This is a genomic window from Streptomyces sp. NPDC002054 (assembly GCF_040296685.1).
Lineage (GTDB): Bacteria > Actinomycetota > Actinomycetes > Streptomycetales > Streptomycetaceae > Streptomyces.
Genome location: NZ_JBEOXT010000054.1, coordinates 1 through 42,951 on the forward strand (window position 1 = coordinate 1; position 42,951 = coordinate 42,951).

Consider the following 42,951-nt stretch of genomic DNA (forward strand, 5'->3'; position numbering starts at 1 on the left):
AGACGACCATGAGTCAGGCGCAGGACAACGAGCAGGCCGGTCCTTCCGTCCCGCAGACCCGTACCGCCCGCCACCGCCGGATCGTGGACCCGAGTCCTGGCCAGGACTCGGGGCGACCGGCGGTTCGAGCTCAGACCGGGGAGGTCCGTCCGGTCAGGCCCGGCCGCGGACCGGCCGGCGACGGCGCATCAGGTGGATGCCCGCGCCGAGGGCAGCGGTACCGACAAGCCCCGCGCCGATGACGGTCTCGGTGGTGGACGGGCCGAAGGACCCGCCGATGCCGCCCTGGGCACCGTTGCCGAAGAGGACCTGGAAACGGTGGGTCGCGATGAGATTGCTGTCGTTGCACCTGACGTGCAGCGTGTGAGTGCCGGGCGACGCGTGGTTGAAGATCCGCACGGTGGCGAATCCGACGGTGCCGGCCGAGAGGTTCGCCGGCGAAAAGTTGCCGGGCGAGCTGACCGTGCCTCCGTGGCCGCAGCCGGAGGCACTCACCTGCATGGTGGAGCCCTGGTGGACGGAGAACGGGTTGACCGAGACGTTGCTCGGCCCATTTCCCCCGATGCCTGTGCCCGGCGGATCCGCGGAGGCAAGTGGGGTGCAAAGCCCGACGGCAGCGAAGGCCGCCGCGGTCACGGTGAAGGCGCGAAAGGCACGCATGGTGGAACCTCCAGCGGGAAGCGCCCCAGAGCGGTGGCCCGGGATGATCGACGAGAACGCCTCCCACGACGAACCCTCAGGGCGCCGCGCAACCACCGCATGTCCGGCTTTGGGCCGCCCGGTTGATCGACACGCCGAGCAGCGCGCAGCCGGGCCGACGGATCCGCAGGTCACGGCCCGTCAGACATTTATGTGACGATTACCTGGATGGGCGCACCCCTTCCGGCCCCCGCCGCCCGCCCGCCGGCGCCCCGCCACCCGTTCGCCCTTCCCCCCTCGCCGTCCCGCCGCAGCACGCTTAGCGTGCGTGAACAAGAGCGCTGCCGGAAACCAGCACAGCAGCGCCGGGGCGGGGACAGGAACGCGGGCCGGGACCCCCGCGTCGGGAAGGGAACCATGTTCATCGAGGACGAGCCGCCACCGAGGAGGCGCTCCCCCTGGGGCGTCATCGCCCTGGTCTTGCTCTCCGGCCTCGCCATGATGCGGAACGGGTCGAATATCGACGAAGGCCCGCCGCAGCCGACCGCGGCGGCGGCCGTGAAGGTGACCGCCGATCAACTGCCTGCGGAACCACCCCGGGCACAGCCTGGACTGGAGGTGATGGAGCATTCCTCCGTGCAGCGGATCCGGATTCCGGCCATCAGCGTGGATGCACCGGTGATGACGGTGGGTCTCGACGCCGAGGGATGGATCGACGCGCCGCCGGCCCAGGACCCGAACCTGGCCGGCTGGTACCTGAACGGGATCTCGCCCGGTCAGCAGGGCTCTGCCGTGGTGGTCGGCCATGTCGACAACGCGCAGGGCCCGGCGGTGTTCTACGGGCTGGGTTCGGTGCGCAAGGGCCACCGCATCGAGGTGGAGCGGTACGACGGGCGCACCGCGGTGTTCGAGGTGTACGGCGTGGAGGTGTTCTCCAAGGAATCGTTCCCCGGTGCCCGGGTGTACGGGGACACCGGGCACGCCGAGCTCCGCGTGATCACCTGCGGCGGCGGCTACTCCAAGGCCAAGGGCTACGACGGCAACGTGGTGGTGTTCGCCCGGATGGTGGAGGCCCGCTGAGCGCCGGCTGGGGGCGGGCACCCGTCAAGGCGCCCGCCCCCAGCCGTGATCACACGGATCGGACCGGTCAGCGCGGGGGCAGCGCCGGCAGGGACATCTCGTAGCCCCGGTCGATGAGTTGGGGAAGGTAGGCGCGCAGGGCGGCGACGCTCTGCGCACGGTCGCCGCCCGCGTCGTGGGACAGCACGATCACGCCGGGGCCGGCCCCTTTGAGCACCCGGGAGATGATGGTGCCGGTGCCCGGCTCCTTCCAGTCCAGGGTGTCCACGGTCCAGGCCAGCGGCTCCATGCCGAGTTCGGCGCCGATCTCGAACGCCGCCCGGTTCCAGGCTCCGTACGGTGCGCGGAACCACACGGGCGGCCGGCCGACCGTCTGCTGCACCACATCGCTGGTGCGGCTGATCTCGGCGGCCAGGGCGGGACGGGAGAGCCGGGGGATGAGCGGGTGGGTCCAGGTGTGGTTGCCGATCACATGGCCTTCGGCGTCCATCCGGCGCACCAGGTCGCGGTGCACGGTGGCCATCTCCCCGCAGACGAAGAACATGGCACGGGCTCGGTACTGGGCGAGGGTGTCCAGGATGCCCGGGGTGTAGCGGGGGTCGGGACCGTCGTCGAAGGTGAGCACCATGCTGCGGCCGGTGTGGGCGGCGGGCGGCATTTCGAGGAGGGGCCGGGTGCGTACGGGCGGCAGGCTCGGCCGGTAGCGCGGCGGGGCCTCGCTGAGGCTGGGGTTCAGCCGGTACGCCGTCGCGGGCGGGCCCTGCGCCCGCATCCCCGGCGCCCCGGCGGCCCCCGCACCCCCGGCGCCGACCCGCGGCGACCCCGATCCCGGTCCTGACCCCGGCCCCGGCCCGGGCGGTGCTGCGCCCTGCCCCCCGGGAGTTCCCGCCTGCTCACTGCCGATCAGCCCGGCAGCGGCTGCGACCCCGAGAAAGACAGCGGTCCGCAGCACGAACCGCCGCCCCGCTGACAGCTCATCATTTTTCATTACTACTACGTATCAACGAGATCGCCGCAGATGTCGAGATGCGCGGACGCGCCGCAGCCCCCTCACCCGTTCAGGGGAGCCCGCTCAGCGGCGCCTGCTCAGCCGCGGCGGACCAGCGGGAACGGCAGGGTTTCGCGGATGGTCAGGCCGGTGAGGAACATGACCAGGCGGTCCACGCCGATGCCCAGGCCGCCGGTCGGCGGCATCGCGTACTCCAGGGCGTCCAGGAAGTCGTTGTCGAGTTCCATCGCCTCGGGGTCGCCGCCGGCCGCGAGCAGGGACTGGGCGGTGAGCCGGCGGCGCTGTTCCACCGGGTCGGTCAGTTCCGAGTAGGCGGTGCCCAGCTCGGTACCGAAGGCCACCAGGTCCCAGCGTTCGGCCAGCCGCGGGTCCTTGCGGTGCTGGCGGGTGAGCGGGGAGACGTCCGTCGGGAAGTCCTTGTAGAAGGTGGGCAGCTTGGTCTTCTCCTCGACGAGGCGCTCGTACATCTCCACGACCACATCACCGCGGGTGTCCTCGGGGGTGTGCGGCACCCCCACCCGGTCGCAGAGCCGGCGCAGCACATGCTCCTCGGTGTCCGCGTCGACCTCTTCGCCGAGCGCCTCGCTGACCGCCCCGTAGAGGGTCTTCACCGGCCAGGTCCCGGAGATGTCGTGGACGACGAGCCGGCCGTCCGGGCCCGCCTTGTGCGCGACGGGTGAGCCGAAGGCGGCCGTGGCGGCGCCCTGGATCAGCTCGCGGGTCAGGTCGAGCATCACGTCGTAGTCCGCGAAGGCCTGGTAGGCCTCCAGCATCGTGAACTCGGGGTTGTGCTTGTAGGACACCCCTTCGTTGCGAAAGGTACGGCCCATCTCGAACACCTTCTCCATACCGCCGACGCACAGCCGCTTCAGGTACAGCTCGGGTGCGATGCGCAGGTACAGGTCCAGGTCGTAGGCGTTGATGTGGGTGCGGAACGGGCGGGCGTTGGCGCCGCCGTGGATCTGCTGGAGCATCGGGGTCTCGACCTCCAGGTAGCCGCGGTCCAGCAGCCCCTGGCGCAGCGCCTGGACGGCCGCGGACCGGGCCCGGACCACGTTCCGGGCCTCCGGCCGCGCGACCAGGTCGAGGTAGCGGCGGCGGACCCGGGCCTCCGGGTCGGCCAGGCCCTTGCGCTTGTCGGGGAGCGGGCGCAGGCATTTGCCGGTGAGCTGCCAGGAGGAGACGAGGAGCGACAGCTCGCCGGTCCTGCTCGCGCCGATCTCGCCGCTCGCCACCACGTGGTCGCCGAAGTCGACCTGGGAGGTGAAGGAGTCGAGCACCTCGGCGCCGGACTCCTCGCGGGTGAACATCAGCTGGAAGTCCCCCGACCAGTCGCGCAGGACGGCGAAGACCACGCCGCCGAGGTCACGGACCACCATCACCCGCCCGGCCAGGGTGGCCTGTTCGCCGGTGCGGGTGCCGGTGGGACGGGCGGACTGGGCAGCGTGGGCGGAGTGGGCGGCGCGCAGGCCTGCCACGGTGTGGGTGCGCTGTGGGATGCCGACCGGGTAGGGGTCGGTGCCGGCGGCGATCAGACGGTCGAGCTTGGCGTGCCGCACCCGGACCTGCTCCGGCAACTGCTCGGCGCCCGCCCCGCCCTCCTCCCCCGCCTCCTGGAGGCCGAGCGAGGCGATGGAGGGCAGGCCCTCGGTGCTGGTGACGGGGGCGGTCGCGCCCCGCACGTGCCCCTTGCCCCACAGTTTGCGCAGGCTCGGTACGGAGACGAAGCCCTCGGCGATGCCGGAGGCGAGGGAGACCCGGGCCAGCGAGCCGGCGTCCTGGTAGCAGAGGAACCGGGGGTACCACTCGGGTCCGTACTTGACGTTCGAGCGGTACAGCGCCTCCAGTTGCCACCAGCGGGAGAAGAACAGCAGCAGTCTGCGCCACAGTTTCAGCACCGGTCCGGCCCCGATCCGGCCGCCTTCCTCGAAGGCCGACCGGAACACGGCGAAGTTGAGGGAGATCCGGCGGACCCCGAGCCGTGGGGCGGTGGCGCACAGCTCGGCCACCATGAACTCCATCACCCCGTTGGGGGCGGTCCGGTCGCGGCGCATGAGGTCGAGGGAGATGCCGTCCCTGCCCCAGGGGACGAAGGAGAGCAGGGCGATCAGTTCGCCGTCGGCGTCGAGGGCCTCGACGAGCAGGCAGTCGCCGTCGCCCGGATCTCCGAGCCGGTCCAGGGCCATGGAGAAGCCGCGTTCGGTTTCGGTGTCCCGCCATCGGTCGGCCCGGTCGATGATCCGCTCCATCTCCTCCTCGGTGAGTGCGGAGTGCCGGCGGATCCGGGTGGTGGCGCCGGTGCGCCGGACCCGGTTGACTGCCTGCCGGGTGACCCGCATGTCGCGCCCGTCCAGGTCGAAGTGGGCGACCTGGAGGATCGCCTCGTCACCCAGCTGGAGGGCGCTCAGGCCCGACCGGGCGTAGGCGGTGGCACCTTCCTCGGAGGCTCCCATGACGGCCGGCTGCCAGCCGTGGCGGCGGGCCACGGCCAGCCAGGAGTCAATGGCGGGGGTCCAGGCACCGGGGTCGCCGACGGGGTCCCCGCTGGCCAGGCAGACCCCCACCTCCACCCGGTAGGTGACCGCGGCCTTGCCGGTGGGGGCGAACACCACCGCCTTGTCGCGGCGGGTGGCGAAGTAGCCGAGGGAGTCGTTGCGGCCGTAGGCCCCCAGCAGGGCCCTGATCCGGGGTTCCTCGTCACCGTGCAGGGCGGCCGTCATGCGCTGCGAGCGGAAGAGGGTGGCTGCGGCGTTCAGCAGGGCCAGCGCTCCGAACAGGCCGAGCAGGAAGTACAGCGGGCGGGGCGGGCGGCCGTCGAACTGGCGGGCGGAGAACAGCCCGCCGAAGACCTGCTTGGCCGCCCAGTCCAGCCACTGGCTGCGCGGCAGGGTGCCGGGGAAGAGGGCGACCAGGCCCCAGCCGAGGAGCACGGCGGCGAGCAGCCCGACCCCGAGGACGAGCAGGGCCCGCCACACGGCGCCCGGGCGGGAGGCCGCGTAGAACTCCTTGCGGGCCAGGACGAGCAGGGTGACGGCGGCGATGCCGAGGATGCCGGAGGGGATGGACACCCATGGCGGGTAGCCGCCGTCGAGGAGGATCAGCAGGTCCGTGAGGATCAGCAGGGCCAAATAGGCGACGACGATCCACCAGGCGATCTTCTTGCGGGTCCCCAGGGCCGCGGCCAGCAGGAAGAGGAAGACGGCGTACGCGAGGTTGGCGCTGACCGGTACGACGAAGAGGTCGAGGAAGCGGACCACCGGACGGAGCAGCCGCCGCAGGGTCGGGGACAGCGCCAGCAGGGCACAGAGCAGGCCGAGCGCACCGAAGAACGCGCCGAACCCGTCGGGCACCCGGCTCAGGAACCGGTTCCGGGTCCCGTGGGTCTCCTGGTACGGCGGTGCGCTGACGCTCATGGTTCGCACTGTAGGGAGCCCCGCCGGGGCGCGCGCGCCGAGCAGCGCCGCGGCGGGACCGGGACCGCATCAGCAGTGGGGGACCGTGCTCTGGTTGGAGACCTTGTTGGCGGAGATCCATCCGGACATCCGGGTGGACTTGCCCTGGGGGCTGATTCCGGGTGCGCTGACGAAGAACCAGCGGTTGGTGCCGTTGGCCCAGGCGCCGTCCGCCCAGCACTGCATGGTGACCTTGGTGTCCGCCCAGATGGTGCCCATGTTGTTCTTCGGAGCGGAGCCGAAGATGGAGGCGTAGGCGGACGCGACGCTGTTGGTCTTGGGCGGCGCGGGCATCTGGTTGCCACCGCCGTCGGCGGCGGTGGCCGGGCTGACGGCGGCCAGGGCCAGGGCGACGCCGAATGCCGCGGTCGTGGCCATCCGGCTCAGACGCCCGAACTGTGCGCGGTCGCGCTTCATGTATCGCCTCTCATGATGTGGTGCGGAGAAGGTCGGTCTCTTCCACCACCGGTTTCATCCGGCTCACAGTCCACCACGCACCTGCCCGGTCGGCGCTGTGCCGACCGGTTACGGAAGCCTTACGGGCGCTAGTGGCCAAGGGTCAGGCCGTCCTTGGAGGCGGCGCGGCTCAGGACCGCCTCCGTGATCGCGTCCTGGGCGGACTCGTAGTCCTCCCGGCCCGGGTCCTCCGCCAGTGCCGCCGGCAGGTTGACCACCCGGCCGGCGCCGAGGTCCATCAGCTGTGGGATGAACTCCGCCCTGGTGACCCGCCACCGCTGTCCCGGCGCGGCCGGCGGCTCGAACCGGAACCGGCCGATCGAGCCCTGGTTGCCGCGCGGGTCGAAGTCGCCGGAGTGGTTGAACATCTGCCCGGCGACCTGGTCGCCCATCCCGTACACCACCCACGTCCCGTTGACCTTCTCGTACGCCTGCGGGATGTGCGCATGCGTGCCCAGGATCATGTCGATGTCGGGCCGGCCGCCGGTCTGCGCGGCCGTGAGCGCCTTGCCCAGGCTCAGCTGCTGCTCGTTCGGCTCGGTCTGCCACTCCGTGCCCCAGTGGAGGCTGACCAGCACCACATCGGCGCCCGCCCGCCGGGCGGCCCGGGCGTCCGCGATGACCTGGTCCTGTTTCATCAGCTTCACCGCCCACGGCCGGTCCTCGGGCAGCGGATAGCCGTTGGTGCCGTAGGTGTAGGCGAGGTGCGCGACCTTGGCGGTGCCCGCCGTGTACATCGCCGGGGTGGCCGCCTCCGCCGCCGTACGGGCCGAGCCGGTGTGCTTGAGCCCCGCCCTGTCGAAGCGGTCCAGGGTCCGCTGCAGCCCCTCCGCACCGTCGTCCAGGGTGTGGTTGGAGGCGGTGGAGCAGCCGTCGTACCCGGCGTCCTTGAGGCCGTCGGCGACCTCGGGCGGGGAGATGAACGCCGGGTACCCGCTGAAGGGGCCGCCGTCCTCCCCGTAGACGGTCTCCATGTGGCAGAGGGCGAGATCGGCGGCCGAGACCACCGGTTTGACCGCGCCGAACAGCGGCCGGAAGTCGTAGCCGTCGCCGTCCGCGTCGGCGGCGGCGCGGTTGATGACCGAGGTGTGCGGGAGTACGTCCCCGGTGGCCACCAGCGTGAATCCGCGGGCGGCGGGCCGGGCTTGCGGGTCGGCCGGGTCGTGGGCGCCGGCCACCCTGGAGGGCTGCGGACTGCGCGGGTCCGCGAGACGGGCCGGGGTGGAGTCCCGCTCCGCCGAGCAGCCGGCTGCGGCTGCTGCGGCGGCGGCCGAGAGCAGTACGGCCGCCAGGGCAATGCGTGCGGTGTGCCGGGGTCGCTTGGTCATCTGTCCCAGCTCTCACTTATCGGACTATCTGATGATCTGAATCCACAGAAGATGACGTGGGAAGTCAAGGAGCGGTGCCGGGCCGGCCCGGGTCCTCACCCGTTCGCCGCGCCGTTCGACCGTTTGTCGCGGAACCCTGCCGTCCATCGGATCTCCCGGGTGCTTGGGCGCACGGCCTCGGCGGGGCGGTTCCGGGCGGGCTCATCGCAGGTCAGGGTGGGCATGTCGAGCCGCCCGGACCCCGGAAGGAGCCACCCGGTGACCCTCTCCCCCACCCTCCAGCGCACAGCAGCCGACGCGTTGGCCGAACTCCAGCGCGAGCACGGCCGGGCCTTGTTCGGATTTCTGCTCGGTCTCACGCACGGCGACGCCCAGCGGGCCGAGGACCTGGTGCAGGAGACCCTGGTGCGGGCCTGGCAGCACCCGGAGGCCCTGGAGAGCGACCACGCGTCCATGCGGCCCTGGCTGTTCACCGTCGGCCGCCGCCTCGCCATCGACGCCCGCCGGGCCCGGCTGTCCCGCCCCCGGGAAGTGGACCCCCAGGGGCTGGAGCACGCCCCGGCTCCGGTGGACGGGGTGGCCGGCGCGGTCACGGCCATCGATGTCCGGCGGGCCCTGGGCAGCCTGGGGCCGGAGCACCGGGAGGTGCTCATGCAGGTGTACTTCCGCGACCGGTCGGTGGCCGAGGCCGCGCGCGAGCTCGGCATCCCGGCCGGGACGGTCAAGTCCCGTACGTACTACGCCCTGCGCGCCCTGCGGAAGGACCTCCAGGGGTACGGACTCGGCGCGTGAGCGGGTGGGCCGGGGCATGTCCGGCGATGTCGGGCCCATGGTGGTTCGACCGAAAGAAACAGCTCAAGGATTGACCGGTTAGTGTCCGTGAGGTGTCGAGAATGCATCGGGAACGGCATCAGACCGTTCAAGTTGAGTAAACATCCCCCGCCTTACGAGCTCCTGAGGGAAGGCTCATCGAGGACGGCGGAACGCTCGACACCCGGGAGAAGGTGGAACGGTGCAGCCCGAGGGCACGAACGGCACCAGCGGCGGCGGGCTCGCGGTGCCCATGGCATGGCTCTACGCCGAGTACATCGCGGACGAACTGCTGCGCACGGGCCGGCTGATCCCGGTCAGCACCCTGGAGTTCCGGGCCGGCCGGGACACCCTGGCACTCACCATCTACCTCTCCGACGCGGCCGGGGAACTCTCCGGCATCCGGGTGGTCTCACAGCTCGACGAGTGGCTCTCGCTCACCGCGTACGGGCACCCCTGGCGGGACTGGGTGCACACCCGGTTCCTGCAGCTGGGCGAGGAGGCCCGGGAGCGCGGCGCGGCCGAGGACCCCGACCTGGAACTGGCCCGGGCGGCCTGGACCTGGCTGGACCGGACCGAGCTCTTCGCCACCAACCTCGAGCCTGGACTCCCGGCGGAGGCGGCCCACCCGGGCGGTCTGGACGAGAACGTGCGCGTCTGGACTCCGGCCTGGCAACTGGGGCTGCCGCTCGGCCACTTGGCCATGCACCTGTTCTAGCGGGGGTTCAGGGCGTGTCCTTCGGGTCCGCGACCAGGCCGGTGAAATCCGCCTCGTTGCGTTCGGCGCAGTGCACGTACCAGCGGGCGATCAGCCACATCAGCGGGTACACGGCCACCCCCAGCACCGCCCAGACCAGCGCGCCGGACGCGTCCTCGGGCAGGGCGAACAGCAGGGGCAGGGCGCCGACCAGCAGCGCCAGGGCGATCAGCGCGCCGAGCCCGGCGCGCAACTGGCTGCGCATCAGCGCGCGGACGTAGGTGGTCCCGAGGGTGGTCTGCTCGGAGATCTCCGACCGGGCGGGCGCGTGCGCAGGTGGCCGCCGCCGGGCCCCGCGGGGCACTCCGGTGACCACCTCGCGGCGGGGGGCGGAGGGCGGCTGCGATTCTTCGGCCATGGCCATGGCCAGGGAGTCTACGGCTGCTTGAGGCCGCTTGAGGCTACTTGAGGAGGCGTGAGAGGCGGCGGTCGGCCAGCGGCTTGCCGCCGGTCTGGCAGGTGGGGCAGTACTGGAGGGCGGAATCCGCGAACGAGACCTCGCGGATGGTGTCCCCGCACACCGGACAGGGCTCGCCGGCCCGGCCGTGCACCCGCAGCCCGCTCTTCTTCTCGGCCTTCAGCCGGCCGGCGGCCATGCCGCGGGAGCGCTCGACGGCCTCGCGCAGGGTGGTCCGGACCGCGGTGTGGAGGGCGGTGATCTGCTCCTCGTCGAGGGAGGCGGCCAGTTTGAACGGCGACAGGCGGGCGTAGTGGAGCGCTTCGTCGCTGTAGGCGTTGCCGATGCCGGCGATCACGCTCTGATCGCGGAGCACGCCCTTGATCTGGCGCCGCTCTCCGGCGAGGAGCGCGGCGAAGGCGTCCCGGTCGAAGGAGTCGGCGAGTGGGTCGGGGCCGAGGCGGGCGATGCCGGGCACGTCCTGGGGGTCGTGCACGACGTACACCGCGAGCCGCTTCTGGGTGCCGGCTTCGGTGAGGTCGAAGCCGTCGGCGCCGCCGTCGCTGCCGTCGCCTTCGAGTACGACGCGCAGCGCGAGCGGGCTCTTGCCGCCGGGGCGGGGCGGCTGTGCGGGCAGGGACTCGCGCCAGTGGAGCCAGCCGGCTCGGGCCAGGTGGGTGACGAGGTACAGCTCGCCGATGCGGATGGCAAGGAACTTGCCGTGGCGGGTGGTGGGGCCGACCTGTTGCCCTTCGAGGGCGGCGAGGGGTGGGGCGTAGGTCTTGAGGACGCTGATGGCGAGCGGCAGGACGCGGTTGACCGTCCGGCCGGTGAGGTGCTCGTCGAGGAACTCCTTGAGGGCCTCGACTTCGGGCAACTCAGGCATACCACCAGCGTACGCAGCCCCGGCCCCCTACGGCTGCACAAACCCACCCGCGCTCCGCCCGCCCCTCGCTTCGCTGGGGGGGCACCCCCACCCCTTCCCGAAACCGGGTCCTACGGCCCCGGACCCCGCCACGCGCCCGGGCTCCGCCCGGGGGCGGCTCCCCACTTCCGCGGCTCCGCCCCGGACCCTCGCGGGCACCGGGCGGGCCCGGGGGCGGGGGCGGGGGCCGTACCGCTGCGCGGAGCCTTCCCCCACCCCGCCCCTTCCCGAAACCGGGGCCTGCGACCCCGGACCCCGCTCGTGGGGCTCCGCCCCACACCCCGCCAGGGTGCCCGGGCTCCGCCCGGCACCGGCCCGGGGGCGAAGCCCCCGAAACGGGTGCGGGCGGAGCCCGTACACCCCGGCAAGGTCCGGGGCGAAGCCCCCGGGAAGGGGGCCGGGCGGAGCTTCGGGTTTGGGGAGGGGCGGGCTAGGGGATGGTGAATTCGCACCAGACACATTTGCCGCTGCCGCGCGGCTCCACGCCCCATACGTCGGCCAGCCGGTCGACCAGCATCAGACCTCGGCCCGACACCCCCGACGCCCCCGCCTCCCGCCGCCGCGGCAGCGCGCTGGAGCGGTCCTGGACCTCGACGCGGAGGCGGCGTTGCGGGCCCGCCAGGACGCGGAGGGTCACGATGGCCGGGCCGTCCGTGTGCATCAAGGCGTTGACGATCAGCTCGTCCGCCACCAGTTCGATCTCGTCGGCCCGGTTCCGCGCACCCCACGACCGTACCGCCGCCCCGATCATGTGCCGGGCGGAGACCAGCGCCTCCGGATCGCCGGGGGCGACGTGCTGCTGCAGTCGGCCGCCGCCCTGCGGGGCGTCCTCGACGTGGCGGCGCAGCAGCAGGAGTGCCATGTCGTCGTCGCCGCCGCGGTCGTCGATCACCTCGCACAGCCGGTCCGCGAGCTGCTGCAGATCGGCCGGGCCGCTCCGGACCATGGCGGTGAGCCGTTGGATGCCGTCGTCGAGGTCGGCCCCCGGCTGTTCGACCAGGCCGTCCGTACAGAGCAGGAGCGTCTCCCCGGGGTCCAGCTCCACCGTGGTGACGGGGTATTCGATGCGGCCGAAATCGGCCGACAGGCCGAGCGGCAGGCCGCCTTCCACCGGCAGCCGGCGGCAGTCGCCGGTCCGGGACCGGATCAGGGGGTCGATATGGCCGGCCCGGACCAGTTGGAGCACCCCGGTGGCCAGATCGGCCTCCGCATAGGTGCAGGTGGCGAAGCGGTCGGTGTCGAGCTCGTGGAGGAAGACGGAGGCGCGGGCCATCACCGTGCCCGGGGAGTGCCCCTCGGCCGCGTAGGCGCGGAGCACGATCCGCAGCTGGCCCATGACCGCGGCGGCGTGCGTGTCGTGTCCCTGGACGTCGCCGATGACGGCACCGACCCGGCCGCCGGGGAGCGGAATGACGTCGTACCAGTCGCCGCCGATGTCGCGGCCCATCCGGGCGGACCGGTAGCGGACGGCGACCTGCGCGCCCGGCACGGCCGGGATCCGGCGCGGCAGCATGGCCTGCTGGAGGCCTTCCGCGAGGTCGTGCTCCTGCTCCAGCAGCATGGCGCGCTGCAGGCTCTGCGCGATGCTGCTGCCGAGGGCGACGAGGAGGTTGCGTTCCTCCTGGGTGAAGCCGTCCTTGTCGCGGTAGAGCAGTCCGATCGCGCCGATCGGCCGGGCCTGGGCGATCAGCGGCAGGTAGGCGGCGGCCGAGATGTCCATGTGGGTGATCTTCGACCAGAGGTAGGGGTAGCCGTCGGCGAATTCCTGAGGGGAGTGGATGAACTTCGGCTGGAGCGAGCGGACCACCTCGCTCATCGGGTAGTCCTCGTCGATCCGGGTGAAGCGGGTGCCGGGGACGAAGCTGCCCTGCGGTCCTTCGGCCACCAGGTGGATCCGCCCGGCCTCGACCAGGCCCATCACCATGCCCATGGAGCCGAGCCGTTCCAGGCCGTGTGCGTCGCTCAGGGCGTCGATCACGTCCTGCACGGTGCGGGCGTGGGCGAGGGCGGCCGTGGTGGCCTCGACCACGGAGGTCTGGCGGCGGCGTTCCTCGTCCAGGCCGAGGCGTTCGGCGGAATGGCTGAGTTCCTCGGTGGCGTCGCGGACGATGCCGATGATCCGGTACGGGCGGCCCTCGCCGTTGCGCAGGACCCGGCCCTGGGTGTGGGTCCAGCGCAGCCGCCCGTCGCGGCAGCGGATCCGGAAGTAGGCGCCGTAGCTGTTGACCCCGCTTTTGAGCGCGCTGGAGACGAGTGCGTCGAGCCGGTGCGATTCGGCGGGCGGAACTCTTGGCGCGAGGGACTCGGGCCGGCCGTCGTATTCCTCGGCGGAGGTGTCGAAGACTTCCAGTCCCGGCGCGTCCAGGTGCATGAGGCCCGTCACCAGGTCCCAGTCGAAGCTGCCCATCCGGTTCAGCGCAAGCGATCGGTCCGGGTGTGCGGGCCAGTCGTCCGGCAGGGATACGGTGGTCGGCACCGGTCCACCATGACACACGCCGGGGTCAGGCGCTCTCCAGCTCTACCGCCTCCTCGGTGACTGCCTCGGAGACCCCCTCGGAGACCCCCTCGGGGACTGCCTCAGGGAGCGCCTCGGGGACTGCCTCCTCGGAGGTGAGGCCCTCGTCGGGTACCGCGTACGGGTCCGCCGGCGCGTACGGGTCGGTGAGGGTGCCGTCGCCGGCCGCGCCGTCCGGGTTCAGCGGGTCGACCGGGGCGTACGGGTCGACAGGTGTGTTGGGGTCCACGGTCAGCCCCTGGTTCTCGGAGGCGTCGGAGGGCAGCTCGCCCAGCTGGTCGGGCTGCGGCCTGGCCGGGCGCGGGTTCGGCGGCGGCAGCGGGGCCGGCTCGATGGGCCGGGTCTGCCGTGGTGCGCTGCCCGGCGGGCAGGCGGTGGCGGCGGGGCCGGGGACACCCGAGCTCTTCGGGGGTGTCGCGGTACGGGCCCCGGCGTTGTTGCCCGGGACGACACACGGGTCGGCGGGCCCGTTGCCCGTCTGGCCGGAGGCATGTGCGGGCAGGCCGTCCTCGGGGTTGTACGGGGGCATGACCTGGGGCGCCCGGTCCTGGGCGCCGTCGTCGCCGGTCCGCCGCTCGATCCAGGTGTTGTCCGCGAGGTTGGCGATCACCAGTTTGTCGATCGGCTGGCTGGTCGGCTCGATCACGATGACCTGGTTGGGGTGGTAGCCGGTCCACGGCTTGCCCTGGGTGACGGGCTCGCCCCTGGCGGCGAGCGGCGGCTGGAGCGGGTTGCCGCAGGCGCACCGCACCCGGGGCATGCCGTACCGGTCGACGAGGACGGCGGTGCCGGCCTGCAGGACGGACTGGAAGCCGTTGGCCCGGCCGTCGCGGAAGCCGTGGTTGGTGACCCGGACGTCGGCGCGCAGCACCACGGGGGTGAGGCCGCGCAGGTAGTCGGGGATCCCGTTCGGTTCGATGCCGGTGGCCTGGGCGAATGCCAGGGCCTTGCCCTTGGACTTCTCGGCGGTGAGCGAGCGGATCTGCTGTTCGACGTCGCAGCTGCCGAGCCGCTGCTGGCCCCCGTACAGGCCGGGGGTGGATCCGACGACGGTGCGGATGCCGCGGCCGGTCGTATTGGGGACCGGGGCCTGGATCGGCGCGGATTCGCCGGTGGCGGTCGACTGGGTGAACGGGTCGGGTTCGGCGGCGCCGACGGGCTGGAGGAAGAGTTCCTGGCTCTCGACCGGTCTGGCCGGCTGCTGCTGCTTCTCCTCGCTCCCGCAGCCTGCGGCGAGCAGGCCGAGCAGCGCGAAGAGGGCTGCGCCGGCCGGTGCGTGACGGCTCGGCGCCTGACGTGGTGTCGGTCGTCCCTGCACGTGGTTCGGCCTCACGTGGTTCTCCCTTTCGCCCCGGATGCTCCCTACTTGTCTGACGCATGCCCGGGGGTGTCGCAAGCCGAGGCCCGCTTCCTTGCTCCAGGAGGCCCTGCCGGATCCCCCGGGCGCGCTGATACTGGCGGATACTGGGGGTGATGGACTGGTTCACGGCGCCCGAGTACTGGCTGGGCCGGCTGGTCTTCCAGCGGGCCCTGGCCGGCGTCTACCTCTTCGCCTTCCTCGGGGCGGCCCTGCAGTTCCGCGCCCTGATCGGGGCGCGCGGGATGCTGCCGGTGCCGGATTACGTGCGGTACGTACCCTTCCGGCGGGCCCCGAGCCTCTTCCAATGGCGCTATTCCGACCGGCTCTTCGCCGGGTGCGCATGGGCCGGGGCGGTGCTGGCGGGCGCGCTCGTGGCCGGGGCCGGGGATGCGGTTCCGCTGGGCTGTGCGATGGCCATGTGGGCGGTGCTGTGGCTGCTGTACCTGTCGATCGTGAATGTGGGCCAGACCTGGTACGCCTTCGGCTGGGAGTCCCTGCTGCTGGAGACCGGGTTCCTGGCGGTCTTCCTGGGGAACGCGTCGGTCGGCCCGCCGGTGCTGGTCCTGGTGCTGCTGCGCTGGCTGCTGTTCCGGGTGGAATTCGGCGCCGGGCTGATCAAGATTCGCGGGGACGCCTGCTGGCGCAAGCTGACCTGCCTGTACTACCACCACGAGACGCAGCCGATGCCGGGGCCGCTGAGCTGGTTCTTCCACCATCTGCCGAGGCCGCTGCACCGGGTGGAGTGCGCCGCCAACCATGTCACCCAACTGGTGGTGCCGGTCCTGCTGTTCACCCCGCAGCCGGTGGCCTCGGTGGCCGCCGCGATCATCGTGGCCACCCAGTTGTGGCTGGTACTGTCCGGCAATTTCGCCTGGCTGAACTGGCTGACGATCACCCTGGCCCTGTCGGCGATCGACTTCACCCGGATCGCGGGCCCGCCGCCCGCCGCCGCGGCCCGCGGGGCGCCGGTCTGGTACGTGGTGCTGGTCTGCGCGGCGGCGGCGCTGATCCTCGTCCTCAGCCGGCATCCGGTGCGGAACATGATCTCGCGGCGGCAGGTGATGAACCGGTCCTTCGACGCCCTGCACCTGGTCAACACGTACGGGGCGTTCGGCACGGTGGGCCGGATCCGCGACGAGGTGGTGGTGGAGGGGACGGCGGATCCGGTGCCCCGGGAGGACGGGGACTGGCGGGAGTACGGCTTCAAGGGGAAGCCCGGTGACCTGCGGCGGCTGCCCCGCCAGTTCGCCCCGTACCACCTGCGGCTGGACTGGCTCATGTGGTTCGCGGCCCTCTCCCCCGGCTATGCGCGGGACTGGTTCGGGCCGTTCGTGGAGCGGCTGCTGTCCGGTGACCGGGACACGCTGCGGCTGCTCCGCCACGATCCGTTCCCGGACGGCCCGCCGCTGTTCGTGCGGGCCCGGCTGTACCGGTACCGGTTCACCAGCCGGCGGGAGCTGCGGGAGACGGGTGCGTGGTGGCACCGCACGCTGGTGCGGGAGTACCTGCCGCCCACCCGTCTCGCCGCCCGGGTCTCACGCGAGCAGTGACTTCTCCCGCTCCCGGTCCAGGCCGGGGCTGGGCCGGTCGGGCCGCTGCGGTGCCGCGCCGCCGATGTCCCCGAGCCAGGCCCAGGTGTCGGCCACGGTGTCCTCGACGGGCCGGCAGTCCAGGCCGGCCGCGACCGCCTTGGCCACGTCTGCGCCGTGCATGACCGCGTGGTACTCGCCCGGCGGGAACCAGACCGGGAGCTCGGTCCACGGCTGCACCCCGGCGTCCAGGATGCGCTGCGGGTCGGTCCAGCGGAGTTCGGCGGTGCCTCCGGTGACGGTGGCGCAGGCCTCCAGGAAGCTGCCCATGGTGGCGTGGCCGGCCGGGGAGACCAGGTCGTAGGCGCCGCCGAGCCCGGCCTCCGCCGCGTCCAGGGTCCACTGCGCGAGGTCGCGTACGTCGATGTACTGGATCGGGAGGTCGCGCGGGCCGGGGGCGAGGACCGGGCCGCCCTCGGCCATCCGGCCCAGCCACCAGGGCAGCCGGCCGATGTTCTCGTACCGGCCGAGGATCAGGCCGGCCCGGACCAGCAGGGCGCGGTCGCCGAAGGCGTCGAGGGCGGCGAGCTCGCCGCCGCGCTTGTCCTCGGCGTAGGCGATCGAGTCGGCGTCGGGCGAGCCCTCGACGAGCTGGCTTTCCTCGGCGAGGCCGGCCGGGGCCGGGTAGGCGTACACGGACCGGCTGGAGACGTACACGTACCGGCCGACCCGGTCGCGCAGCAGTCGGGCGGCGTCACGGACGACGGTGGGGGCGCCGCTCCAGGTGTCCACGACCAGGTCCCACTCCCCCTCGGCGAGGGCGGCCAAGCCGTCGGGGGCGGTCCGGTCGCCGTGCAGGGAGATCGTCCCGGGAGGGGCTGCATGGCGGCCCCGGTGGAAGACCGTGACCTCCCAGCCACGGGCGAGGGCGTCTTCGGTGACGGCCCGGCCGACGAATTCGGTACCACCCAGCATCAGCAGTTTCATGATCGCCATCCTGCGGCCGGCGGGTGGCCGGCGGAAGGGATGATCGCCCAGAGCGATGACGCTCAGGGCGTACTGCGCCGCCCCCGCGCCGGATCGGCGCGGGGGCGGCGGCGAGTCGGAACCCGCGGATCAGTCGATGCCCGGCAGGATGTGCGGCTCTGCCAGGTCGTCCTCGTACCCCGCGAGCCGGATCGGGGCGGATCGGGCCCACACCTCCAGGCTCCCGAGCTCGTCGGAGCGGGTTCGGCGCTCCGTGCGCTCCGTCAGGGCCTGCTCGTGCTTCGTCAGTTCTGGTGTCACCGCGCACTCCTCTTGTGTCGCGTAACCCGGGTGGCTCACCACACCGGGCAGGGAGAAAAGGGCATCCGGTCGCGGTGGCGCCGTTGTTCTCGATACGGAGAGTGGCCCGGGTGAGGCCGTCCGTGTGCCTCAGGGTACACATTTGAGCGGGGTTCCGCTCAATGGGAGAGTAAAATCCACTCCCGACTGCTTGTCTTCTCCAGGAGTTCAGCACCTTGTACGTCGGCGTGTCGACCGCAGCTGATCTCCTCGGGACGGAATTGCGTGGACCGACGGAGGGGATGGGCGTGGCGGAGATCGACGGAATCCGCGGGGTCGAGGAGCTGATGGAGCTGCTGCACGCCTGCAAGGGAGCCTGGGATACGCCTGATCGCAGCGGGGATCCGGTCGATCTGCACGACCACGCGCTGCAGACGGCGGCACTGCTCCGGCGCTCGCATCCGTACGACAAGGAGCTTCAGGTGGCGGGCCTGGTGCACGATCTCGGGCACCTGCTCCGTCCGGGTGACGACGCGGGGCACGCCGACCACGCGGCGGATGCGGTCCGCCCGCTGCTGGGCGACCGGGTGGCCCGCCTGGTACGGCTGCACGTCCCGGCGAAGCGGTACCTGGCGGCGGTGGAGCCGGAGCGGACGCTGTCCCCGCAGAGCGCGCTGACGCTGCGGGCGCAGGGCGGGGTGATGGGCGAGGCGGAGGCGCGGGCCTTCGCGGCGGACCCGGAGGCGGCTGCCGCGGTGATCCTCCGGCAGGCCGACGACGCGGGGAAGGTGGTCGGCCTGAACGCGGGCGAGCTCGAGGACTGGCGTCCGGTGATCGAGCTCCTGGCGGCCAGGGTCCGCAGCACGCGAGCCCCCGCCTGAACGCAGGCGGGGGCTCGGGGCGGGGCTTCGGCCCGGGGCTTCGGCAGGGCTTTTGGAGCGGCCTACCAGTTCGCCGGGGCGTAGTCCTTCAGGAAGACGCCGAACAGGTCCTCGCCCGCCTCGCCGCGCACGATCGGGTCGTAGACCCGGGCCGCGCCGTCGACCAGGTCGAGGGGGGCGTGGAAGCCCTCCTCGGCGAGGCGCAGCTTGTCGAAGTGCGGACGCTCGTCGGTGATCCAGCCGGTGTCGACCGAGGTCATCAGGATCCGGTCGGTCTGGAACATCTCCTGGCCGCTGGTCCGCGTCACCATGTTCATCGCGGCCTTGGCGGCATTGGTGTTCGGGTGTCCCGCGCCCTTGTAGCCGCGGCTGAAGACGCCCTCCATCGCCGAGACGTTCACGACGTACGCCCGGCCGCTGGTCGACTTCCGGGCGGCATCGGCCATGGCCGGCCGAAGTGCGCTGATCAGGATGAACGGCGACGTGTAGTTGCACAGCTGGGTCTCGAGCAGCTCCACCGGGGAGATCTGGTCGATGGTCTGGACCCAGGTGTTGCTGTCGACGACGTCGGGCAGCAGGCCGCCCGCGTCGATGGCGGTTCCGGCCAGGTGCCGCTCCAGGCTGGCGTTGCCCGCGACCAGGGCGAGGTCGGCGACCTTCTGCGCCTCGAGCCCGCTCACCCCGACGGGCAGCGCCGCCAGGCCGTCGACCGCGCCGGAGTTGAAGGCGCCGATGACGTGGTGGGCGGGGAGCTCACCGGCGGGCAGCGGGGCGGACTCCCCCTCGACCAGTGCCGCGTAGGCGGTGGGCAGGCGGCGCACGGTCTGCGTCGCATTGTTGATGAGGATGTCCAGCGGGCCTGCCTCGGCCACCTGGTCGGCGAGCGCCACGGCCTGGGCCGGGTCGCGCAGGTCGATGCCGACGACCTCCAGGCGGTGCATCCAGTCCGCCGAGTCCTCCATCGCCTTGAATCGGCGGATGGCGTCCTTGGGGAAGCGGGTGGTGATCGTGGTGTGGGCGCCGTCGCGCAGCAGCCGCAGCGCGATGTACATGCCGATCTTGGCCCGGCCGCCGGTGAGCAGCGCGCGCTTGCCGGAGAGGTCGGCGCGGGCCTCGCGCCTGGTGCGGTTCTCCACGGCGCACCCCGGGCAGAGCTGGTGGTAGAAGTAGTCGACCTCGACGTACCGCGTCTTGCAGATGTAGCAGGAGCGCGGGCGCTGGAGTATCCCGGCGATCCGACCGGCCTCCGTGACGGAGGAGGGCAGGATGCCCTCGGTCTCGTCGTCGATGCGCTCGGCGGAGCCGGTGGCGGTCGCCTCGGTGACGGCCTTGTCGTTGGCGGTCTTGGCGGCGCGGCGCTCCTGGCGGCGGCGCTGCTTGACCGTCCGGTAGACGCCGGCGGTGGCGCGGCGGACGGTGATCGCGTCGGGGTGGTCGACGTCGATGGTGTCCAGCTCCGCGAGCACGCTGAGGCAGAGCGCCAGCCGCTCGGGGTCGATGCCCGGCCCGTACGCCTGGATGTCTTCGGTCTCGGTCGCCTCGGTCGCCGTCATGCCCGCTGCCGTTCCTCGATCACTCGTGTCCTGCGGAAGTCCCCAAAAGGGGAACTGTACGGATCCTGCCGGTCAGGGTCCAAACCCATTGCCCAGCAGTCACGTTCCGCAATCGCACGGTCACGGTGGGGTGATGGGAGTACGCGCTTGTACTCGCCTACTACGACCGGAGTATGAGCGATCTTCTACCAGAGATTGAGGAATACTCGATCAGTACCCCGCATTCTGAAACACATGAGTGCCCTCGCATTGTCGGTGCTGCTCTGCCTGGTGTCTGCGCTCGCCTACGCGGCCGGTGCGATCGTGCAGGAGCAGGTCGCCGTCGCGCATCCGAACCGTCCGTACGCGCCGCTCCGGCAGGCCGGCTGGTGGGTGGCGGTTGCGCTCAACGGCGCCGGTGGACTGCTGCATGTGGCTGCGCTGGCCTACGGGCCGCTCAGCCTGGTCCAACCGCTGGGGGCGCTGACCATCGTCTTCGCACTGCCGATGGCGGCGGTGTTCGTGCGGCGCCGGGCCGGCGCGGCTGCCTGGCGGGGTGCCCTGATGGCCACCGTCGGTCTGGCCGGGCTGCTGGCGCTGACCGGTGGGGACGGGCGTACGCAGACGCTGGCCGTCGGGGAGCAGTCACTGCTGCTGGGCTTCACGGCCGCCGGGGTGGCGGCGCTGTTCCTGGCGGCGCGACGGATGCGGGAGCCGGTCACGCGGAGCGTGCTGCTGGCGATCGCGGCGGGCGCCGCCTTCGGCATGGCCTCGGTGTTCACCAAGTCGGTGGCCGAGTCCGGCACCGGGGAGTCCGCCGTGGCCGCGGTGCTCGGGCAGTGGCCGGAACTCGCGGCGATCGCGGTCCTGGCCGTGGGCGGGCTGCTGCTGTCCCAGGCCGCCTACCGGGGTGCCGGGCTGGCCGCACCGCTGGCCACGCTGACCGTGGTGAACCCGGTGGTGGCGGCAGCGGTGGGCATTTCGCTGTTCGACGAAGGCTTCCGGTACGGGGCGTTGGGCACGACGGCTGCGCTGGTGAGCGGTGCGCTTGCGGCGGCCGGCCTGATCCTGCTCACGGCCGTGCCGCCGCACGCGCGGGTGTCAGATGCGCACCCCGTGGCCGCGGAGGTACGTGAGCGGGTTGATGTCGGAGCCGTAGCCGGCGCCCGACCGTATCTCGAAGTGCAGGTGCGGGCCCGTACTGTTGCCGGTCGAGCCGGAGCGGGCGATCCGCTGACCGCCGCCGACCTGCTGGCCGGCCTGGACGGACAGCGCCGACAGGTGCGCGTACTGGGAAAACTTCCCGTCGGTGTGGCGGATCACGATCTGGTAGCCGTAGGCACCGGACCAGCCGGCCGACACGACCACGCCCGGGCCGACGGCCTTGACTGAGGTGCCGGTGGGCACCGGGAAGTCGATGCCGGTGTGGTACCCGCTGGACCAGGAGGAGCCGGCCACCCGGTAGGCGGTGCCGATGGCCGCGTCCACGGGCGCGCTGTAGCCGCTGGTGGCGGTGTCCGGCCGGGAGGGTGCGGGCTTCTGCTGCACCGGGACCGGCTTGGCGGTCTCGACGGGCTTGGGCTGGACCGGCTTGGGCTGGACCGGCTTGGGCTGCGGGGCCGGCTTGGCCTCTGGCGGCTTGGCGGGCTTCGGCGCCGGCTTCGCGGCGGGCGGCTGCGCGGGGCGGTCCGGGGCGGGTGCGACCGGGGCTGCGGTGACCCGCAGGGTGAGGCGCTGGCCCGGGAAGATCAGGTTCGGATTGCCGCCGACGGTGGTGCGGTTGGTCTCGTACAGGGCCTGCCAGCCGCCCTCGACGTGCTGCTCCTGGGCGATCGCGGAGAGCGAGTCGCCGGGCGCCACGACGTACGGGTTGGGCAGGACCGAAGTCCCGGTCGGCCGCGGCACGGTGGCCTGCTTCGCACCCTGCTTCGGGTCCGTTTTCGGCTTGGCGGCGGGTAAGACCGACTGCCGTGGGCCCGGCACGGAGTGTGCCTTGATCTCGCCCGACGGGGCGCCGGGGGTGATCTGGGGCGGCTGGCCGGCGCGGGTCAGGCCGGCCTTCTTCGAACAGACCGGCCAGGCCTGCGGCCCCTGCCCCTTGAGGACCTTCTCGGCGACCGCGATCTGCTGGTCCTTGGTGGCGAGGTCGGCCCGCGGGGCGTACGCGGTGCCACCGAAGGCGCGCCAGGTGCTCTGGCTGAACTGGAGCCCGCCGTAATAGCCGTTGCCGGTATTGATGTGCCAGTTGTTCGTGGACTCGCAGGTGGCGACCTTGTTCCAGATGTCGACGGATGCGGCCTCCGCCGTACCCGCTCCGACCAGCGGCAGGGCGATGCCCGCGCCACCGGCGGTGACGGCCAGCGAGGCCCGGTTGATGCTGCTCGGCTGGTACCGGCGGTGCCGGCCCCGTACACCCATGGGAGCCCCCTTGAAGACATCAGGAACCGCACAACTTAACGGCACTGCACAGGGCTGACAAGAGTCGCAACCCGGCGCACACAAGGGGAAGTTAACATTCCGTCAACTGGGGACGGACCGGCGCGGGGCGGCGCCGGGGGCAGGGTCGGCACGCCCCGCACACCGGGGCACGCGGGAGCGCACACACGAAGGCCGCCCTGGCCGGCGTACGAGGACGTACCGAGGCCGGGGCGGCGGGACTTCTTCAGGTCGGGCAGGGTTCGGGCACACACCTACCGGCGCACGGAGCGCGAGGGCGCGTTCCGCACGCTCCGGGCGGCCACCGCTAGGCGGTCCGCACCGGCTGAACGATCAGCTCCAGGGCCCGGGCTGCGGGACGGGCGCGGGCCCCGGAGGTGGGGGGATCGGGTCAGGCTCCGGGAACGGCCCGGGGGTGGGCGGCACCGGCCGCGGCACCGGGTCCGGGACGGGCGGCGGCGCCGGATCGGGCGGGGGCTCGGTCAGACCCGGGGCGATCCGTCGCCGATCCAGATTTCTGGTCATACAACCCACCTTCCCCCGGCTTCGGACGGTATGCCCGTCCGGTTCACCCAAGGGTGCGGGCCGTGGTCGCCGCCGCCACCACCTCGGGCGCCGGCTCGGGCGCGAGCTCGGGGTGGCGGGCGGCCCAGGCGGCGACGTACGGGCACAGCGGAACCACCGGGACCTGCTCGGCGGCGGCGATCCCGTAGAGGGTCCGCACCAGCTCCCCGGCGATGCCGCGGCCCTCGTGGTCCGGCTCGACCACGGTGTGGACCGCGACCAGGGCCCCGGGAGCGGTGTCCGCGAGCACGAAGTAGGCGATCACCCCGGCGAGCTGCTCGCCGTCGTACGCCTCCAGCCGGCCGGCCTTGCGGTCGTCCCTGATCTCGATCGCCACGGCGGTCTCCTCGAGTGGGGTCAGTGTGCGATGGCCTGCGGGCTGCGGAGCTGGTCCGTGCCCGGCACCGGGGCGGACGGGTCCACGCCCAGCTCGACAATCCGGTTGTCCCCGTCCACGTGCACCACCCGCGGCTTCAGCGCGCGCGCCTCGGCATCCTCGACCTGGGCGTAGCTGATGAGGATGACGAGGTCCCCGGGGTGCACCAGGTGGGCGGCGGCCCCGTTGATCCCGATCACACCGGAGCCGCGCTCGCCCTCGATGACGTACGTCTCCAGCCGGGCGCCGTTGTCGATGTCGACGATGTGCACGAGCTCCCCGGGCAGCAGATCGGCCGCCTCCATGAGATCGGCGTCGATGGTCACGGAGCCGACGTAGTGCAGGTCGGCCTGGGTGACGGTGGCCCGGTGGATCTTGGACTTGATCATGGTGCGCAGCATGTTTGAACTCCCAGAAGACGGCTCCCTGCCAGCTTTCTGCAGGTCAAGGGCGGTTTTCACTTTACACTGACACGCGTCGGATCGAAGATTAAAAGGAACATCGATTCCCGCTGGCGAGAAGGCTCCTTGCCTGCGCTTCCGTGCGAACCAGGCTGTTGTGGCGCCACCGAGCAGGCTTCGAATCGGACAGCCACTTCGGAATGTTCGGGGACCGATGCTGACTTACCTGACGACACATCAGGCGTGTGAGCGAGGCGGGACGACTAGCTTCCCGCCGGGAGTACCTCAGACCTCCCCAACGTGCTCAAGCAGCCGGTCGCCGCGGGGCGCTTGTGTCACGACAGTTTGCACTCTCCCCGTCCAGGCCAGTTGCCGTGCCGATGTGTCCGGCTCTTCGGCCTGCCCCCACCACCCCGCTCAGCCCTCGGGCCGCCGCAGCGCTGACCGAATTCGGCCGCGCCTGCGAGGCGTCCGCCCGCACCCTGCGCCTGACTCCCGGCGACCTGGTCGTCATCGACAACCGCGTCACCGTCCACGGCCGCACCGCCTTCCACCCCCGCTACGACGGAGCAGACCGCTGGCTGCAACGCACCTACGTCACCACCGACCTGCGCCGCTCCCGCGACCACCGCCCCCACGACGGCCACATCCTCGCCCGCTACGTAGGCGGTGAACGTCTTCCCCGCGTTCTCCCCGCCTTCCACGGTCGTGCGGGACTGGTTCCGCGTAGCCAGCTGCTGATTGGCGAACCCGGTCAGCATCGCCGTGAAGACCTGTTCGGCGAGGTGCCTCACTCGCGGGCGGTTGGGTATGCAGAGGTGCAATGCGGCCGGAGCCGGTCCGGCCGTTCGGAGGGGGCAGGCGATGGCGCAGGTCGTGCTGATCCACGGGATCTTCAACTACGTCCGAGGAGCCACACCGCACGAGGCGGCGCTGGAAGCCGCCGCGGACTGCCGTCCCAGACTCGCGGCAGGGCTCGCCCGGGCCGGCCTTGCGGGGGCGGTTGGGCCGGATCTGGCCATGGCCTACTACGCCGACCTGCTGCGGCCCGACCTGCCGGATGAAGCCCAGGCCGAAGAAGAAGACGACGGATTCGAGAAGCTCACCGCCCGGGAACGCGAGGACGCCGCCGAATGGCTGGTGACGGCAGGGGCTCCCGTACCCGAGCAACTGCAGAACATCGGGCTGGCGCCCCTGCGTCAGCTCCTGGGCTGGCTGGTCGACGACCGCGAAGGACCCATGGGGCGGCGACTGCGCGACAAGATGGTGCGCCGGCTGGAACGCATGATGCTGGCGATGCTGCGCGAGGTGGAGGCGTACACGACCTGGTCGGGGCGGCGCCGACTCGTCCAGGAGCGGGTGGCGCAGACGATCCGACGTGAGCAGCCGCAGGTCATCGTTGCCCACTCACTTGGTTCCGTCGTCGCGTACGAGACCCTGCACGCCCACCCTGACCTGCGGGTTCGTCAGCTCGTCACCCTGGGCTCGCCCCTGCGCCTGCCCTCCCTGGCACGGCGCCTGGAGCCAGGTCTGCGCGCGGGACGAGGGGCCCGCCCCGCGGGCGTCGAACACTGGACGAACATCGCCGACGTCGGCGACCTGGTGGCGATCCCGCCGAAACTCTCCGAGGTTTTCCCCGTGGACCAGGACGAAGTGTTCGACAACGGGCTCGATTTCCACGGGCTCGGCGCCTATCTGGCCAATGGCCTGACGGGTCTCGCCGTCGTCCCCTACCTTTCCTGACAGATGCTCGGCCGGGCCCGACCAGGACGGCCCTCCGCCTGGCCGAACAGAACGCCGGGAGGGTTGTGGTGACACGGGCGCTGGTGGCCGGCGCGGGCGACTTCCCCATCGGCCGCAGGTCCGAGGCCGACCGGGCTGAAGGGGCCGCCCGCTCACTGAACTCGCTGCCGTCGGTGGCTCCCGCCCTGCGGGAGCTGTCCTGGGCGCTGCACCGCGCCGGAGTGAACACCGGTGAACCGCTGCTGGAACCGGGCCGTTCGCGGCTGCGCAAACGCTGGAAGAAGCTGCGCGCGGACGGCGAGGCAGAGGCGTTCGTCCTGTACTTCGCCGGTCACGGTGTCCGGGGCGCCGGCGGGGGCCTCTACCTCGCCTGTTCCGGCGCCGACCCCCAGCGCCTCGACGCCACGTGCGTCAGCGTCGGCCGGCTCCTCGAAGAAGTCGAGAACGGCGACACGCCCGTCCTGTTCCTCCTCGACGTGTGCGGAGCGGGCCAGGCCATCATCCAGCAACAGCTGCAGGACCTCGCCGCCCGCCGGCCCCAGGACGGAGTGCGCAACGCCTGGATCATCGGGGGGAGTTCCGCCGGTTCTGCCGCGTACGGAGCCCACTTCACCAGCGCCGCCGGCGCCGTCCTGCACCGGCTGGCCGACGGCACCCTGGATCTCGACCCCGCCCTCGCGTTCGTGCCCGTCGATACCCTCGCCGCGGCCATCGACCGTGAACTCGCCCGTACCGCTCTCGCAGCCGGCCGACCGGCCCAGGCAGTCGTACGCACCCCGCACGCCGAGGCCAGGGTCGACCCCGAGCCGTTCCTGCGCAACCCGGCCTATTCCACGGACCCCGGCGCCACGGTCCTGGACGGTCTGGACCCGCGCCTGCGCGAATTCGCCCACGCCTGCTCACCCGGGCTCGATCCGCTGCACTTCCTCACGCGCGCTGCGGGGAACCCCGTCGCCGACGCCGTGCAGTTCTCCGGGCGGACCGCGGCGCTCACCCGGATAGGCCAGTGGATCGAGGACGAAGCACAGAGCCCTCTCCTCGTCGTCACCGGCGGTCCCGGCAGCGGGAAGTCCGCACTGCTCGGTGTCACCGTCTGCCTCACCCACCCGCAACTATCCAAGCTGGGTCCACGGGTGCGCGCTGCCGTCCGCACCTTCCGACCCAGGCCTACCGGACGGGTGCTGGCCGTCCATGTGCGCGGGCTGTCGCTGGGGCAGATCACCGACTCCCTGCTCCACCAGCTCCGCCGGCCCTCGTCCCAGCTGGCTCAGGCCGTGCCAGTTGGCGAACGTCCGGCCATGCCCGATGTCCTGCCGACAGTCGATGTCCTGTCCGAGTTGCGTGCCGCGGGTGACGTGCTGGTGGTTCTGGACGGCCTTGACGAAGCGGCCGATCCCGCCGCCGTCATCGACGAACTTGTCCTCCCCCTCGTCCGCGGCAATCCCGGCCCCCTGGCCCCTGGCACCTCGAAGGTTCCGGGTGTTCGGGTTCTGCTCGGGACACGCCCGTGGTGGGACGCTCTGCCCGAGCTGCACGCGTACACCACGGATCACTCCGAGACGGTCCTCGACCTCGATCCCGTTACGGAGGAGGACCGCCGGGTACTGGCCGACGACCTCGACTCCTACCTCGACCTCCTCATCGGGGACCTCTACCAGCCGGCCTTCATCCGGGGAGTCGCCGAACGGCTCGCGCGGTACACCGACGGCGGCGCGTTCCTCGTCGCGGCCCTCTACGCCGACCACCTCCGCAGCGGTTCCGAGCGCGACACGATCGACCCGCCCTGCGGCATCACCGAGGTGTTTGACCTGCATCGGCAGACGCTCGCGCGCACCGATCCTTGGATCGAGCCGGTCCTCGCCGTCCTCGGCCAGGCCCGGGGCCAGGGCATGCCCCTGGACCTGCTCCACACCGCCGCCCTGGCCCACAGTCCACCCGAGCCGGGCACCCCCACCCCCCAGCTTGCCGCCACCCGCCGAGCCCTGGCCTCGGCCGCCTTCTACCTGCGGACCGCACCCGACACTGACCATCGCCTCCTGTACCGCTACTTCCACCAGGCCCTGGCCGACCACACCGCCCCGACGGTCCGTGCAGACACGGTCCACGCTACTCTGATGGCCACCGTTCCCCCGACCCCGGCGGGTGGCCCGGACTGGGAGCGGGCCGACCCGTACCTGCTGCGGCACGCCGCCGGGCATGCCGTGGCGGCCGGCGACGGCGCCCTGGACCGGCTCGTCGAGGACCCCCTCTTCCTCGCCCACGCCGAACCGGACGCGCTCACACTCCAGTTGCGCCACACCACCAGCGAACGCGCGGTCACCCACGCCGACATCTACCGCGCCGGCACCGCCCACCATCCGCAGCGCCACCGGCTGGGCACGCGCCGCGCTCTCCTTGTGCTCAACGCCGTACGGTACGGCGTCGAGAGCCTACGCCGCCGACTGTCCGGGACCTCCGACGAAGGCGGCTGGGAGCCCCTGTGGGCCACCGGGGGCTCCCTGTCCCCAGCCCTCTCACGGACCCTCACCGGTCACACCGCCCCCGTCGACGCCGTGGCCGTGACCGACATGGCCGGCCGGCCCGTCGTCGTCAGCGCTTCACGGGACCTGACCGCCCGCGTCTGGGACATGGCCACGGGGCGCCCCGTCGGGGCGCCCCTCGTCCACGACGACGAGGTGTACGCCGTGGCCTGCACCCAGCTGGGCGGCGTGCCGGTCGCTGTCACGGGCACCGGAAGCAAGAGGTCCAAGCAGAGCAGTCTGTGGGTGTGGGACCTGCACACGGGACGCCTGACTGCTGGCCCCCTGGCCGGGCACTTCAACTTCGTCTTCGCCATCGCGTGCGGCGAACTCGACGAGCTCCCCGTCGCGGTGAGCGCATCGCGTGACGGCACCCTCATACGGTGGGACCTCACCGCCGGTCAACCGATCGGAGAACACCTCCGGGGACATTCGGGCCCGGTCATGGCAGTCCGCTGCACCACGCTGGACGACAGGCCCGTCATCGTCAGCGGCGGCAACGACGGCACCGTGCGCGTATGGGACCTGGCATCCGGCAGTCCCGTCCGCCCCCCGCTGGAGACGCACGCGGGCAACGTGGTCGCCCTCGCCTGCGTGCGGCACGACGACCGCCCAGCAGTACTCACCGGCCATCGCGGATACGGACAGGACATGCTGCGGCTGTGGGACCTCGATACCGGGCAAGCCATCGGCGGGCCCCTACTCGGCCACACTCGCCCCGTGTTCGCCGCCTCGGTCTTGCCGGAAGACGCCTCCCTCGCGGTCACCGGGTCCGCGGACGGCACCGTGAGGACGTGGGATTTGGACAGCGGCCTCCAGAAGGGGGTCACACTCACCGGGCACACTGGCACCGTGTTCTCAGCAGCCGCCGGATCCGTACACGGCCGGCCGGTGATCGCCACCGGTTCCTCGGACGGAGACGTGAGGATCTGGGACGTCCAGGACGCCTTCACCGCTCGAGGACATCGTACGAGCCGGGTCGTGGGCCACACCGGCGAGATCACCGCGGTGGCCTGCGCCGTCGTCGACGGCGCGGACGTCGCAGTGTCCGCGTCACGGGACGGCACCCTGCGGGTCTGGGACCTCGCCACGGGACGGCAGCCCGTCGGGCCGCTCGCCGGCCACAGCGACACGGTGACCTCCGTCGTGTGCGCCACTCGTCACGGGCGCCCGGTCGCCGTGTCCGGATCGCTCGACGGGAACGTCATCGTCTGGGACCTGACCGACGGCACCATGGTCGATCTCCTTCCCACCGTCGACGCCCAAGTCCGCCACGTGGCCTGCGCGTCCGGGCCCAGCCCCGTCATCATCGCCCTGTACGCGGACGGGGTCCAGCGCCAGTGGACCCTCGACACGCTCAGCCGCACCGGTCCGGCTGAGCCCTGGGTCCTCGACGAGGAAGGTCCGGGCGGCGGCCCCGCCGGCCCGCCCGATGCATTCATGAACTCCCCGTTCGTCGCAAACCTGACAGCCCTGCGCCTCGCCGGACACCAGGTCGCCGAGAAGCTGCCCATGTGGTCGGGCCTCGTCGCGAGCGTCGGCGAACTGGGGAAGACCCTCCTGGTCACCGCCGACAGCGACAGTGTCCTGGTGTGGGACGCCCCATCGGGTCGGCCCCTGGGCAAGCTTCTGGTCGAGGCGGCGCGTACCTCGGCGCTCGCCTGCGCCCTGCCGGCGGCCGGACCGCCCCTGGCCGCCGCCCTGGACCAAGACGGGACGGTACGGGTCTGGGAACTGGGCGACCGCAGCCTCATCGGCACGATGCTCGTACCCGGCGCCACCGCCGTCGCACTGACCGGCCGACGACAGCTGGTCGCCGCAGTCGGGGCGGACCTGGCCGTCTTCGCCCCCTGTGCCAGCGCGGAACGGCAACCCTCTTCTAGCTGATCCGGGCCAGCCGCCGACCCTAACCTCTGGCGCCTCGGGCCCGGCGGTCCGGGAACTCGATCACTTGCGTCTCCGAACGAAGAAGCCGCTCGCGCTGCTCATGAGAAAAGAGGCGAGGAGATCGGCAAGGACTCGCTTCCGCGGGACATGCACCCTGACCTGGTCGGGGTGGCGGAACTCCTGGACGAGGACACCGGTCTCGGCACAACAGCCTGGTGCCCACGGAAGGGCAGGCCACGGACGTCCTGCGCGAGTACGAGGAACTCAATTCCGATCGCCGCGCCCACGCAGCACCTGACGGACCGGGCGGGCACTTGCAGTCTTCCCTGTCAAGTTGATGTGTTCAGTTTCGGGGCCCGCCGACCTGACGCTCGGCGGACCCACGCACGCACCGGTGATCAGATGTGGTCTTGCTAGGCAGACGCAGGGTCCTCTTCGGCGGACGCGGACTCATCGCCAAAGATCATCCTCACAATCTCGGCTTCTCTCTCGGCTCGCTTCACTTTCCATCCTTCGCAGGTTTCGCGACGGGCTTGGATCTGTGGGTCATCTTCGAGTTCCTCCGGCAGTTGCGTGGAGTCGTAGATGCTCGCACGAGAGAGTTGTTCTGGGGTGAGCCCTCTGGCCATTGACAGGTTGGCGCCCGTCAGGCGCGTCACCTGCAGGTCGGCGCTCTCCAGGACGGCGGACTCGAGGTCGGCGTCCTCCAGGTCTGCCCAGTTCAGGTTGGCGCGGTTAAGGTGCGCCAAGCTCATGTCCACGCCCTGGAAGCGCGCGTTCCTGAGATTTGCACCCTCAAAATGCACGAACTTCAGGCTTGCCCTTGTCAAGTTCGCTTGACTTAAGTTCGCCCACCTCCAGTCGACACCCTCAAGGTCTCGGTGGTGCAGTTCTGCCCCTTGCAGGTCCATTGGTACTGTTCGGCGTCGCTGGCTGTCGCGGCGGTTGAGCACCGAGAGCGCGGCCCGGATGTCTTCAGGTAGCTGCCGTAGATCGTCGCGCGGCGGGATGAACAACTCGTCGGCCAAGGGGTACTTGTACGGGCGCTTCTCGCTGTTCTTCTTGTCCTTCTTCTTTGGTCTTGCGTCTTCTGCCAGTTTGGTGCGGATGAATGCGGAGAGGACTTCGACGATGGTTCGGTGGTCTCGCTCGCTGTCCTTCATGATGCGTTCGAGGCTGTAGATTCCACCGAGTCGCTCGTGCAGCTTGTCTGACGCGAGCAGCTTGATCGCCTCGACGTACCGGTCGGTGACCTGGCCTTCGCGAGTCAGCTCGGCCTGTTCTCGGTCCTTCTCCCTGGTGTGTTCGAAGAGCTTTTCGGTCTGCTGGTGGCTCTTGTGTGTGTATCGAAGGCCGAGCCCGGTGAAGATGCCGGCGACGATGGCGATGAGCATGGTTCGGAACCCGGTGATGATGATCCCGGCGCTTGAGACGAGCTCGCCGCGGTCGTCTCGGAGGTGGTGGCCTTCAATCCACCAGGGGCCCCAGATGAGGGCGGCAAGGAAGGCGGCAGTACCGGCTGCTGCCAGTGCCCAGTGCCACCAGGGGCGTCGCTTGGGGGTGGGGTGCTCGTCGCTCATGTCGGGCATGATGTCCTTCTGCGCGCCACCGCATGCGGGGAACGGCCGTCTTCAGAGCGAGAGTTGAGGTTGGCTTCGGCCACCTCAACCGTCGATGCGGCCGTCGGCACCGCAAGGTACTCTGCCCGGATTCCGAGGGCGGCGGCGAGATCGTCGTGGTGCGGCGCATTGCCTCATCGGTCGCGATGAGCGCGTGGTTCAGGCGACGCAGCAGTTCGCACACTGGCGGGAGTCAGCAGCTCCTACCTCCGAACTGGCCCACGGCATGTACATTCCCGTCTCGTACGCCCGCGTCCTCCTCAACGACGACTGCACGCTCGGAAGTAGGGGTGGGCGCATTTTCAGCTACGAAAGGGTGGGACGCTACCTCGTCGGCTCGGAGTTCGCAGATTTGGTGAAGCTCGGCTTGGTCGGCACTGTGGGAACCAGCGTCGAGCAGTTGCGGGACTTCGGGGTGCAGCGTGCCCGGGAGGGGTACAGCGTCGTGCTGGGGTTCGAAACGAGCGAGGAGACGCCCCGTGCACGGGCGTCCCGCGCCCGCAACCGCAGTACGAGGAAGAGACCGAAGGTGAGCTCCTACTCCCCGCCTCCCTCGCAGCCGCCCTTGTTCGACGTTCCGGGTTCCTGATCCGCGGCGGATCAACAGCGACCGCTCACGCTTCCCGTCCGCCGAAGCGGCCTCACGGCATCCTCCTCCTGATCGTAGCGGGCCACGAACGACGCCGCACGGCCCGCGCCGTGACATTGCGTATGCGGCGGGCTGCTGGAACTGAGCACCTCACGCCCGTAACCGTGTCTCCGGGAAGGCAGCAAAATCCCATCCTCTGTTCGCCCCTGCACGCAAGCACGCGAGGTACATGTTCGTGCCAGCCCGTCGACCATTCGCATCGACTGCTTCCAATATTTCTCATTGGCCGACACCCAGTCGACGGTCATGCTGGTATCTGGGCGGCTGTCGGAACAGATGCCAAGGGAATGATCCGCATCACGCAGCCATCCCAGTAACCCTGGACATCAACCCGATCGAGATCAGAACACCAGCACGCGTCCGCACAGCCTAGGTGGGGCCAGGCACAGCTCCAGCCCCACCGGCTGGTCAGACCTGGGTGTCGAGTACGCCCAGCGCTGCATGGAGGACCGCCTCGACACGCAGGCGTGTTCCGTCCCGGTCGAACACCTGGAGCGCCTCCAGGCAGGTGATGGCCCAGCGCGCATCGTCGGACGAGAGGCCGGCCATCTCGGCCGCGGTAACGAGGTAGACGTCGTCGTGCCAGTCCGTGCCGAGCTGTTGGACGACCCCGTCGTAGACGGCCTTCAGGGTGCCGCTCTCCAGCAGACCCACGGCCTCGACGAACTGTTCGGCGCCACGGCTCTGCTGCAGCCACGACGTCAGGTCGCCCAGCACACGGTCCTGGTTCGCCTCGCCCATGTGCGACTTCAGGGCCAAGTCCAGCAAGTACGGCCAGCCACCGGTCGCCGCCGCGAGACGGGTCAGTCGCTCCTCCGTCTCGCACAGGCTGTAGCGCTGAGTCCAGTCTTTCAGGCTGCGCATGTCGTGCCGGCGCAGCACCACGACGGTGTCCTGGTCGGCGTCGGGGCCGGTGAGGAGGCCCGACCAGAAGCCGAGCTGTGCCACACCCGACACCAGGACCACAGACCTGGCAGCTTCGGCGGCTTCGGGCAGGACCGCTCTGGCCAGGTCGAGTGACTCCCGACAGGACTTCTCACTGCCCAGTGACAGATCGCTGATGAGCAGTCGTCGCTCACCCGCGCCGCCTGCGGCGAGTTCCCTGCGGAACGTCTTGGCGCTGCCGATCGGAGGCACCGCCCAGCCCGCCATCCTGCCGGTCACTTCTCGCAAGGTCTGCTCCACGTCAGCGACCCCGGTCGCCTGCGTACCGAGCACGACACGGACCTGGTTGTGGTGTTCCCCCAGTAGGTAGTCAATCTGATTCACGGTCAGGGGGGCTGACCTACCGTCGTAGAGGTCCGGACGGCTCTCCAGGACAACCGTCTCCTCCAGCCGGGACTCCCTTTCCGCCCGTAGCAGCCGCGCCTCGATCTCCTGGGCAGTGCCGATCATGCGAAGCGCGTTGGGCCCTCGCAGGTGCCAGCCCTGCCCGTCATGGTTCGGGGCCAGGACGCCGAGGCCCACCATCTCCTGCAGGTAGGCACGGAATCCCTCACTGTCCAGCTGCTCGAAGCCTCGGGGCCACCAGCCGGCGCATTCCTCCCGCAGCTCCCTGTCGCTGAGCCTGGTTTCCAGACCGTTGTCCCGGGCGTGCTGTGCGAGGACGTTCGCGATGACGTGGTAGCGGTCGTCCAGGGCGAGGGTGTCCTTGAACGCCGCGGTGATGTCCGACCTCAGCGAGGCATCCTGCTCCACCGCGTCCACGTCGGTTTCGTCGATGGTGTAGGGAGGCGGACCGAGCGGGGTGCGCGCCCGCCTGTCCTGCATGACCTGCACCATCCTGCTACCGAAGATCTGCAGCAGGAACGGCTGGTACGAACAGAAGCCAAGCACACGGTTGACCAGGTCCACGTCGGCGAACTCGAAGCCGAGAGCACGCATGGGATGCACGATGAGGTCGGCCGCGAACTGCGGGGCGAGCGGTCCCACGACCGTCGGGGTCTGCGCCAGGTGGCTGAACGGTCCGTTCCTGGCGAGCCGGGTGAAGCGCTGAACCGAGTGCAGGCCGGCGAAGACGACCTTGGCCCGGCCGCGCGAGTCCTCGCCCAGCCCGCGCAGCCGACGGGTCTCCGTGCACTCGGGCACGTCCGCCTCGAAGAAGCGGTCGCACTCGTCGAGGAGGATGAGCAGCCGCCGGTCGGGGTCCTGAGCAAGCCACCGGTCGATCCCGTCGGTGACCCGCTGCCAGGACTCCTGCTGCGGGCCCCGGCGTCGCGGCTCCTCCAGGACGCCCTCCCTGATCAGCTCCTGGTCCAGCGTGGGCCAGATAGCCTCCGCGCCAAGGGCAGTACCCCGGCCAATCCCGATCTTGTCCAGGTTGAGATAGAGCTTGCGGTACGCCCCGGGGCGCTGTTCCTCGAACCGGTCGCCCGCGTCGGCGAGCAGGGCTGACTTGCCGAGGCCCCGGCCACCGTAGAGGATCTGCGTCCCCGCCGGGTCGTGGATGCTCTTGCGCTCGCGGTCCCGGCCGTAGAACATCTCCCGGCCGATCTGGCCACGCTTCTCCTTGATGTACGGGTTCACCCCGGAGAACGGCAGCAACGTCTCGGTCGTGGCGTCAACCCGCCGGTTGCCGTGCGCGACGAGGTAGGCCAGCGCAGCGTCGTCGACGACCATGATCGGCTTGGTGCCCTGGGAGGCGGCGGCCAGTTCGATACGGGTCCTGCTGTCCAGCGTCCCGAAGTGGACCACGAGCAGACTGCTCTCGTCGGGGTCCTGGAGCGCGCGGCTGATGAGCAACTTCGCCGCGGGGCGGCCCCAGATCAACAGAGCACGCAGTTTGCCACCCCGGTCCTTGATCTGGGATCCGAAGGCCGGCGCCCAGGCACGGCCGGTGACGTGCACGTCAGCCAGTTCGAAGAACCGGTAGTCCTTGCCGCGCGGCAGATCGTCCAGGGGCCGGGCCCGCCGCGCCTCGTATCCGAGCAGGGACAGGGACGGCGTGAGGCTCTCGCGCGGGTTGATTTTGATGCGGTCCTTGGTCGTGGCGAGCGTGCTCCACAACTCCATAGCCGCGGCAGCACGTTCGGCCTCCTCTTCCGACAGCCCCGCGTAGTCCAGCACCGCGTGGTCGCCGTACCGACCACGGGTCCGCACGGCAACGATCAGCCCGGCGTCGACACCGCCGGGCAGGGCGTCCGGCACCGCGGGGAAGAATGCCTCCAGATGCGAGTCCTCGGACCTGATCTCCGGTACCGGCTCGCCCAGTTCCAGGAAGTAGACGAGCTCGGCCGCAGTGGCCAGGCTGTCGGTGTCCAGATTACGCTGGACTCGTTCACGGTCCTCCGCGCTCACGTCCGTCAGCGCGTCCAGCCGGGCACGCAGCCGGTCGGCGGCCTCCTTGCGGTAGCGAGGAAGGAGCTCCTCGACCCGATCGAGGTTGCGACGGACAGCGGCCAGCTCATCCGGTCCGTCGTGTTCCAGGTGCTTGCCAGCGTCTGCCAACAACTCCTGCAGGCTGACGTCCTGTTCGACTGTGAGTGCCTCGTCCGCCTGGGATCGGCGGAGCCGGGCGGCCAGTTCCCCCTGCTTTTCGGCGAGCGCCGCGCGGCGCTCCCTCTCGGTCCCGGTGAGCTCTGCTCGGCGTTCCTCGGAGAGCGTCAGCGTGTGGGCCACCGGGAGCACGCCGAGGTCGGCGAGATCAGTGATCGTTCGGACCACGCCGAACTCGTCACGAGCGAGCTGGTACGCGATGGCGTCGTCCCAGGTACGGTCCAGGGCCTCCAGCAGTCGGTCCACGGGTAGCTTCTCACAGGGTGCGCCCGGCCGCGCCTTGTGCAGCTCGGCGTCCATGACCTGCTGGACGTCCGGCTCCGATCCCGTCTCGACCGGCCGGCTGTCGACGTCCAGCCCGGCGAAGACCTCTGCGAACAGGTCCCGGGCCACGTAAGCGGTGGCTTTGGCCAGTACCGCGGAACTACGTTCGGCCGCGGCGAGGTCGTCGGCGACCCGTTCGCGCAGGCCGAGGAGGGAGAGGCGCAGCGAGGCAACGGACTGGAACGCCCACACGTTCTCCTCCGCACGGGCGGCTTCCAGGTCGCGCTTGACCGCACGCCACTGCCGCACGGCATCGCGCACACGTTCCAGGTAGTGGCGGACGTTGTTACGGCCCGATCCCTGGAGGTCACGGCCGCCCGGGCCGCGCAGGGCGGAGTCCATCTCATCGATCGCCGCCTCGACCTGCGTCCGCCGGGCGAGGTTCTCCAGCAGCTCGTCCGCGCGCGTCGCGGCGTCCGGGGCCCCGGAAACGATCGCGGTCAGCACGCTGCCAAGCAGGCCCGTCGGAGCCAGCCAGCGTTGCACCATGGCACTGGCCCGTTGGAAGCGCAGGCGTGGCACGGTGAGCAGGGCCTGGCAGGCCTCCACAGCTGCGCGCAGCTCGCTCTCGGTGTGGGAGACATCGGCGACGACGGCGTGGGGCGGCGCGATGAGCAGTGCGCCCTGCAGGGCCCGCTCCGCCACCGTGGTGGCCACCTCATGCAAGGCGTCGGGCAGTTGAGGGGCGAGCGCCCGCAGCTGCGCGCCGACCACGGGCGCGCCCGTTACGAGGGCCGCGCGGACCAGGGTGGGCAGCAGGAGCAGGGACAACGCATCGGTGTCGCTCTCCTTGCGGGCCTCCCACTCATGCAGCGACTCCTCGATGACCTGAGCCGCGCGGCCGGTCCTGGTGCGCAGCAGTGTCGCAACGGCGGCCAGGCGCAGAACCGCGGACTCCGTGTCCGGGCGGTCGGCGGCCTGCGACAGGTGGGCGGCGAGCCCGAAGCGCCTTTCGGCGATGAGCCGGGCGAGGACCGACTCGACGTCCTGCGTCCGGGTTCTGTCGGCGGTCCCCGTTTCGGTGTCGGGGGCCGCCGTGGTCAGGGTGAAGTCCGCGACGACCGGCCGGGGCGGTGCGGGCCGCTGTTGTCCGCCGTCGGTGGACCCGAGCCCGTTGGAGCCGGGCTCCTCGGTGCGGCGGACCTGCCGGTCCTGCCCGTCCTGCGACGCAGACGCGCCGGTATCGCCGTCCGTAGCGGTGGCGTCCTCCGGAAAGGCGGTGCGGTCCGGGGTCTCCTGCGCCTCGGCGGGACCACCCGTCAGAGGGGCGTCCGTGTCGCCGTCGCCGGACCTGTCCTCGGTCACCGTGATCTGCGCGTACAGGACTGCTGCCACGGCGTACGGCGAATGAGCGACCGACAGTTGCTGCTGGAGCTCGATGACCTCCTGCTGCGCGCCTGACTGGTCCTTCATGCCGACGAGGCGTACCAGCAGCGTGAGGAAGTGCGCGCAGGCTTCGTCCTGTTCGTCCCACTCATGCTTCGCGAGCAGCGCGTCCGCACGCTGCCTGGCGTCCGCGACCACCCCGGCCACAGCGCTGTCCGGGGAGCAACGGAGCGTCGTCACCGTTGCCACCACGCGACGGGTCTCGGCGTTCCTCTCGTTCCGTTCGGCCCGCGCACGGAGCTCGTCGGTCGCCGCGAGGATGTCGTCGAGGCGGTCGGCGACCCCGGTGACGCCGAGCGTGGAGAGCGCGGCCCGCGCGCGGGCGAACGCCGGAGCGACCGCCCCAAGCCGTGTCAGATCGGTGACGGCGGGCGGGCACCCGTCCACCAGGGCGACGCGGAGGCGGTCGGCGGCTCCTCGCGCCTCCTCGACGACGCGCTGGAGTTCCTCCTCGGCCGCGGTCAGCTCCTCCATGGATTCCCGGTCACCCGGGGGGCGCTGTGCCTGCTCCGCGGTGGGCTCGGCCGGCTTCGGGAGCTCGGTGTGGCCGGGCCGCCGGGGCCCCGGGACGGCCGTCACCGGCTGTGCTTCCCCGGTCGCCATGTCCTCGGGTGGCGCAGTGGGGTCCTCATGCGACGCGGTCAGCAGGAAGCCGCGGGTCTCGTCGATCACCCTCTGGGCCGCCTCGAACACCGCGTCCCGGGCGGTTTCGTCCGCGTCTATGCCGAACCAGTCGTGGCCAGCGGCCCATACGAGCAGACGGGCGTCGTACGCCGATGCCTGGAGGTGGGAGAACAATGCCAGGCCGAGCAGGCGTGTCCCCCAGCGGTCGACGAGTCCGGGCGCGGTGCGGGCGGTCCCGTACTCGGCGACTACGCGGTCGATGTCGTTCATGATCCGCGCGGTGAGGTGGAACAGGGGGTACCTGCGGACGGGCGGCTCCACTCGCTGCAATCGCTTGAGCACCTGCTCGCTGAGTACTCGCCCGAAGCGCCGTGGCTCGACCTTGCGGAAGCCGAGGCCGTGCATGATGGCCTGTCGGTCCTTGGGCTCCAGGGAGTTCAGCGCGAGTTCCGTCTCGCCGACTGTGAGGCCGTCAAGGGTGGTGTCGAGCATCGACCCGAGCCCGTCCAGCGCTGCGGCGAGTTCCTTGAGCAGGCCGACTGGTATTCCCTGCGGGGAGAGCGGTGGTTTCGCAACCACGGTATAGCTGGCGGTCATTCAGTCCCGATCTCTTGTGTTCTGTGGTGCGGATGCGGGGTGTGGTGTGTGGCGCGCGGTGGCGCGGTCGATCCGGCGCGGCTGCTCAGCGTCGGCGGAAGTGTGCGGTGACGAAGGTGTAGCCGCGCGGCAGTTCCCAGCCGTCCGCCTTTCCGACATGGCGGCAGTGTTCGCGGTAGGCGGCGCGCTGTGCGTCGGTCGGTTCCGAGCCGGCGGGGAGCTTACGCAGGAAGCCGTGGACGAAGTGCTCGACGCCCCTGTCCTGCGGGAACGCAGCTGCACCCCAGCCCACCGCCGCCCGTGGCACCACCACTGGGTTCGGCGCGTAGCCGATCAAGGCGATCGGCGGCTCGCCCTCGCGGGCCGGGTGGTGGGGCTCACCGTCCGTGCCACGGCTGCCGGTGGCCGGGTAGAGGTTCCGAGCGGCGAGGAGGTCGTCCACGGCCTGCTCCAGCGCGGTGACCTGGTGCGGAGCCGGAGTGGTGTCGTAGACGCCCCGGGGAAGGGCGCTCCGGTCGAGCAGGGCGTGCCCGTCGGGCGTGAGCCGGCCCAGGCGTCGTACGGCACGCAGTACGAGGTGCCTCGTGTCCAGACCGCCGGAGGAGTCGCCGTCCCGGCCGCTGCCCGGAGCTCCTTCCCGGATGAGGACCGCGGTGTCGTAGCGGTGTGCGACGAGCTGCCCGTCGATGTCGACGGGGTCCTCCAGCTCTACGGTGTGGAGCCTGACGACGGTGCCGCCGCGCGGCCACTGGAGGTACAGGCACAGGCCGGGGAAGAAATCGATGGGCCACTGGACGTTCCGGAGCATGCCGGTCTCTTCGGTGAGGTCCAGCACAACCTCCTGCACCTCCTCGGACTCGTCGAGCTGGCCACCGGGATGGCTGATCTCCAGGCGTACGGGGAGACAGTCCATCCCGAGGTACGCCAGCCCGCCCCGGACCAACCGGTTCAGCGGCAGCCTGTCCTCCATGAGGTGGGCGAGGCGCAGCGGGAGCTGCCAGCACACCTCGCTGTCGTTGATCCGCGAGTAGTTCGGCTGACCGATCCATTCGCCGTCTGCGAGCGGAGTGTCGGCGGGCTCCGCGTCGGTGTACCGCTCCTCCTCCGGCTCCTCCTGCCGAACGCCCTGTGGGGGTACGGCGACGCTCCGGGGCGGCGCGGGCGGATGCTGCGTGTCGTGCCATCCGCGTCCTGCCGGGCGCAGCGGATCGCTGTCTCCAGCTTCCCCGGAGCCCGGGTGGTGGGACCGCCAGATACCGCCGCTCTCGAAGTCGTCGTCCAGGGTAATCCGTACATCGGTCCCGGCGCGCAGGCCGTTGTCCGTGTCGCCGCGGACGAAGTCCGCAACCGCCAGGTTGGCGCGACACACCGAGGCCGCGTACTCCACTCCGCTCAGCAGGGGTTCGGCGCCATCGACTCCGCGCAGCCAGGGGCCGATCGCCGTGTACACGGTACGGGAGCCTTTCAGGCCGTGACGTCGCCGCGTGACCGGGGCTGCGCTGCGTTCCAGGGAGCCGGCCAGGGCGCGCACATCCGCTCCGCCCAGCGGTCCGTCGTGGCAAAGCCCGGCCCCGATGCGGGTACGGGTCAGCGCGTAGTGGCCCCAGCTGCGCAGGCTGTCGCTGGTTCGCAGGGCGTGAGCGATGGTGTCCCACAGCCCGATGAGAGCCTCTTCGAGCCGCTCATGAGCGCTGCTTCCGGCCAGGTGGGCGACGGACACGGGAACGAGGGGGCTCAGCAGTGCCTCGCGCTGGTGGGTGAGCAGGTGGTGCACGAAGGCGGCCGAATCGTCGAGCCCGGCCTGCTGTGCGGAGTCGTACCGAGCGTCGACGACGAGGTGTCCGTCCTTGTTGAGCCACTTCTGGCGGGCCCGGAAGCGCCGCAGCTTCGCCTCGCCGAGCTGGAGTGCCGGGCCGAAGGCCGTGAGGTCGGGGACCAACAGCTCCCGCCGCACGGGCCGCTGTGCGTCCGGGCGCTCCTGCGGTCCCCGCACACCGGCCGGTGCCCCGGACACCCATGCGGGTACGTCGGCGCCCTCCGTGACGCCCGGGTGGCAGCCCTCCTTGTAGACGATCTCCGCGTACAGGGGGTCGGAGCCGCTTTCGATCCGGACGAGCGCTCCGACGGGCAGGGCCGGTACTTCGTCGCCCAGCGTCAGGGAGGGGAAGGCGTCCAGGTCGAAGGGGCCGTTGCCGTACCCTTCACTGCCGAGTTCGTAGCCGAAATAGGCCGCGTTGAAGGCGACCGCGGTGTGCACCGGACACGCGCGGTCGGCGACCACCGCCTCCAGGTAGCGGCGCAGCCGCTCGAACTCCTTGGCAGACGCGCTCCGGTGTCCCTCGGCCATGGCGGGAGTGAGCACGGGCTCGCCGACGTACGGCTGCCATAGGTCCGTTCCGGTGGTGACCACCGTGGTCATCGCCCGCCGTCCGTCCGTTCGAGTCCGGCTGCCAGCCGGTGGGATTCCTGGTGCCGTGCCGCGCGGACGGCGCGCCAGAGGCCGTCTGGGGCCTCGACAGCGGCGCCGGCCGCGGCCAGCCGTGCGAGGCTCGCGCCGACTGCCGCGTAGGGGAGGTCGGCCCTGCCGCCGAAGTGACGGCTCTCCCGTATCGCCTTCGGCAGGGGGATCATCTTTCGGTTCCTGGGGTTGTATGAGGATTCGTCGCCGCGCAGCGCGTGCCAGAGCCTGCGTTGGTGCGCGCCGTGCGACTGGAGCTGCAGCAGCCGGTGGATCTGGAGGTCTACCCGCTGGTTCCGTAGCGAGGTGTCGGTGTCGCCGCCCTCGTGGGGACGCGGGCTGCAGAAGGCCTGGGCGACGGCGGGGCGCCGTTCCTCCGCCGGCCACTTGCCTGTGTCCCAGCAGGCGGAGCAGCGGCAGCGGGCCGTGGTACAGCAGCCGTCGGGCAGATCGGTGACGCCGAAGTAGTCGGCGAAGACGCGTTGGGCGCAGACCGTGCTCGCGTGGAAGAAGTCCCGCAGCCTGGCCAGTTCCTCGGCGGCCCGGCGGCCGCGTCGGCCGAGCAGCGCGAGGAAGTTGTCCGGCAGGGAGCTGGTGCGGACGATCAATCCGGTGACGAGGCGGCGGCTGGGGGCAGCAGAGACGTCCAGGAGCCCCCGGTCGTGGAGGTCGGCCAGTAGTTCCCAGGTCGCCGCGGGTCCGTCGGCGACCGAACGGTAGCCGGTGCACCGGGCGGCTAGTTCCCGGTCGAGGAGCCGGACGTCGACGTGGCCCGGGCTGTCCCAGGACAGAGCGATGTCTATGACGGTCTGCTCCAGCCGCGCGAGCCCGGCCGCCTCCTCCCCGTACCCTTCTGCGGTCATGCACGGGCGTCCCGTACCGTGGCCCGTCGGCCGGAGGTCGCCGGGTCGAATCGCGCAGTACGGCGGGTGGTCCCCGAGGTCCTCGACGGCCCCGAGGTCGGCAAGCGCGGTAAACGCCCGCATGATGCCGCCCTGGTAGCGCTCCTGCGTATGCCGGTCCTCGAGCTCCGCCTCACTCAGCGCGCCGCTCGCGGCGTCCTCGGCCATGAGCACGTCGGCCAACCCCACCGGGTCGAGTGTGCCGTCCCGCTGGGCGAGGACGAGGCCACCCATGCGCCGCAGGAGCGAGGGGGCCAGTTCCTGGCCCGTCATGAAGCGGACCATGCGCAGACCGCGGCTCGTCGCGAGGGCGAGACCGCTGTTGACCGGGCCGTCACCGGTCGTCCCGCTCCCTGCGCTGTCGCGCCCGGCCCGTCCCAGCTGCTGGTAGAGCGCGGCCAGGTCGGTGGGTGGCGACGCGCACATCACGGTCCGTACGTCGGGCCTGTTGACGCCGAGTCCGAACGCTGAGGTGGCGACCACCACGACCGGCGCGAAGCCGTCGTCGCCCTCCCGAGGCGCCTCCCGGAACTCCGTCATAACGGCCGCCTTCTCCGCTTCCGTCAGCCGGCCGTGGTATCGCAGCACGCGTACGCCGGCGTCACCGACGTACTCGCGCAGGTGTGTGTAGAGGGTGTTGACCTCTTTGACGGTGAGGCAATAAAGGATGGCGTGACCGTCGAGCGCGTCGACGACGCGCTCGACCAGTCCGGCGACACCCCCATGGCCAAGCCGGTCGAGGGAGCGGCGGAAGACGGCGAGTTCGGGCCGGATCGGGTTCTCGCGCACCGTCACGAGTCCGTCCACGACACCGGCATGCTCCGTTTCGACGGTCGCCCGGGGCGAGCCGGGTTCCGGCACACCGGCGGGCAGACCGAACACTCCCTCGCGCAGCGCCTCGTGGACGGCCCTGTTGGCGGTGGCGGTCACCGCGGTGACCGCCACCCCCGGGTCCCCGCGCCGCACGGCCAGGTACCCGCGGGCCCCGCGCCAGCTCGGCCGGAAGTCCACCCACAGCGGCAGGGTGTGTGGCAC

At 71.2% G+C, this 42,951-nt stretch carries 27 protein-coding genes and 3 pseudogenes; 11 read left to right on the forward strand and 19 right to left on the reverse strand.

Annotated features, from left to right (window positions below; all coding sequences use genetic code 11):
- Window positions 1–8 precede the first annotated feature (8 nt).
- A pseudogene (locus tag ABT123_RS34005) lies at window positions 9–89 on the forward strand (arginine repressor); the annotation flags it as partial.
- Window positions 90–153: 64 nt separating this feature from the next.
- Here ABT123_RS34005 and ABT123_RS34010 read toward each other — a convergent pair.
- Window positions 154–660 carry a hypothetical protein gene (locus tag ABT123_RS34010; RefSeq protein WP_351321858.1) on the reverse strand — a complete coding sequence of 169 codons (507 nt, stop codon included), beginning with the start codon at window positions 658–660 and terminating at the stop codon, window positions 154–156.
- A 396-nt stretch (window positions 661–1,056) separates the two neighbouring features.
- Between ABT123_RS34010 and ABT123_RS34015 the strand changes: the two genes are divergently transcribed.
- Window positions 1,057–1,719: a class F sortase gene (locus tag ABT123_RS34015; RefSeq protein WP_351321860.1), complete on the forward strand. Its 663-nt coding sequence runs from the start codon at window positions 1,057–1,059 to the stop codon at window positions 1,717–1,719.
- Window positions 1,720–1,786: 67 nt separating this feature from the next.
- Here the strand turns inward: ABT123_RS34015 and ABT123_RS34020 are convergent, their stop codons facing one another.
- From ABT123_RS34020 to ABT123_RS34035, 4 genes are all read right to left on the reverse strand, one after another.
- Complete coding sequence (locus ABT123_RS34020) at window positions 1,787–2,707, reverse strand: polysaccharide deacetylase family protein (protein ID WP_351321862.1); 921 nt, start codon at window positions 2,705–2,707, stop codon at window positions 1,787–1,789.
- A 98-nt stretch (window positions 2,708–2,805) separates the two neighbouring features.
- Window positions 2,806–6,141, reverse strand: a complete 3,336-nt coding sequence (gene lysX, locus ABT123_RS34025; RefSeq protein ID WP_351321864.1) for a bifunctional lysylphosphatidylglycerol synthetase/lysine--tRNA ligase LysX — start codon at window positions 6,139–6,141, stop codon at window positions 2,806–2,808.
- A gap of 69 nt (window positions 6,142–6,210) precedes the next feature.
- Entirely contained in the window at window positions 6,211–6,597 is a 387-nt protein-coding gene (locus ABT123_RS34030) for a hypothetical protein (protein ID WP_351321866.1), read from the reverse strand.
- 128 nt (window positions 6,598–6,725) lie between these two features.
- On the reverse strand, window positions 6,726–7,964 hold the full coding sequence (locus ABT123_RS34035; RefSeq protein ID WP_351321868.1) for a CapA family protein: 1,239 nt from the start codon (window positions 7,962–7,964) through the stop codon (window positions 6,726–6,728).
- A 222-nt stretch (window positions 7,965–8,186) separates the two neighbouring features.
- Here ABT123_RS34035 and ABT123_RS34040 point away from each other — a divergent pair, with 222 nt between their 5' ends.
- Both ABT123_RS34040 and ABT123_RS34045 read left to right on the forward strand, forming a co-directional pair.
- Window positions 8,187–8,756, forward strand: coding sequence for a sigma-70 family RNA polymerase sigma factor (locus ABT123_RS34040; RefSeq protein ID WP_502971147.1), 570 nt, complete (start codon window positions 8,187–8,189; stop codon window positions 8,754–8,756).
- A 271-nt stretch (window positions 8,757–9,027) separates the two neighbouring features.
- Window positions 9,028–9,492, forward strand: a complete 465-nt coding sequence (locus ABT123_RS34045; protein ID WP_351321904.1) for a hypothetical protein — start codon at window positions 9,028–9,030, stop codon at window positions 9,490–9,492.
- 7 nt (window positions 9,493–9,499) lie between these two features.
- Here the strand turns inward: ABT123_RS34045 and ABT123_RS34050 are convergent, their stop codons facing one another.
- The 4 genes from ABT123_RS34050 to ABT123_RS34065 all read right to left on the reverse strand — a co-directional run bounded on the left by ABT123_RS34050 (window position 9,500) and on the right by ABT123_RS34065 (window position 14,701).
- Window positions 9,500–9,889: a hypothetical protein gene (locus tag ABT123_RS34050; protein ID WP_351321906.1), complete on the reverse strand. Its 390-nt coding sequence runs from the start codon at window positions 9,887–9,889 to the stop codon at window positions 9,500–9,502.
- Window positions 9,890–9,932: 43 nt separating this feature from the next.
- A complete protein-coding gene (locus ABT123_RS34055; RefSeq protein ID WP_351321872.1) occupies window positions 9,933–10,814 on the reverse strand; it encodes an Fpg/Nei family DNA glycosylase in 882 nt (293 codons plus the stop codon).
- 469 nt (window positions 10,815–11,283) lie between these two features.
- Window positions 11,284–13,347: a SpoIIE family protein phosphatase gene (locus ABT123_RS34060; RefSeq protein ID WP_351321874.1), complete on the reverse strand. Its 2,064-nt coding sequence runs from the start codon at window positions 13,345–13,347 to the stop codon at window positions 11,284–11,286.
- Between the two features lie 7 nt (window positions 13,348–13,354).
- On the reverse strand, window positions 13,355–14,701 hold the full coding sequence (locus ABT123_RS34065) for a DUF6777 domain-containing protein (protein ID WP_351321876.1): 1,347 nt from the start codon (window positions 14,699–14,701) through the stop codon (window positions 13,355–13,357).
- 140 nt (window positions 14,702–14,841) lie between these two features.
- Between ABT123_RS34065 and ABT123_RS34070 the strand changes: the two genes are divergently transcribed.
- The gene (locus ABT123_RS34070; RefSeq protein WP_351321878.1) at window positions 14,842–16,278 is read left to right on the forward strand and encodes a lipase maturation factor family protein; all 1,437 of its coding nucleotides are present in this window, start codon (window positions 14,842–14,844) and stop codon (window positions 16,276–16,278) included.
- Here the strand turns inward: ABT123_RS34070 and ABT123_RS34075 are convergent.
- Together ABT123_RS34075 and ABT123_RS34080 are read right to left on the reverse strand one after the other, a co-directional pair.
- Complete coding sequence (locus ABT123_RS34075; RefSeq protein ID WP_351321880.1) at window positions 16,264–17,244, reverse strand: NAD-dependent epimerase/dehydratase family protein; 981 nt, start codon at window positions 17,242–17,244, stop codon at window positions 16,264–16,266. The genes ABT123_RS34070 and ABT123_RS34075 overlap by 15 nt on opposite strands.
- A gap of 129 nt (window positions 17,245–17,373) precedes the next feature.
- Entirely contained in the window at window positions 17,374–17,544 is a 171-nt protein-coding gene (locus ABT123_RS34080) for a hypothetical protein (protein ID WP_351321882.1), read from the reverse strand.
- A 326-nt stretch (window positions 17,545–17,870) separates the two neighbouring features.
- On the opposite strand from ABT123_RS34080, the gene ABT123_RS34085 reads away from it, so the two are divergent.
- Entirely contained in the window at window positions 17,871–18,404 is a 534-nt protein-coding gene (locus ABT123_RS34085) for an inositol oxygenase family protein (protein WP_351321908.1), read from the forward strand.
- Window positions 18,405–18,466: 62 nt separating this feature from the next.
- On the opposite strand, the gene ABT123_RS34090 is transcribed toward ABT123_RS34085, so the two are convergent.
- Window positions 18,467–19,957: an SDR family NAD(P)-dependent oxidoreductase gene (locus ABT123_RS34090; protein ID WP_351321884.1), complete on the reverse strand. Its 1,491-nt coding sequence runs from the start codon at window positions 19,955–19,957 to the stop codon at window positions 18,467–18,469.
- Window positions 19,958–20,191: 234 nt separating this feature from the next.
- Here ABT123_RS34090 and ABT123_RS34095 point away from each other — a divergent pair.
- Window positions 20,192–21,013, forward strand: a pseudogene (locus ABT123_RS34095) (DMT family transporter); the annotation flags it as partial.
- Between the two features lie 24 nt (window positions 21,014–21,037).
- On the opposite strand, the gene ABT123_RS34100 reads toward ABT123_RS34095, so the two are convergent.
- From ABT123_RS34100 to panD, 3 genes are all read right to left on the reverse strand, one after another.
- Entirely contained in the window at window positions 21,038–22,354 is a 1,317-nt protein-coding gene (locus ABT123_RS34100) for a transglycosylase family protein (RefSeq protein WP_351321886.1), read from the reverse strand.
- Between the two features lie 586 nt (window positions 22,355–22,940).
- Window positions 22,941–23,273, reverse strand: a complete 333-nt coding sequence (locus ABT123_RS34105; protein ID WP_502971148.1) for a GNAT family N-acetyltransferase — start codon at window positions 23,271–23,273, stop codon at window positions 22,941–22,943.
- 20 nt (window positions 23,274–23,293) lie between these two features.
- Window positions 23,294–23,713, reverse strand: a complete 420-nt coding sequence (panD, locus tag ABT123_RS34110) for an aspartate 1-decarboxylase (RefSeq protein ID WP_351321888.1) — start codon at window positions 23,711–23,713, stop codon at window positions 23,294–23,296.
- 407 nt (window positions 23,714–24,120) lie between these two features.
- On the opposite strand from panD, the pseudogene ABT123_RS34115 reads away from it, so the two are divergent.
- From ABT123_RS34115 to ABT123_RS34125, 3 genes and pseudogenes are all read left to right on the forward strand, one after another.
- Window positions 24,121–24,366, forward strand: a pseudogene (locus ABT123_RS34115) (TauD/TfdA family dioxygenase); the annotation flags it as partial.
- 211 nt (window positions 24,367–24,577) lie between these two features.
- Complete coding sequence (locus tag ABT123_RS34120) at window positions 24,578–25,456, forward strand: alpha/beta hydrolase family protein (protein ID WP_351321890.1); 879 nt, start codon at window positions 24,578–24,580, stop codon at window positions 25,454–25,456.
- 68 nt (window positions 25,457–25,524) lie between these two features.
- Entirely contained in the window at window positions 25,525–29,862 is a 4,338-nt protein-coding gene (locus ABT123_RS34125) for a WD40 repeat domain-containing protein (RefSeq protein WP_351321892.1), read from the forward strand.
- A 413-nt stretch (window positions 29,863–30,275) separates the two neighbouring features.
- Here the strand turns inward: ABT123_RS34125 and ABT123_RS34130 are convergent, their stop codons facing one another.
- Entirely contained in the window at window positions 30,276–31,442 is a 1,167-nt protein-coding gene (locus ABT123_RS34130) for a pentapeptide repeat-containing protein (protein ID WP_351321894.1), read from the reverse strand.
- Window positions 31,443–31,635: 193 nt separating this feature from the next.
- Here ABT123_RS34130 and ABT123_RS34135 point away from each other — a divergent pair, with 193 nt between their 5' ends.
- Window positions 31,636–32,070, forward strand: coding sequence for a hypothetical protein (locus tag ABT123_RS34135; protein ID WP_351321896.1), 435 nt, complete (start codon window positions 31,636–31,638; stop codon window positions 32,068–32,070).
- A 468-nt stretch (window positions 32,071–32,538) separates the two neighbouring features.
- Here ABT123_RS34135 and ABT123_RS34140 read toward each other — a convergent pair whose 3' ends face one another.
- From ABT123_RS34140 to ABT123_RS34150, 3 genes are all read right to left on the reverse strand, one after another.
- Entirely contained in the window at window positions 32,539–38,556 is a 6,018-nt protein-coding gene (locus tag ABT123_RS34140; protein ID WP_351321898.1) for a hypothetical protein, read from the reverse strand.
- Window positions 38,557–38,641: 85 nt separating this feature from the next.
- Window positions 38,642–40,975 carry a hypothetical protein gene (locus ABT123_RS34145; RefSeq protein WP_351321900.1) on the reverse strand — a complete coding sequence of 778 codons (2,334 nt, stop codon included), beginning with the start codon at window positions 40,973–40,975 and terminating at the stop codon, window positions 38,642–38,644.
- Window positions 40,972–42,951 (reverse strand): helicase-related protein (locus tag ABT123_RS34150; RefSeq protein WP_351321902.1); only part of this gene is annotated, 1,980 nt, incomplete at its 5' end. The genes ABT123_RS34145 and ABT123_RS34150, both read right to left, overlap by 4 nt.

Bases quoted from the DNA above. Each gene is read 5' to 3' on its own strand.
- ABT123_RS34010 (WP_351321858.1), bottom strand. From the start codon at position 660: ATGCGTGCCTTTCGCGCCTTCACCGTGACCGCGGCGGCCTTCGCTGCC.
- ABT123_RS34015 (WP_351321860.1), top strand. From the start codon at position 1,057: ATGTTCATCGAGGACGAGCCGCCACCGAGGAGGCGCTCCCCCTGGGGC.
- ABT123_RS34020 (WP_351321862.1), bottom strand. From the start codon at position 2,707: ATGAAAAATGATGAGCTGTCAGCGGGGCGGCGGTTCGTGCTGCGGACC.
- lysX (WP_351321864.1), bottom strand. From the start codon at position 6,141: ATGAGCGTCAGCGCACCGCCGTACCAGGAGACCCACGGGACCCGGAAC.
- ABT123_RS34030 (WP_351321866.1), bottom strand. From the start codon at position 6,597: ATGAAGCGCGACCGCGCACAGTTCGGGCGTCTGAGCCGGATGGCCACG.
- ABT123_RS34035 (WP_351321868.1), bottom strand. From the start codon at position 7,964: ATGACCAAGCGACCCCGGCACACCGCACGCATTGCCCTGGCGGCCGTA.
- ABT123_RS34040 (WP_502971147.1), top strand. From the start codon at position 8,187: ATGTCGAGCCGCCCGGACCCCGGAAGGAGCCACCCGGTGACCCTCTCC.
- ABT123_RS34045 (WP_351321904.1), top strand. From the start codon at position 9,028: ATGGCATGGCTCTACGCCGAGTACATCGCGGACGAACTGCTGCGCACG.
- ABT123_RS34050 (WP_351321906.1), bottom strand. From the start codon at position 9,889: ATGGCCGAAGAATCGCAGCCGCCCTCCGCCCCCCGCCGCGAGGTGGTC.
- ABT123_RS34055 (WP_351321872.1), bottom strand. From the start codon at position 10,814: ATGCCTGAGTTGCCCGAAGTCGAGGCCCTCAAGGAGTTCCTCGACGAG.
- ABT123_RS34070 (WP_351321878.1), top strand. From the start codon at position 14,842: ATGGACTGGTTCACGGCGCCCGAGTACTGGCTGGGCCGGCTGGTCTTC.
- ABT123_RS34075 (WP_351321880.1), bottom strand. From the start codon at position 17,244: ATGAAACTGCTGATGCTGGGTGGTACCGAATTCGTCGGCCGGGCCGTC.
- ABT123_RS34085 (WP_351321908.1), top strand. From the start codon at position 17,871: ATGGAGCTGCTGCACGCCTGCAAGGGAGCCTGGGATACGCCTGATCGC.
- ABT123_RS34090 (WP_351321884.1), bottom strand. From the start codon at position 19,957: ATGACGGCGACCGAGGCGACCGAGACCGAAGACATCCAGGCGTACGGG.
- ABT123_RS34100 (WP_351321886.1), bottom strand. From the start codon at position 22,354: ATGGGTGTACGGGGCCGGCACCGCCGGTACCAGCCGAGCAGCATCAAC.
- panD (WP_351321888.1), bottom strand. From the start codon at position 23,713: ATGCTGCGCACCATGATCAAGTCCAAGATCCACCGGGCCACCGTCACC.
- ABT123_RS34120 (WP_351321890.1), top strand. From the start codon at position 24,578: ATGGCGCAGGTCGTGCTGATCCACGGGATCTTCAACTACGTCCGAGGA.
- ABT123_RS34130 (WP_351321894.1), bottom strand. From the start codon at position 31,442: ATGAGCGACGAGCACCCCACCCCCAAGCGACGCCCCTGGTGGCACTGG.
- ABT123_RS34140 (WP_351321898.1), bottom strand. From the start codon at position 38,556: ATGACCGCCAGCTATACCGTGGTTGCGAAACCACCGCTCTCCCCGCAG.
- ABT123_RS34145 (WP_351321900.1), bottom strand. From the start codon at position 40,975: ATGACCACGGTGGTCACCACCGGAACGGACCTATGGCAGCCGTACGTC.